48 protein-coding genes, 1 pseudogene and 1 riboswitch (2 of these 50 cut by a window edge) are annotated in these 57,671 nt (G+C 73.2%); of the genes and pseudogenes, 27 read left to right on the top strand and 22 right to left on the bottom strand.

From position 1 onward, the window contains the following. From OG552_RS11420 to OG552_RS11400, 5 genes are all read left to right on the top strand, one after another. Positions 1–235 carry the 3' portion of a hypothetical protein gene (locus OG552_RS11420; protein WP_329131867.1) on the top strand. The gene continues 320 nt to the left of window position 1, outside the view, so the window shows 235 of its 555 coding nt (coding positions 321–555); its start codon lies off the left edge, out of view; it ends in the stop codon at positions 233–235. A gap of 870 nt (positions 236–1,105) precedes the next feature. Beyond that, a complete protein-coding gene (locus OG552_RS11415) occupies positions 1,106–4,327 on the top strand; it encodes a S41 family peptidase (RefSeq protein WP_329140734.1) in 3,222 nt (1,073 codons plus the stop codon). 223 nt (positions 4,328–4,550) lie between these two features. Beyond that, on the top strand, positions 4,551–4,910 hold the full coding sequence (locus tag OG552_RS11410; protein ID WP_329140732.1) for a histidine triad nucleotide-binding protein: 360 nt from the start codon (positions 4,551–4,553) through the stop codon (positions 4,908–4,910). Next, positions 4,907–5,812 carry a ribonuclease Z gene (locus OG552_RS11405; RefSeq protein WP_329140729.1) on the top strand — a complete coding sequence of 302 codons (906 nt, stop codon included), beginning with the start codon at positions 4,907–4,909 and terminating at the stop codon, positions 5,810–5,812. Before OG552_RS11410 ends, OG552_RS11405 begins: the two co-directional genes overlap by 4 nt. 73 nt (positions 5,813–5,885) lie before the next feature. Continuing rightward, the gene (locus tag OG552_RS11400; protein WP_329131865.1) at positions 5,886–7,244 is read left to right on the top strand and encodes a hypothetical protein; all 1,359 of its coding nucleotides are present in this window, start codon (positions 5,886–5,888) and stop codon (positions 7,242–7,244) included. 29 nt (positions 7,245–7,273) lie between these two features. Here OG552_RS11400 and OG552_RS11395 read toward each other — a convergent pair whose 3' ends face one another. Next, a complete protein-coding gene (locus tag OG552_RS11395; protein WP_329131863.1) occupies positions 7,274–8,089 on the bottom strand; it encodes an HAD family acid phosphatase in 816 nt (271 codons plus the stop codon). A gap of 140 nt (positions 8,090–8,229) precedes the next feature. Continuing rightward, positions 8,230–9,672: a family 4 glycosyl hydrolase gene (locus OG552_RS11390; protein WP_329131861.1), complete on the bottom strand. Its 1,443-nt coding sequence runs from the start codon at positions 9,670–9,672 to the stop codon at positions 8,230–8,232. A gap of 59 nt (positions 9,673–9,731) precedes the next feature. On the opposite strand from OG552_RS11390, the gene OG552_RS11385 reads away from it, so the two are divergent. The 5 genes from OG552_RS11385 to OG552_RS11365 all read left to right on the top strand — a co-directional run bounded on the left by OG552_RS11385 (position 9,732) and on the right by OG552_RS11365 (position 14,332). Continuing rightward, on the top strand, positions 9,732–10,838 hold the full coding sequence (locus tag OG552_RS11385; RefSeq protein ID WP_329131859.1) for a carbohydrate kinase family protein: 1,107 nt from the start codon (positions 9,732–9,734) through the stop codon (positions 10,836–10,838). A 128-nt stretch (positions 10,839–10,966) separates the two neighbouring features. After that, on the top strand, positions 10,967–12,028 hold the full coding sequence (locus OG552_RS11380; protein WP_329131857.1) for a PhoH family protein: 1,062 nt from the start codon (positions 10,967–10,969) through the stop codon (positions 12,026–12,028). Between the two features lie 14 nt (positions 12,029–12,042). Continuing rightward, positions 12,043–12,537: an rRNA maturation RNase YbeY gene (ybeY, locus tag OG552_RS11375; protein WP_329131855.1), complete on the top strand. Its 495-nt coding sequence runs from the start codon at positions 12,043–12,045 to the stop codon at positions 12,535–12,537. Positions 12,538–12,558: 21 nt separating this feature from the next. Continuing rightward, complete coding sequence (locus OG552_RS11370; protein ID WP_329131853.1) at positions 12,559–13,854, top strand: hemolysin family protein; 1,296 nt, start codon at positions 12,559–12,561, stop codon at positions 13,852–13,854. A gap of 223 nt (positions 13,855–14,077) precedes the next feature. Next, positions 14,078–14,332: a nuclear transport factor 2 family protein gene (locus tag OG552_RS11365; protein WP_443070914.1), complete on the top strand. Its 255-nt coding sequence runs from the start codon at positions 14,078–14,080 to the stop codon at positions 14,330–14,332. Between the two features lie 23 nt (positions 14,333–14,355). Here the strand turns inward: OG552_RS11365 and OG552_RS11360 are convergent, their stop codons facing one another. Beyond that, the gene (locus OG552_RS11360) at positions 14,356–14,538 is read right to left on the bottom strand and encodes a hypothetical protein (RefSeq protein ID WP_329131851.1); all 183 of its coding nucleotides are present in this window, start codon (positions 14,536–14,538) and stop codon (positions 14,356–14,358) included. A 159-nt stretch (positions 14,539–14,697) separates the two neighbouring features. Here OG552_RS11360 and OG552_RS11355 point away from each other — a divergent pair, with 159 nt between their 5' ends. Then, a complete protein-coding gene (locus OG552_RS11355; protein WP_443070913.1) occupies positions 14,698–15,075 on the top strand; it encodes a cytidine deaminase in 378 nt (125 codons plus the stop codon). Between the two features lie 154 nt (positions 15,076–15,229). Further along, positions 15,230–16,192, top strand: coding sequence for a GTPase Era (era, locus tag OG552_RS11350; protein WP_443070912.1), 963 nt, complete (start codon positions 15,230–15,232; stop codon positions 16,190–16,192). 13 nt (positions 16,193–16,205) lie between these two features. Here the strand turns inward: era and OG552_RS11345 are convergent, their stop codons facing one another. Further along, a complete protein-coding gene (locus tag OG552_RS11345) occupies positions 16,206–17,237 on the bottom strand; it encodes an Lrp/AsnC family transcriptional regulator (RefSeq protein WP_329131845.1) in 1,032 nt (343 codons plus the stop codon). A 285-nt stretch (positions 17,238–17,522) separates the two neighbouring features. Here OG552_RS11345 and OG552_RS11340 point away from each other — a divergent pair, with 285 nt between their 5' ends. Next, on the top strand, positions 17,523–18,977 hold the full coding sequence (locus OG552_RS11340) for an MFS transporter (protein WP_329131843.1): 1,455 nt from the start codon (positions 17,523–17,525) through the stop codon (positions 18,975–18,977). A gap of 123 nt (positions 18,978–19,100) precedes the next feature. Further along, on the top strand, positions 19,101–19,463 hold the full coding sequence (locus tag OG552_RS11335) for a YkvA family protein (protein WP_329131841.1): 363 nt from the start codon (positions 19,101–19,103) through the stop codon (positions 19,461–19,463). Positions 19,464–19,472: 9 nt separating this feature from the next. Here the strand turns inward: OG552_RS11335 and OG552_RS11330 are convergent, their stop codons facing one another. Beyond that, a complete protein-coding gene (locus OG552_RS11330) occupies positions 19,473–19,757 on the bottom strand; it encodes a protealysin inhibitor emfourin (protein WP_329131839.1) in 285 nt (94 codons plus the stop codon). A 26-nt stretch (positions 19,758–19,783) separates the two neighbouring features. Continuing rightward, a complete protein-coding gene (locus OG552_RS11325) occupies positions 19,784–20,893 on the bottom strand; it encodes a M4 family metallopeptidase (protein WP_329131838.1) in 1,110 nt (369 codons plus the stop codon). A 306-nt stretch (positions 20,894–21,199) separates the two neighbouring features. Here OG552_RS11325 and leuA point away from each other — a divergent pair, with 306 nt between their 5' ends. The 4 genes and pseudogenes from leuA (at position 21,200) to OG552_RS11305 (ending at position 25,835) form a co-directional block, all read left to right on the top strand. Beyond that, a complete protein-coding gene (leuA, locus tag OG552_RS11320) occupies positions 21,200–22,975 on the top strand; it encodes a 2-isopropylmalate synthase (RefSeq protein ID WP_329131836.1) in 1,776 nt (591 codons plus the stop codon). Positions 22,976–23,301: 326 nt separating this feature from the next. Beyond that, positions 23,302–24,009, top strand: a complete 708-nt coding sequence (locus tag OG552_RS11315) for a TerB family tellurite resistance protein (RefSeq protein ID WP_329131834.1) — start codon at positions 23,302–23,304, stop codon at positions 24,007–24,009. A 127-nt stretch (positions 24,010–24,136) separates the two neighbouring features. After that, positions 24,137–24,880, top strand: a pseudogene (recO, locus tag OG552_RS11310) (DNA repair protein RecO); the annotation flags it as partial. A 133-nt stretch (positions 24,881–25,013) separates the two neighbouring features. Next, positions 25,014–25,835, top strand: coding sequence for an isoprenyl transferase (locus OG552_RS11305; protein WP_329131832.1), 822 nt, complete (start codon positions 25,014–25,016; stop codon positions 25,833–25,835). A gap of 36 nt (positions 25,836–25,871) precedes the next feature. Here the strand turns inward: OG552_RS11305 and OG552_RS11300 are convergent, their stop codons facing one another. The 4 genes from OG552_RS11300 to OG552_RS11285 form a co-directional block, all read right to left on the bottom strand. Further along, on the bottom strand, positions 25,872–26,327 hold the full coding sequence (locus OG552_RS11300) for a Fur family transcriptional regulator (RefSeq protein ID WP_329131830.1): 456 nt from the start codon (positions 26,325–26,327) through the stop codon (positions 25,872–25,874). 87 nt (positions 26,328–26,414) lie between these two features. After that, complete coding sequence (locus OG552_RS11295) at positions 26,415–27,317, bottom strand: metal ABC transporter permease (protein WP_329131828.1); 903 nt, start codon at positions 27,315–27,317, stop codon at positions 26,415–26,417. Further along, positions 27,317–28,090 (bottom strand): metal ABC transporter ATP-binding protein, encoded by a 774-nt coding sequence (locus OG552_RS11290; RefSeq protein ID WP_329131827.1) that lies wholly within the window; start codon positions 28,088–28,090, stop codon positions 27,317–27,319. Before OG552_RS11290 ends, OG552_RS11295 begins: the two co-directional genes overlap by 1 nt. Further along, positions 28,087–29,058 (bottom strand): metal ABC transporter substrate-binding protein, encoded by a 972-nt coding sequence (locus OG552_RS11285; RefSeq protein ID WP_329131826.1) that lies wholly within the window; start codon positions 29,056–29,058, stop codon positions 28,087–28,089. The genes OG552_RS11290 and OG552_RS11285 overlap by 4 nt, the downstream gene beginning before the upstream one ends. Positions 29,059–29,224: 166 nt before the next feature. Between OG552_RS11285 and OG552_RS11280 the strand changes: the two genes are divergently transcribed. Beyond that, a complete protein-coding gene (locus OG552_RS11280) occupies positions 29,225–30,607 on the top strand; it encodes a glycine--tRNA ligase (protein WP_329131824.1) in 1,383 nt (460 codons plus the stop codon). Between the two features lie 76 nt (positions 30,608–30,683). On the opposite strand, the gene OG552_RS11275 is transcribed toward OG552_RS11280, so the two are convergent. Next, a complete protein-coding gene (locus OG552_RS11275; RefSeq protein WP_329131822.1) occupies positions 30,684–31,202 on the bottom strand; it encodes a hypothetical protein in 519 nt (172 codons plus the stop codon). A 180-nt stretch (positions 31,203–31,382) separates the two neighbouring features. Continuing rightward, on the bottom strand, positions 31,383–32,927 hold the full coding sequence (locus OG552_RS11270; RefSeq protein ID WP_329140728.1) for an MFS transporter: 1,545 nt from the start codon (positions 32,925–32,927) through the stop codon (positions 31,383–31,385). A gap of 113 nt (positions 32,928–33,040) precedes the next feature. Here OG552_RS11270 and OG552_RS11265 point away from each other — a divergent pair, with 113 nt between their 5' ends. Together OG552_RS11265 and metE are read left to right on the top strand one after the other, a co-directional pair. After that, positions 33,041–33,982 carry a helix-turn-helix transcriptional regulator gene (locus tag OG552_RS11265; RefSeq protein WP_329131820.1) on the top strand — a complete coding sequence of 314 codons (942 nt, stop codon included), beginning with the start codon at positions 33,041–33,043 and terminating at the stop codon, positions 33,980–33,982. 125 nt (positions 33,983–34,107) lie between these two features. Continuing rightward, positions 34,108–34,339, top strand: a riboswitch (cobalamin riboswitch). Positions 34,340–34,484: 145 nt separating this feature from the next. Further along, positions 34,485–36,803: a 5-methyltetrahydropteroyltriglutamate--homocysteine S-methyltransferase gene (gene metE, locus OG552_RS11260; protein WP_329131818.1), complete on the top strand. Its 2,319-nt coding sequence runs from the start codon at positions 34,485–34,487 to the stop codon at positions 36,801–36,803. 234 nt (positions 36,804–37,037) lie between these two features. Here the strand turns inward: metE and OG552_RS11255 are convergent, their stop codons facing one another. After that, on the bottom strand, positions 37,038–37,406 hold the full coding sequence (locus OG552_RS11255; protein ID WP_329131815.1) for a MarR family winged helix-turn-helix transcriptional regulator: 369 nt from the start codon (positions 37,404–37,406) through the stop codon (positions 37,038–37,040). Positions 37,407–37,873: 467 nt separating this feature from the next. Next, the gene (locus tag OG552_RS11250; protein ID WP_329131813.1) at positions 37,874–39,301 is read right to left on the bottom strand and encodes a DHA2 family efflux MFS transporter permease subunit; all 1,428 of its coding nucleotides are present in this window, start codon (positions 39,299–39,301) and stop codon (positions 37,874–37,876) included. 174 nt (positions 39,302–39,475) lie between these two features. Here OG552_RS11250 and dusB point away from each other — a divergent pair, with 174 nt between their 5' ends. The 3 genes from dusB to OG552_RS11235 all read left to right on the top strand — a co-directional run bounded on the left by dusB (position 39,476) and on the right by OG552_RS11235 (position 44,714). Further along, the gene (gene dusB / locus OG552_RS11245; protein ID WP_329131811.1) at positions 39,476–40,708 is read left to right on the top strand and encodes a tRNA dihydrouridine synthase DusB; all 1,233 of its coding nucleotides are present in this window, start codon (positions 39,476–39,478) and stop codon (positions 40,706–40,708) included. A 569-nt stretch (positions 40,709–41,277) separates the two neighbouring features. Beyond that, positions 41,278–43,989 (top strand): pyruvate, phosphate dikinase, encoded by a 2,712-nt coding sequence (gene ppdK / locus OG552_RS11240; protein ID WP_329131809.1) that lies wholly within the window; start codon positions 41,278–41,280, stop codon positions 43,987–43,989. A gap of 227 nt (positions 43,990–44,216) precedes the next feature. Next, positions 44,217–44,714 (top strand): GNAT family N-acetyltransferase, encoded by a 498-nt coding sequence (locus tag OG552_RS11235; protein ID WP_329131807.1) that lies wholly within the window; start codon positions 44,217–44,219, stop codon positions 44,712–44,714. A gap of 160 nt (positions 44,715–44,874) precedes the next feature. Here the strand turns inward: OG552_RS11235 and OG552_RS11230 are convergent, their stop codons facing one another. Then, on the bottom strand, positions 44,875–45,591 hold the full coding sequence (locus OG552_RS11230; RefSeq protein ID WP_329131805.1) for a DUF4230 domain-containing protein: 717 nt from the start codon (positions 45,589–45,591) through the stop codon (positions 44,875–44,877). 265 nt (positions 45,592–45,856) lie between these two features. On the opposite strand from OG552_RS11230, the gene OG552_RS11225 reads away from it, so the two are divergent. Further along, on the top strand, positions 45,857–46,915 hold the full coding sequence (locus OG552_RS11225) for a LacI family DNA-binding transcriptional regulator (protein WP_329131804.1): 1,059 nt from the start codon (positions 45,857–45,859) through the stop codon (positions 46,913–46,915). Positions 46,916–47,033: 118 nt separating this feature from the next. On the opposite strand, the gene nirD is transcribed toward OG552_RS11225, so the two are convergent. Both nirD and nirB read right to left on the bottom strand, forming a co-directional pair. Continuing rightward, complete coding sequence (nirD, locus tag OG552_RS11220) at positions 47,034–47,381, bottom strand: nitrite reductase small subunit NirD (RefSeq protein ID WP_329131802.1); 348 nt, start codon at positions 47,379–47,381, stop codon at positions 47,034–47,036. Then, positions 47,378–49,948 carry a nitrite reductase large subunit NirB gene (nirB, locus tag OG552_RS11215; RefSeq protein WP_329131800.1) on the bottom strand — a complete coding sequence of 857 codons (2,571 nt, stop codon included), beginning with the start codon at positions 49,946–49,948 and terminating at the stop codon, positions 47,378–47,380. The genes nirD and nirB overlap by 4 nt, the downstream gene beginning before the upstream one ends. A 210-nt stretch (positions 49,949–50,158) precedes the next feature. On the opposite strand from nirB, the gene OG552_RS11210 reads away from it, so the two are divergent. Together OG552_RS11210 and OG552_RS11205 are read left to right on the top strand one after the other, a co-directional pair. Beyond that, complete coding sequence (locus OG552_RS11210) at positions 50,159–50,767, top strand: cysteine hydrolase family protein (RefSeq protein WP_443070911.1); 609 nt, start codon at positions 50,159–50,161, stop codon at positions 50,765–50,767. After that, the gene (locus tag OG552_RS11205) at positions 50,764–51,687 is read left to right on the top strand and encodes a GlxA family transcriptional regulator (protein WP_329131798.1); all 924 of its coding nucleotides are present in this window, start codon (positions 50,764–50,766) and stop codon (positions 51,685–51,687) included. The genes OG552_RS11210 and OG552_RS11205 overlap by 4 nt, the downstream gene beginning before the upstream one ends. An 82-nt stretch (positions 51,688–51,769) precedes the next feature. Here OG552_RS11205 and OG552_RS11200 read toward each other — a convergent pair whose 3' ends face one another. The 5 genes from OG552_RS11200 to OG552_RS11180 all read right to left on the bottom strand — a co-directional run. Next, positions 51,770–52,249, bottom strand: coding sequence for an OsmC family protein (locus tag OG552_RS11200; RefSeq protein ID WP_329131797.1), 480 nt, complete (start codon positions 52,247–52,249; stop codon positions 51,770–51,772). A gap of 4 nt (positions 52,250–52,253) precedes the next feature. Beyond that, complete coding sequence (locus OG552_RS11195; RefSeq protein ID WP_329131795.1) at positions 52,254–52,898, bottom strand: GntR family transcriptional regulator; 645 nt, start codon at positions 52,896–52,898, stop codon at positions 52,254–52,256. Positions 52,899–52,968: 70 nt separating this feature from the next. Further along, entirely contained in the window at positions 52,969–53,655 is a 687-nt protein-coding gene (locus OG552_RS11190) for a SanA/YdcF family protein (protein WP_329131793.1), read from the bottom strand. Between the two features lie 75 nt (positions 53,656–53,730). Beyond that, positions 53,731–55,491, bottom strand: coding sequence for a hypothetical protein (locus OG552_RS11185; protein WP_329131791.1), 1,761 nt, complete (start codon positions 55,489–55,491; stop codon positions 53,731–53,733). A 268-nt stretch (positions 55,492–55,759) separates the two neighbouring features. Next, on the bottom strand, positions 55,760–57,671 hold the 3' portion of the coding sequence (locus tag OG552_RS11180) for a DUF5682 family protein (protein WP_329131789.1). The gene runs 1,649 nt beyond the window's last position; 1,912 of the gene's 3,561 nt are visible here — the last part of the coding sequence; the start codon falls outside the window, past its right edge — the gene reads right to left on this strand; it ends in the stop codon at positions 55,760–55,762.

Here is a 57,671-nt window from a genome sequence, read left to right as displayed (position 1 = left end):
GGCGGAGACCGGGATCCTCCAGAGCGGCTCCGTGGCGCGGCTGCTTCAGCGGGAGCGGATCTCGGCGGGCGCGGAGGACTTGTGGTCCGACTGGCTGCAGCTGCGCCTCGCGGAGTGCTCCGGGGAAGTGGTGGTTCTGCGGAGGCTGGCCATGAAGGGCCGGACGAAGAGGATCAGACGTCTCGCGTCCCGGCGGCTCCGGACAGCCGAAGCGGCTGGGGAGGCGGGGAGTTGAGCGCGGAGGTGGTCCGCGTGGATGTGGGACGGTTGGTCGGTTCGCGGGGGTGGGTTTCACCTGAACGGGGGGTGGGGCGGGGGGAGTCGAACGGTGTTGGGCGGAGGCGTAGTTGTGCACTGGGGGAGTGCGCGAGGGGGTGGGGGCGCGGTGACTGTGACATCCGCTCTCCGATGAGGAGTTGATCCTGGTTAGGGTGGCGGAGTGACGCATCCGACACCCAAGACGCAGCCGACCGACCAGCCCGCGCGACAGGGCCACCACCCGAGCGAGCAGACCGGCCGGCCCGCGCCAACCCGCGCCGCCGCGGACACCCCTCCCGCGGAGAACGGTTCGGCGGACGAAGCCGCCACCCCCAGCGCCGCGGCCAAGAAGTCCGCGGTGAAGAAGTCAGCCGCCAAGAAGTCCGCTGCCAAGAAGACGACGGCGGCGACAGCCAAGAAGGCCGCGACCGCGAAGAAGACGGTGGGCAAGAAGGCGACCAGCGGACCGGCCGCCCGCGCCGAAGCCGCCGCCGGGGGCGCCCCCGTGAAGCGCGCCGCCGCGAAGCAGCCCGCCGCGAAGAAGGCCGCCACCGGGCGGACCACCCAGGCCGCGTCCCCGAAGAGGCCCGCCGCCAGGAAGACCTCCGCTCAGGAGCCGGCCGGCAAGACGGCGGCAGCCCGGAAGTCGCCCGCGCGGAAGACCGCCGCGAAGACCACCGCTCCCCGCAAGACCACCGCTCCCCGTAAGACGGCCGCCAAGACCACGGCGCCCCGGAAGACCACGGCCCCCCGCAAGACCGCCGCCAACCCCGTCGCCCCCCGGCCCCCGCGCGGGAGCGCCCTCCAGGCCGCGTACCTCCGCAACCCGCACCCCTTCGGCGACGTCATCGCCTTCACCGCCGAGGACGACGTCTGGGTCGCGCCGCTCGACGGCGGGCGGGCGTGGCGGGTGAGCGCGGACAACATGCCGGTGGGCCGGCCGCGGATCGCGCCCGGCGGGGAACTCCTCGCCTGGACCTCCACCCGGGACGGCGCCCCCGAGGTGCACGTGGCACCGCTCGACGGAGGACCCTCGACCCGGCTCACGTACTGGGGCAACGCCCGTACCGCCGTACGTGGCTGGACCCCCGGCGGCGAACTCGTCGTGGTCACCGCCGACGGCCAGGCCTCACTGCGGCGCACCTGGGCCCGTACCGTGCCGCTGGACGGCGGCCCCACCCGCACCCTGCCGTACGGCCCGATCGGTGACGTCGCGTACGGCCCCGGCGGCGCCGTCCTGCTGCAGTCGGCGACGATGGGCCGGGAGGCCGCGTACTGGAAGGGCTACCGGGGCGGCACCGCCGGCAAGCTGTGGCTCGACCCGGACGGCAGCGGCGGCTTCCACCGGGTGCACGCCGGCCTCGACGGCAACATCGAGTGCCCGATGTGGGTCGGCGACCGCATCGCCTTCCTCAGCGACCACGAGGGCGAGGGCGCCGTCTACTCCAGCCTCCCCGACGGCTCCGACCTGCGCCGGCACACCCCGCTCGGCGGTTTCTACGCCCGCCAGGCCGCCACCGACGGCACCCGCGTCGCCTATACGTCAGCCGGCCGGCTGCACCTCCTGGACGACCTGGCCTCGCCGCCCCGCCCCCTGGACATCCGCCTCGGCGGCCAGCGCACCGACCTCCAGCCGCACCCGGTCCGCGCCGCCCACCACATCGGCGGCGCCCGCCCCGACCACACCGGCCGCGGCAGCGCCGTCGAGGTCCGCGGCACCACCCACTGGGTCACCCACCGCGGCGGCCCGGCCCGCGCGCTCGCCGCAGAACCGGGCGTACGCACCCGCCACCCGCGGGTGTTCTCGCAGGGCGGCGACGGCGACCAGCAGGTGGTGTGGGTGACCGACGCCGAGGGCGACGACGCCCTCGACATCGCGCCTGCCACCGGCCTCGAAGCCGGCACCGCGCCCCGGCGCCTTGCCGCGGGCCGCCTCGGCCGCGTGCACGAGCTTGAGGTCTCCCCCGACGGCCACCGGATCGCGGTCGCCTCGCACGACGGCCGCGTCCTGCTGGTCGAGACGCAGACAGGCGAGGTGCGCGAAGTGGTCGACGCGGAGGCCGGGGACGCCTCCGACCTGGCCTTCTCGCCCGACTCCGGCTGGCTGGCCTGGTCCCACCCCGGCCCCGGCTCGCTCCGCCAGATCAAGCTCGCGTCGACCTCCGACCTGACCGTGGTGGACGCGACCCCGCTGCGCTTCAACGACTTCGCGCCGGCCTTCACCGCCGACGGCCGGCACCTGGCCTTCCTCTCCGAGCGTGCCTTCGACCCGGTGTACGACGCGCACGTCTTCGACCTGTCCTTCCCCAACGCCTGCCGCCCGTACCTGATGACGCTGGCGGCCACCACACCCTCGCCGTTCGGACCGCAGCGGCACGGCAGGCCGTACGACGACGAGGGCGAGGAGGACGGGCCCAAGGACGGCACCGCCGCGGAGGACAACGACGCCGAGGACGGCGACGGCAAGGGCGCGGACCGGCCGCGTACCCCCGCCACCAAGGTGGACGCCGAGGGGCTGGCCGACCGGATCGTCGCCTTCCCGGTCGAGGCCGGCCGTTATTCGAGCCTGAAGGCGGCCAAGGGCGGGGTGCTGTGGCTGCGCCACCCGCTGGTCGGCATGCTCGGCTCCTCGCTGGCCGGCCCCGACGCGCACCCGCCCACCACGGTGCTGGAGCGGTACGACCTGGTGCAGCTGCGGACCGAGCTGATCGCCGACGACGCCGACGACTACGCGGTGACCGGCGACAGCACCAAGGTGCTGCTCGCCCACGGCGGCCGGCTGCGGGTCGCGCCCGCCGACAGCAAGGCGGACGACGACTCCGACAGCTCGGTGACCGTCGACCTGTCCAGGATCCGCGTCACCGTCCGCCCCACCGACGAGTGGCGCCAGATGTACGGCGAGACGCACCGCCTGATGCGGGACAACTTCTGGCGCGCGGACATGAACGGCGTGGACTGGGAGGCGGCCGGCGAACGCTACCGGCCGCTGCTGGACGCGATCGCCACCCACGACGACCTGGTGGACCTGCTCTGGGAGCTGCACGGCGACCTGCGGACGTCGCACGCGTACGTCTCCCCGCCCGGCGGCTACCGCGACCCGCTGCACCGGCAGGGCCTGCTCGGCGCGGACATCTCCCGTACGCGGGAGGGGGGTTGGCGGATCGACCGGGTGCTGCCCGGCGAGTCCTCCGACCCGCACGCCCGCTCCCCGCTGGCCGCGCCGGGCGTGGCGGTCAAGGCCGGGGACCTGCTGGTCGCGGTGGACGGGCACCCGGTGGACCCGCTGGCCGGGCCGGGGCCGCTGCTGGTCGGCACCGCGGGCAAGCCGGTCGAGCTCACCGTCGCCCCGGCGGCGGGCGGTCCGCTGCGCCACGTGGTCGCGGTACCGCTCGCCGACGAGGAGCCGCTGCGCTACCACGACTGGGTGGCCGGCCGGCGGGCGTACGTGCACGAGGTGTCCGGCGGCCGGCTCGGCTATCTGCACGTGCCGGACATGGTGAGCAGCGGGTGGGCCGAACTCCACCGGGACCTGCGGGTCGAGGTGGCGCGGGAGGGACTGGTGGTGGACGTCCGGGAGAACCGCGGCGGCCACACCTCGCAGCTGGTGATCGAGAAGCTGGCCCGCCGGATCGTCGGCTGGGACCTGCCGCGCGGCGGGCACCCGTTCAGCTACCCGCAGGACGCGCCGCGCGGGCCGGTGGTCGCGGTCGCCAACGAGTTCTCCGGCTCGGACGGCGACATCGTCAACGCGGCGGTACGGGCGCTGGGCATCGGCCCGGTCGTCGGCACCCGTACGTGGGGCGGTGTCATCGGCATCGACAGCCGTTACCACCTGGTGGACGGCACGGGGGTCACCCAGCCGAAGTACGCGTTCTGGCTGGAGGGTTACGGCTGGGGCGTGGAGAACCACGGCGTCGACCCGGACGTCGAGGTCGTCCACACCCCGCAGGACTGGGCGGCTGGCCGTGACCCGCAACTCGACACGGCGGTCACCCTGGCGCTGACGGCACTGGAGGAACACCCGGCCAAAACCCCACCGCCCCTTCCCCCACTGCCACGGCGCCCCTGACCACGCCCTGGGCTGGGCCTGATGCCGGGCACCGGTCCGCGCGTCAGGCCTCCCGGGCGGCGGTGAGGCCGGTGCCGCGGCGCGAGGCCACCGCGCAAGCCGCCGCGGCTCCCCCGTGCGTACGCGCGGGGCGCGTCCCCGTGCCCCCGGAGGGATCTTGCGGCCGGTAGCATGCGAGCGATCGGGACGTATGCCGCGTGGGCGAAGGAAGGGAGCCGTCGAGATGGCGGGAGAACCGCAGGCCGACTGCCTGTTCTGCAAGATCGTCACAGGGGAGATCCCGGCGACGATCGTCCGGGAGACCGACACCACGCTCGCCTTCCGCGACATCAACCCGCAGGCGCCGACCCACGTGCTGGTGATCCCGCGGGTGCACTACGCCGACGGCCCCGCGCTTGCCGCGGGCGACCCCGCCGCCGCCGCGGACGTACTGCGCGAGGCCGGCGAGGTGGCGGTGCAGGAGAAGGTCGCGGAGACCGGCTACCGGATCATCTTCAACACCGGCCCGGGCGCCGGCCAGACCGTCTTCCACGCGCACGCCCACGTCCTGGGCGGCCGGGATCTCCAGCGCCTGGTCGTCTGAGCATGCGCGAACTCGTCGTCCTGGGCACCGCGAGCCAGGTCGCGACCCGGCAGCGCAACCAGAACGGTTACGTGCTGCGCTGGGACGGCGAGGGCATCCTCTTCGACCCCGGCGAGGGCAGCCAGCGCCAGATGCTGTACGCCGGGGTCGCCGCGCACGACCTCACCCGGATCTGCGTCACCCACTTCCACGGCGACCACTCGCTCGGCCTCGCCGGGGTCATCCAGCGGATCAGCCTCGACCGGGTCCCGCACCCCGTCACCGCGCACTACCCGGCAAGCGGCCAGGCGTACTTCGACCGGCTCCGGCACGCCACCGCCTACCACGAGACCGCCGACCTGCGGGAGGAGCCGGTCGCCGCGGACGGCCCGATCGCCACCACCCCCTCCTTCACGCTGACCGCGGCCCGTCTCTCGCACCCGGTCGAGTCGTACGGCTACCGTCTCACCGAACCTGCCGGCCGCCGCCTGCTGCCCGAGCGGCTGGCAGAACACGGCATCAGCGGCCCGGACATCAGCCTTCTCCAGCGCGAAGGCACCCTGAACGGCGTGGAGTTGGCCGATGTCAGCGAGCCCCGCCCGGGCCAGGTCTTCGCCTTCGTCATGGACACCCGCCTCTGCCCCGCCGTCCCCGCCCTCGCGGCCGGCTGCGACCTCCTCGTGATCGAGTCCACCTTCCTCGACGAGGACGCCCGTCTCGCCGACTCCTACGGCCACCTGACGGCCGGCCAGGCCGCCACCGTGGCCCGCGACGCCGGCGTCCGCCACCTCGTCCTCACCCACTTCTCCCAGCGCTACACCGCCCCGGAACCCTTCGAACTCCAAGCCCGCGCGGCCGGCTTCACCGGCGACCTCACCATCGCCCACGACCTGATGCGCATCCCCGTCCCCAAACGCCGCTGACCCCCGGTCCAGGCGGGCGCGGACGCCTTCAGCACGCGGACACGGCGGGACCGCGGGAGAATTCAGGACCCACGTGACAGCGCACACCAGATACCGCGAACGGACCATCGGCGCAGCGGCGGTGCCCGAACCCGCACTGCGCCCGGCCGCCCGCCCCGCCCCCGGCCTCAACGTGCTGCGGAACTCCCGGGTCTACGCGGACGCCCGGGGGCTGGTGGTGCGTGACCGGTCCGGTGCCGAACGCACCTACCCGATCGGTGAGACCGGCATCCGTCGAGCCGTGTTCACCGACGCACCGGAGCCGCCCGTCGGCGGCGCGATGACGACCGCCTCAGCGCCCGGGAGTTGGGGCCGGCTGGAGTTCCGTACGGAGCAAGGACATTGCCTGCTGCGGCTCGAACTCGCCGACTGCCTGCCGGAGTCGGCGGCGTACGCCGGCAGTCCGCCGAGCGGCGAACGCCTGCTCGCCCTGACCGGCGCGGCCGGCCTGCTCGCCGCGTCGCGGCTGCCGCTGACAACCGTGCGGCAGCCCGACCCGGCGCCGTCGGCCCCGGGCGCGGACCGTGCTCCCGGCCGGATGCTCCCGCGCTGGAACACCCTGGGCCGCGGAGTCGCCGTCGCCGTCTGGTTCGTCGCCTTCGCGGTGGCGATCCTCCCGGTCGACCACCCGCCGGTCGCCGCACGGGTGGTGGCCGCGGGCGCCGCGCTGCTGCTCCCGCTGCTGACCCTCGCGGCCCGTGCCCTGGCCGCCGACCGCGAACGGGCGGCGACCGGGCAGGCGGCGACCGGGCCCGGGGCGGTACGGATCGCGCCGGTTCCGGCAGCCGGCGCCGGGATGACCGTGCGGTGGGTGCGGGCCGCAGCGGTCCGGGTCCAGGAGCGGGACCTGGTGCTGGTCGATCAGCGCGGTCAGGAGCGGTGGCTGCCGCGCCGCGGCCCGCACCGGGTGGCCACGCTGGTCCGGGTCGCTCCGCCCGGCAGCCGCGAACCCTCCGGGGTGGAAATCCTTGACGCCCAGGGCGAATTGCGTGGTGCGCTGCCGTGGGCGAGCTGGTTCGGGGGGCCCGGGGGTGCGGCCCGGTTCGGGGAGTTGGCCGATGCAGCGGGACTGCCGGTCGGGGAACGTAGCGAAGAGGGGTGGCCGCAGCACCCGGTGGCGCTGCACGACACCCTGGTGCCGGTGCTCTCCGGTCGCACCGTCCGCCGGGCCACCCGCTTCCCGGACAGCCGGTCGGGCGGCGCCGGCACCTGGACCGCGGCCGGCGCCGCGGCGGCGGCCCTCGTCCTCAACGCACTGACCGACGCCCACCCCACCGCCCGCGCCCTCGGCGCCGCCCTCGCCGCGGGCGCCCTGGCCGGCACCCTCGTACCGCTCGCCGCCCACCACCTGCACGGGCTACTGCGCCTGGACCGTCGGGAGACCCCGGCATGACGCCCGCCGGACAGCCCGTCCCGCCGGGGTCAGGGGAGGTAGTACATCGGGTTGGGGAGCTTGAAGGACTTGTCCGCGTAGCCGCCGGAGAGGTCGCTGTACTGGTCGCCGAAGTTGCCGACGATGTCGTAGCCGAGGGACTCGATGTGCTTGCGGGTGCCGGACTTGTACTCGATGGTCGTACAGGTGGCGCCGCAGGGGAGGTAGGCGGGCGGGGTGGTGCTGTTCTTCAGGTAGAGGTGGGCGGTGTCGGGGACGGACTTGTAGCCGACGGCGGAGAGGTTGCGTACGGTGTCGGCGCGCTGGGCCTCGGGGCGGCCGGTGATCCAGAAGACCGTGATGCCGTGCGCGGCCGACCAGTTGGCCACGGCGTCCATGCCGAAGACGGTCGGCATGGTCTTGTTCGCGATGTACGCCGAGTTGGTGGCCGGGGTGTAGTTGAACCCCACCTCCAGCTCGTAGTTGTAGGTCAGCAGGCTGGTGTCGTCCACGTCCAGGACGATCGCCGGCTTCTTCGCCGGCTTGCCGTGCTGGCCGTGGCCGCCGTGCTCGTCCTTCGTGACCTTCGCGAGGTAGGACGTGGCCTGTGCCTCGATGCCGGCCACCTGCTTGGCGTAGTTGCTGGTGGGCGAGGCCTGGTGCTCGCCCGAAGCGTCCACCGTGTCGCCGTAGTACGCCTTGATCTCGTTGACGACGTCCGTCAGGTTGGGGATCGTCTTGTCGCTGCGGGGTACCGAGTTGTCCGCGGTCGCGGCGCCGACACCGTAGAACGTCGCGCCCAGCGTGACCGCGGCGGCGGTCACGGCGAGCGTGCGGGTGCGGGCTGACAGGCGGGCACGGGGCATGGCGGTGCTCCTTCACTTCGTTGGTGCGGCGGAATCTAGACCCCGGCATCAGAGCAGGTCAAGGGTTGTCTACGCGCGTGGTGACACAACAGTCGCAGATCGGTCGTTTCCCTTGTGTTACGCCCCAGTTCAGAGGTGGTTCACCAGCCGGCGGCGGTCAGAATCCGGTCCGCGACCGCCGCGGAATCCACCAGCGGGTGCAGCGCGAGCGCCCGCAGCGCGGCCCGGCGCGAACCCGTCGTCGCCGCCTCGACCGCGGCCCGCTCAACGGACTTGACGGCGAGCATCAGCCCCGCCTGATGCTCGTCCGGCGGCGCCACCGGCAGCGGCCGCGCCCCGAACGCACCCACCTCGCACGGCACTTCCACCACAGCCGCCGCGTCGAGGAAGGAAACCGCCCCGTTCCCGGGCACGTTGAGGATCAGTACGGTCCGCTCGTCCCGGGCGATGGCCCGCATCAGCGCCAGCGCCACCCGGTCGTACCCGCCGCCGTCCAGGTCGTGCGGGTCCCGCTCCCAGCCGCCGGTGGCCGCGCGGTTCTCGGCCATGTAGGTCTCCTCGCGCTCGCGCCGGGTGCCCTCCCACAGGCGGTACGCGTCGGCCGGCGCCCGGTGCGCCGCGGCGAAGAAGGCGGACTGCTGGCGGTCGAGGAACTCGCCCCGGGTCGCCGGGGCGGCCCGTACGGCGGCGAGCGCCTCCCGCTGGAAGTAGTAGTAATGCAGGTACTCGTTGGGCAGCGACCCCAGCGCCGCGAGCCACGCGGGCCCGAAGAGCCGGCCCTCCTCGAAGCCGGCCAGCGCCGCCGGGTCGGCGAGCAGCGCGGGCAGCAGGTCCCGGCCGCCGACGGTGAGCCGGCGCAGCCAGCCGAGGTGGTTGAGGCCCACGTAGTCGTACCCGAAGTCCGGCGCGTCCGGATCGGCGCCGGCCGCCCGCGCCGCCCGCCGGACCAGGCCCACCGGCGAGTCGCAGATCCCGATCACCCGCGGGCCCAGCACCCGCGCCATCGCCTCGGTCACCATGCCCGCCGGGTTGGTGAAGTTGATCACCCACGCCTCCGGCGCCAGTGCCTTCACCCGCTCGGCCACCGCCATCGCGACCGGCACCGTCCGCAGGCCGTAGAGGACCCCGCCGGCCCCCACCGTCTCCTGCCCCAGCACGCCCTCGGCGAGCGGCACCCGCTCGTCCGTCACCCGCCCGGCCGTCCCGCCGACCCGCATCGCCGAGAAGACGACATCGGCCCCGCGCAGCGCCTCGTCCAGGTCGGAGGTGAGGGAGACCACCGGAGCCCGCACCGCCCCCGCCGAAGCAGCGGAAGGAGCCCGCACCGCCCGCGCCCCCCGCACCGCCCCAGCCGCCCCCGCCGCCGCCCCCGTCCCCGCCGAAGCCGGGGAGACCCGCGGAGCACCCCCCGCCCCGCCCTCCTCCCACGCCGCCCGCTGCGCCGCCAGCACCGCCCCCACCACCCGCAGCCGCAGCTCATCCGTGTCGTGCAGGACCAGCTCCGTCACCAGCGGATCGCCGAGCAGCGCCCGGTGGACCAGCGGGACGCGGAAGCCGCCGCCGCCCAGAATGGTGAGCTTCACGCCGACTCCGTCCCCGAGCTTCCTGGGCACTGTCAGTGCCGTCGTGCACAGTGTGATGCATGGACGACCAGCCCGTTCTCGACCCGCTCGGCGCCCTGCGCGCCCCGGGGGATCCGGCGACCGACGTCTATCTGACCGGCACCGTGTTCCTCGACATCATCTTCACCGGCCTGGACAGCGCACCCGTCCGCGGCACCGAGTCGTGGGCCCGCGGCATGGGCTCCAGCCCCGGCGGCATCGCCAACATGGCCACCGCGCTGGCCCGGCTCGGCCTGCGCACCACCCTCGCGGCGGCCTTCGGCGACGACATGTACGGCGACTACTGCTGGGACAGCCTGCAGGACGGCGAGGGCATCGACCTCACCCCCTCCCGGCGTATCCCCGGCTGGCACTCACCGGTCACCGTCTCCATGGCGTACGAGGGCGAGCGCACCATGGTCAGCCACGGCCACCAGGCGCCGCCGCCCGAGGACGCGGTGCCGGCCTGCCCGCCGCCCGCCCGGGCCGCCGTCGCCTCACTCGGCCGGCGCAGCGAGGAGCCGGCCGGGCGGGACTGGATCGCCGAGGCCGCCGCCTCCGGCACCGCCGTCTTCGCCGACGTCGGCTGGGACGACTCCGGCCGCTGGGACCCCGCCGACCTCGACGGCCTGCGGCACTGCGCCGCCTTCCTGCCGAACGCCGAGGAGGCCATGCGCTACACCCGGGCCGCCACCCCGCGCGAAGCCTGCCGCAAGCTCGCCGAGCACGTACCGCTCGCCGTCGTCACGCTCGGTGCGCAGGGCGCCTGCGCGGTGGACTCGGCCCACGGCGAGATCGCCGAGGTCCCCGCGCTGCTGGTCGAGGCGATGGACCCGACCGGCGCCGGGGACGTCTTCGTGGCCGGATTCGTCACCGGCTCGCTGGCCGGCTGGCCGCTCGCCGACCGGCTCGCCTTCGCATCGCTGTGCGCGGCCCTGTCGGTCCAGGAGTTCGGCGGCTCGCTCTCGGCCCCCGGCTGGATCGAGATCGCGAGCTGGTGGCAGCAGGTCAAGGCGTACGCGGGCGAGGAACTCGCCGACCGGGAGGCCCTGCGCCGGTACGCCTTCCTCGAAGACCTGCTGCCCACCGCCACCCGCCCCTGGCCGCTGCGCCGCGCGGTGCCCACCATCGGCTTCCGACCGGCGTGACACCGCGGCCCGGTCCGCGGGTAATTTCCCGTGGCAGGCCCGGCGCCAAGCCGTACCCTTGGAACCCCGGAGCCTTCCGGGCCCATCGATCAGCAGAAAGCGGGATGAGCAGGCCCTAGCGCCGGCCCATGACTCAGACACCGACAAAGCAGCAGCCGCAGCCGCCCCAGCAGGCGCGCGCCCACTTCGTCGTACCGGCCAAGCACCCCATGGTGACCGTCCTGGGCTCTGGAGACGCTCTCCTGCGCGTCATCGAGCACGCCTTCCCGGCGGTCGACATCCACGTCCGGGGCAACGAGATCAGCGCGACCGGCGCGGCCGACGACGTCGCCCTGATCCAGCGGCTCTTCGACGAGATGATGCTGGTGCTGCGCACCGGCCAGCCCATGACGGAGGACGCGGTCGAGCGGTCCATCGCCATGCTGCGGGCGGACGCCGACGGGGCCGAGACCCCCGCCCAGGTGCTCACCCAGAACATCGTCTCCAGCCGCGGGCGCACCATCCGGCCCAAGACGCTCAACCAGAAGCGGTACGTCGACGCCATCGACAAGCACACCATCGTCTTCGGCATCGGCCCGGCCGGCACCGGCAAGACCTACCTGGCGATGGCCAAGGCGGTCCAGGCCCTGCAGGCCAAGCAGGTCAACCGGATCATCCTCACCCGCCCCGCGGTCGAGGCCGGCGAACGTCTCGGCTTCCTGCCCGGCACCCTGTACGAGAAGATCGACCCGTATCTGCGCCCGCTCTACGACGCCCTGCACGACATGCTGGACCCGGACTCGATCCCCCGGCTGATGGCGGCCGGCACCATCGAGGTCGCCCCGCTGGCGTACATGCGCGGCCGTACCCTCAATGACGCGTTCATCATCCTGGACGAGGCGCAGAACACCAGCGCCGAGCAGATGAAGATGTTCCTGACCCGGCTCGGCTTCGACTCCAAGATCGTCATCACCGGTGACGTCACCCAGGTCGACCTGCCGGGCGGCACCAAGAGCGGGCTGCGGCAGGTCCAGGAGATCCTCTCCGACGTGGAGGACGTGCACTTCTCCCGGCTCACCAGCACCGACGTGGTCCGCCATAAGCTGGTCGGACGCATCGTGGACGCTTACGAGGCGTACGACAACGCGCAGGCCGACGAGGAGAACGCGGCCGGCGGCGGCCGCAACGGCTCCAGGCCCAAGAGAAAGTAACCGGCTTCAGCATCATGGCGATCGACGTCAACAACGAGTCCGGCTGGGAGATCAACGAGCAGGCGGTCCTCGACATCGCCCGCTACGCCCTCCAGCGCATGCGCATCCATCCGCTCTCCGAACTGTCGGTGATCGTCGTGGACGCCGCCGCGATGGAGCAGCTGCACCTGCAGTGGATGGACCTCCCGGGGCCCACCGACGTGATGTCCTTCCCGATGGACGAGCTGCGTCCCGGCAAGGAGGACGAGGAGCCCGCGCAGGGCCTGCTCGGCGACATCGTGCTCTGCCCGGAGGTCGCCAAGAAGCAGGGGGAGGAGGCGCCGACCAAGCACTCCATGGACGAGGAACTGCAGTTGCTCACCGTCCACGGCGTCCTCCACCTGCTCGGTTACGACCACGGGGAGGCGGACGAGAAGGCCGAGATGTTCGGCCTGCAGAAGGCGATCCTGGACGACTGGCGGGCCGAGCACGGTATCGAGGGCGAGTCACCCGCCCCCACCACCCACTGACGGCGACGGTCTGCCGACGCCATGATCGTCTCCGCCGTACTGCTCGTCATCGTCGCCTGGCTCGCCGCGTGCGCCGAGACCGGCCTGGCCCGCGTCTCCCGGTTCCGCGCCGAGGACGCGCTGCGCTCCGGGCGCCGCGGCGCCGCCAATCTGCTCGCCGTCGCCTCCGACCCGACCCGCTACCTCAATGTGGCGCTGCTGGTCCGGGTCGCCTGCGAGACGGCCGCCGCCGTACTGATCACGGTCGTCTGCGACCGGCACTTCGACGCCACCTGGGAAGTCCTCAGCGTGGCGATCGGCGTGATGGTGCTGGTGTCGTACGTGGCGGTCGGCGTCTCGCCGCGCACCATCGGCCGCCAGCACCCGCTGAACACCGCGACCGCGGCCTCGTACGTCCTGCTGCCGCTGGCCCGGGTGATGGGCCCGGTCCCCGGACTGCTGATCCTCCTCGGCAACGCACTGACCCCCGGAAAGGGCTTCAAACGCGGGCCGTTCGCCAGTGAGGCCGAACTGCGGGCGATGGTGGACCTGGCCGAGTCGGAGTCGCTGATCGAGGACGACGAACGCCGGATGGTGCACTCGGTCTTCGAACTCGGCGACACCATCGTGCGCGAGGTGATGGTGCCGCGGCCCGAACTGGTCATGATCGAGCGGTTCAAGACGGTCCGTCAGGCGATGACGCTGGCGCTGCGCAGCGGGTTCTCCCGGATTCCGGTCACCGGGGAGAGCGAGGACGACGTGGTCGGCTTCGTCTACCTCAAGGACCTGGCCCGCCGGGTGCACATCAACCGCGAGGCGGAGAACGATCCGATCACCTCGCTGATCAGGCCCGCGGCGTTCGTGCCCGACACCAAGAACGCGGGGGATCTGCTGCGGGAGATGCAGCAGCAGCGGAACCATGTGGCGGTGGTGGTGGACGAGTACGGGGGCACCGCGGGGATCGTCACCATCGAGGACATCCTGGAGGAGATCGTCGGCGAGATCACCGACGAGTACGACCGGGAGACCCCGCCGGTGGAGGAGTTGGGCGACCACCGCTACCGGGTGACGGCCCGCCTCGACATCGGGGACCTCGGGGAGCTGTACGGGGTGCTGCTCGACGACGACGACGTCGAGACGGTCGGCGGTCTGCTGGCCAAGTCGCTCGGGCGCGTGCCGATTCCCGGGGCGACGGCGGTGGTGCCGCTGCCGGAGGACGGCACCGGGGTGGCGATGGCGCTGCGGCTCACCGCGGAGACGCAGGCGGGGCGGCGGAACCGGATCGGAACGGTCCTGGTCGAACCGGTCACCCCGGCCCCCCCGCCGGCCCCGTCCTGACCCCCCGGGCGGGTGCCCTTGCGGGCGGCGGTTGCTTTTAGGGGCGCTGGGGGTACCCCCGGACGAAGTCTGGGGGAGGAACTGCGCGGCCGGCCGTCGACGGGCTGGGCGTCGTCACCGGCCCGAAGGGGCAGTCGCTGTCGTTTCCGGATCACCGGCCGGTGGTGGGTTGCTCGCGCAGTTCCTCGCGCCCCTTCGGGGCACGGGCATTCCGCGGAGGGGTATGCGGTGCCCACCAGGGGCGCTGGGGGAGGAACTCCGCCCTTCGCGGGGCACCGCCGCCCTGCGCGAGCTGTACGCCGGGCTGCTCGCCGCCCAGCCCGTCTTCCAGGTCGAGGACCCGCTGCCCACCCTGATCAGCGGCGACCTCGCGCTGACCTCGACCAGGCCGAAGGACGGCACCGCGGGCCGCGTCCAGGTGGCCCGCCGCCAGCCGGAAGGCCACTGGCTGCGGGTGATCGACCGCCCGGAGTCGTGACCTGAGCGCAATGTGACGACCCGTCAGAAACTCAACTGGCCGAGCATGCCGAGCAGATTGGCACTCGCCGAGTCGATGGAGCCGGCCAGCCCGGTGTCGGCCAGATAGAAGCCGAAGGCGCCGCAGGCCAGCGCGTGGGTCGGTTTGAGTGAGCCCTTGCGGTGGAGGAAGAAACCGATCGCGGCCAGCGCGATGACGAGGGGCATATGCACAAGCACGATGAATCACCTCTTACGCGGACACTGCTCACCTCAGGCTAGGCGAGGGTCGCGCTGTGCGCATGCGCAGTCACGCCGAGTGCGTCCTGGCGGTCGGCGGGGCCGGGCGCCGGGCCCCTTGCCGAAGCCGGCCGGGGCCCCGCGCCTATGATCACCGCCATGAGCGCATCAGAGCCGCAGGCCACCCTCGACCCCGAAGACCGCAAGCTCATCACGCTGGCCAGGTCGGCCCGCGCCCGGAACGCCGTACCCGAGGGCGCGGCCGTACGCGACGAGACCGGCCGTACGTACGTGGCCGGCACGGTGGCCCTGGACTCCCTCGCCCTCACCGCGCTGCAGACCGCCGTCGCCATGGCGGTGGCCAGCGGGGCGAGGTCCCTGGAGGCGGCGGCGCTGGTCAGCGCGGCCGACCGCCCGGCGGCCTCCGACCTGGCCGTGGTGGGGGACCTCGGCGGTCCCGGCACCCCGGTGATCCTCGCGGGCCCGGACGGCGAGCACCGCGCCACCTTTCCCACGGGTTCCTGACCTCCGTGAGCAGCCGCGTGCCACGGGTCCCGTGGGGGCGGGGAAAAGCGCTCCGCTCCCGGTAGGCCGGCGGTACGGCCCGGCGGTACGGCCTGCCGGTGCGCCCCGGCGCCCGCGTCCCCGCGGGACTCCCCGATCGGGGAGAATGGGCCGCATGAGCGCTCGTACCCCCTCTTCCGGCATCCCGGCTGCAGCCGCCGGCACCCCGCACCGGTCCGGTTTCGCCTGTTTCGTCGGCCGCCCCAACGCCGGCAAGTCCACCCTCACGAACGCTCTCGTCGGCCAGAAGGTGGCGATCACCTCCAACCGGCCGCAGACCACCCGGCACAGCGTGCGCGGCATCGTCCACCGCCCCGACGCGCAGCTGATCCTCGTCGACACCCCTGGCCTGCACAAACCCCGCACCCTGCTCGGCGAGCGGCTCAACGACGTGGTCCGCACCACCTGGGCCGAGGTCGATGTGATCGGCTTCTGCATCCCCGCCGACCAGAAGCTCGGCCCCGGCGACACGTACATCGCCCGTGAACTGGCCGGCATCAAGAAGACCCCGAAGGTGGCGATCGTCACCAAGACCGACCTCGTCGACTCCAAGCAGCTCGCCGGACAGCTGATCGCGATCGACCGGCTCGGCCAGGACCTGGGCCTGGAGTGGGCCGAGATCGTGCCGGTCTCGGCGGTCGGCGACCAGCAGGTGGGCCTGCTCGCCGACCTGCTCATCCCGCTGCTCCCCGAAGGCCCCCAGCTCTACGCCGAGGGCGACCTCACCGACGAGCCCGAGCAGGTCATGGTCGCCGAGCTCATCCGCGAGGCCGCGCTGGAAGGGGTCCGTGACGAACTCCCGCACTCCATCGCGGTCGTCGTCGAGGAGATGATCCCGCGCGAGGGGCGTCCCGCCGGCAAGCCGCTGCTCGACATCCACGCCAACCTCTACATCGAGCGCCCGAGCCAGAAGGGGATCATCATCGGGCCGAAGGGCGCGCGCCTGAAGGAGGTCGGGACGAAGTCCCGGCACCAGATCGAGGCGCTGCTGGGGACGCCGGTCTTTCTCGACCTGCATGTGAAGGTGGCGAAGGACTGGCAGCGCGACCCGAAGCAGCTGCGGAAGCTCGGCTTCTGAGAGCCCGCGCTCCTCAGCCTCGGGCGGTCTTCCGCGGCGGCGGCAGATAGGGGCCGGGGCCTTTGAGGATGCGGTGCACGGGAGCCGTCTCGGTGCGGCGGATGCCGGGGAGGGCGGCCACCGGGCCGGTGAGGTAGCGGTAGAGGGCGCCGGGGTTGTCACAGGTGATGGCGGCGTAGACGTTGGCCGCGCCGGTGGTGGCGCAGGCGAAGGCGACCTCGCGGTGCCCGGCGAGCGCCGCGCCCACCTCGGCGAGGCGGGCCGGTTCGACCTCCAGCCAGAGCCCGGCCCGCAAATCCCCGCCCAGCGCGTCGAAGTCGAAGTCGAGGTCGTAGTAGAGAGCCCCGCTGGAGCGCAGTTCCGCGAGCCTGCGCCGTACGGTCGTCTGCGACCACCCGGTGGCGGCGGCCAGTTCGGCCGCTGAGGCCCGGCCGTCGGTGGCCAGCAGCTCCAGCAGCCGGTGGTCCCCGGGGCCGAACGGCAACGGTTCGGTGGCCTCCGCCACCCGGCGCGCGGGTGCGTCCTGCGGGGTGAGCGCCTCGACCTCGGCCGGTGTGAGCGGCCCGGCCCGGCTCACCGGGCTCAGATCCTGCCCGAAGAAGACGTGCAGCATCGCGTTCGCGGTCACCTGGACCACCCGCGGGGTACGCGGCAGCTTCTGCAGCAGCAGCGCGTCGTCGTGGCCGGGCCCGGCGGCCTGCACCAGGCAGGAGATCTCGGTTCCGCCGGAGATCAGACTCACCCAGCGGGTGTCGGTACGCCGGGCCAGCGCCTCGGCCACCGAGGCAGCCGCGTCCGGCGCGCACCGCACCCGGACCAGCCAGGGCGTCAGCCCGGTCCGCAAGGGGTCGAGCAGGCCGAGCACCCGCAGGAAGCCCGCCGAACGCATCCGGCCGAAGCGGCGGGCCACCGTCTGGTCGGAGACGCCCAGCACCTCGCCGATCCGGCTGAAGGCCGCCCGCCCGTCGACCTGGAGCGCCTGCACGATGCGCCGGTCCAGCGTGTCGAGTGCGGACAGCGCGGCCCATCCCATGTCGGATTCCATCAGCCCAGGATAGAAGATGTCGGATTCCGCTGCGAGGGGGCCGCTGGCTGTGGTGGGGGCGGGGCGTTACCGGAGGGTGGGGACGTGGGCGCGGGCGGGCCCGACGCGGACCTGGCCCCGGGCTCTTCCGGGGGCCACGGTCTGGAGTCCGGGCTCTGCGGTCCGGGGGCCACGGGCCGGTCCTCGATCCGGGCGGCCTCCGGAACCTGCCCCGCCTCCGGAACCCGCCCGCTCCCTCAACCCCGGAATCGCCGCACCTCATGAAACGGAACGGAGTCCCACGCCATGCGTAAATGGCTGCCCCTCGTGGCGATCTGCCTGGGCGCCTTCATCCTGCTGGTCGACGTCACGATCGTGAACGTCGCGCTGCCCCGGATGGCGGACGACCTCGACGCGTCCTTCGCCTCCCTCCAGTGGGTCATCGACATCTACGCCCTCGCGCTCGCCGCGCTGCTGATGGTGACCGGCTCGCTGGCCGACCTCTTCGGCCACCGCCGGCTGTACGTCCTCGGGCTCGGCGTCTTCGCGCTGGCCTCGCTGGCGTGCGCGCTGGCGCCGAACGCGGCGGCGCTGATCACCGCCCGGGCGGTGCAGGGCGTGGGCGGCGCGGCGATGTTCGCCACCTCGGCCGCGCTGGTCTCGGCCACCTACCACGGCCGGGACCGGGGGACCGCCTTCGGCGTCTGGGGCGCGGTCAACGGCGCCGCCGCCGCGGCCGGACCGATCGTCGGCGGCCTGCTCACCCAGGGGTTCGGCTGGCAGGCCATCTTCCTGGTGAACCTGCCGATCGCGCTGGCCGCGATCCTGCTCTCGCTGCGGGCGCTGCCCGTCGGTTCCGCCGCCAGGACGGCGGCCGGGACGGGCGCCCGGCTGGACCTCCCCGGCGCGGTGACCTTCACCCTCGCCGCGGCGGCCGTCACGTACGCGCTGATCCGCGGCGGTGAACACGGCTGGAGCGACGGGCTGGCGGTCGGCGCCTTCGTCGTCGCCGCGCTGGCCGCGGTCGGCTTCGTGGCGGTCGAGGCCCGCAGCGCGCACCCGATGCTCGACCTGGCACTGCTGCGGCGCCCCTCCTTCGCGGGCCTGCTCACCGGTGCGCTGCTCTACCAGCTCGCCGCGTTCAGCGGCCTGGTCTTCGTCTCCCTCTGGCTGCAGAACATCCTCCACCTCAGCCCGGTCCGCGGCGGCCTCGCCCTCATGCCGCTGGCCGGCACCGCGTTCGTGGCCGCGGCGGTCGCGGGACGGCACATGCACCGCTTCCCGCCGCGGGTGCCGATCGGCGGCGGGCTGCTGCTCATCGCGGCGGGCTCCCTGCTGCTGTGGGCGACGGTCCACCCCGGCTCCGGCCAGACGTCCCTCTTCGCGGGCCTCGCCGTGACCGGCGTGGGCGTCGGCCTGGCCACGCCCGTCATGGTCTCCGCGGCGGTCGAGGCGGTGCCGCCACGCCAGGCGGGTATGGCGGGCGCGGCGATCAACACCTTCCGCCAGCTCGGCATGACCCTGGGCATCGCCCTGTTCGGCGCGGTCTTCACCGCCCGCCTCCGCGACGTCACCTCCGCCGGCGGCACCATCCACGCGGCGTACGCGGCCGGCATCGACCGCATCTCCCTCTTCGCCGCCCTCGCCGCGGCCCTGGGCGGCACCCTCGTCCTCACCACCCTCCACCGCACCCCCCGGAACTCCCCCGACCCCCACCCGCCGTCCCCCACCCCGACCCCGGAACAATCAGCCACCCACTGACGGCCTTTCGGGGGTGGGGGAGAGCGGCAGATCCCTCATTCCCGGGCGTGTTCACCGCACAACGGCCAGGGGAAAGGGGGCGGAGGAGGAGACTGACCGGGACTCTTCCGAAGGGTGGCGGGCGTGGACAGGACATGGGTGGTGGGGCTGTCGGTCGCCGGGATGGTGGTGGTTGTCACCTTCGTCGTGGCGATCCGACTGGCCGTCAGGCTCTTCCGCGCGCGGCGCCTGCTGGCCGCGTCACAGATCCCCTTCTCCAACAAGCTGATGTTCTGGGCGTCCCTGGCCTATCTGGTGTCGCCGGTCGACCTGCTGCCCGACCCGATACTGCTGGACGACATCGGTGTCCTGATGCTGGCCCTGCGCTCCCTCCACAAGGCGGCCCTCAAAGCGGGTGTCCTCGGCCCGGGCGGGCCGGCCCTCAGGGACACGGACCTCGGCGCCCCCGGGCCCGACCGCCCCAAGCTCGGCCCACGGCGCCGGTAGCCGTGCGGGCTACGCGCCCTCGTGGAGGACCGCGGTGATCAGCTCGCGCTGGGCCGGGGTCAGGTGGGGGTCGGCGCAGTGGGCCGTGCGGGTGTGGTCGACGGTGATGGTGTAGGTGAAGCCGTCCGGGACGGAGGGGGCGGGCGGAGACGGGGGAGAGGAAGAGGCGGGGGCGGCGAGGATGGAGGCGGCGAGGTCGGCGAGGTGGGGGCCGTCGGGGTGGGTGGAGGTGTCGAGCGTGGCGTGGCGGGCGATTCCGGCCAGGCCCCCGGTACGGGTGACCTCGATCCGCATGGTGGCTCCTCGTCCCCGTACGTGTGTCACGCCCCCGTGACATCCCCGGAGGGCTGCGTCCGCTGCCGTTCGCCGGTCGTCTGGCGCGGGAGGGCCGCGGGGGCCACGCCCACCTCGGTCCAGGCCGCGGTGACCGCCTGGGACTCGGTGCCCTCACCGTAACGGGCCCGGGCCGCGGACGCCGTGGCCGCGGCGAAAGTGGCGAAGTCGGCGTCGGCCGGGAGCGCGCCGCCGGTGAGGGTGTCGTACCAGATCTGGCCGGCCCGCTCCCAGGCATTGCCGCCCAGCGACTGCGCCACCAGGCAGAACGCGCGGTTGGGGATACCGGAGTTGATGTGGACACCGCCCTCGTCGTCGGCGGTCGTGACGTAACCGGACATGGAGGCGGGCTGCGGGTCCTTGCCGAGCCGCGGGTCGTCGTAGGCGGTGCCCGGGGCCTTCATGGAGCGCAGCGCCTGCCCGCTCACCCCCGGCGCGAGCAGCCCCGCGCCGATCAGCCAGTCCGCCTGCTCGGCGCTCTGCCCCAGTGAGTACTGCTTGATGAGGCTGCCGAAGACGTCGGAGACCGACTCGTTGAGCGCGCCGGACTGGCCGGAGTAGTCGAGGTTGGCGCTGTACTGGGTGACCCCGTGGGTGAGTTCGTGGCCGATGACGTCGAGCGGGAGGGTGAAGTCGAGGAAGACCTTCCCGTCGCCGTCGCCGAAGACCATCTGCTCGCCGTTCCAGAAGGCGTTGTTGTAGCCGCGCAGGTAGTGGACGCTGGCCTTCAGCGGCAGCCCGCGGCCGTCGATGGAGTGCCGGCCGTACGCCGCCAGGTAGGTGTCGAAGGTGGCGCCGAGGGCGTTGTACGCCCGGGTGACGCTCGCGTCCGGGGTGGCCGGCCCCTCCTCCGCGCGGACCTCGCGGCCGGGCAGCCTGTCCTCGTGCCCCGCGTCGTAGACCGTACGGTCCGGGTGGCCCGAGGCGGTCCCGCTGAAGGACGACGTATGGCCCGGCAGCGCCGTCAGCCGCCGCCGGGCGCGCTGCTGCGCGTCGTGCTCCAGCGTCCGCCGGGCCAGATCGGTCAGCTCGGCGTCGTCGCTGTGGGCGAGACGGTCCAGGACGTGTGGAGGCACGATCGTGCAGAAGACTCCCATACCGGCAAATGTGGCACAGCTCACATACCGCTGTCCCCGATTCCGGACCGAACCACGTAAAAGGGGTAACCGCCGCGCCGCGCGGTGACGCCTGCCCGCGTCTTGCATAGTGAGAGCGCCCACACCCCGGCTACGCGATCGAGCCGCCCTCGGCTATGGTCGACCCATCATGCGTTTCGGGCTGCTTCTCCTTAGCTGCCGCGGCGAGGGCCTGTAGTCGTAGGCCGACCCCCTCCCCGCGGAGTTCGGCGTTGTCCAAGCCGCCGTCGGCCGCCTCCGAGCGGACCCCGAGGAGCCAGAGCCCCCATGAGCACCCAGCGCGAGAACCAGAACCGTATCGGCCGTGCCACGCCCATCACCGCGGCGACCGTCACCCAGCGCCCGACCGCGATGCCGGTCCACAAGTACGGCCGCTACGAGCAGGTGGACCTGCCCGGCCGCACCTGGCCGGACGCCCGCGTCACCAAGGCCCCCCGCTGGCTCTCCACCGACCTGCGCGACGGCAACCAGGCGCTGATCGACCCGATGTCCCCGGCCCGCAAGCGCGAGATGTTCGACCTGCTGGTACGCATGGGCTACAAGGAGATCGAGGTCGGCTTCCCCTCCTCGGGCCAGACCGACTTCGACTTCGTGCGCTCCATCATCGAGCAGGACGCGATCCCCGAGGACGTGACGATCTCCGTCCTGACCCAGTCCCGCGAGGAACTGATCGAGCGGACCATCGAGTCGCTGGTCGGCGCCCGCCGGGCCACCGTGCACCTGTACAACGCGACCGCGCCGGTCTTCCGCCGGGTGGTCTTCCGCGGCACCCGTGAGCAGGTCAGGCAGATCGCGGTGGACGGCACCCGGCTGGTGATGGAGTACGCCGACAAGATCCTGACCGACGACACGGTCTTCGGCTACCAGTACAGCCCGGAGATCTTCACCGACACCGAGCTGGACTTCGCACTGGAGGTCTGCGAGGGCGTGATGGACGTCTGGCAGCCCGAGGAGGGCCGCGAGATCATCCTCAACCTGCCCGCCACCGTGGAGCGTTCGACCCCCTCCACGCACGCCGACCGGTTCGAGTGGATGTCCCGCAACCTGTCCCGGCGCGAGTACGTCTGCCTGTCCGTGCACCCGCACAACGACCGCGGTACGGCGGTGGCCGCCGCCGAACTGGCGCTGATGGCCGGCGCCGACCGGATCGAGGGCTGCCTGTTCGGGCAGGGCGAGCGCACCGGCAACGTCGACCTGGTCACGCTGGGCATGAACCTGTTCAGCCAGGGCATCGACCCGCAGATCGACTTCTCGCAGATCGACGAGGTACGGCGGACCGCCGAGTACTGCAACCAGATGGAGGTCCACCCGCGCCACCCGTACGCGGGCGACCTGGTCTACACGTCCTTCTCCGGCTCCCACCAGGACGCCATCAAGAAGGGCTTCGAGGCGATGGAGGCCGACGCCGCCGCCCAGGGCAGGACGGTGGACGAGCTCGAGTGGGCGGTGCCGTACCTGCCCATCGACCCCAAGGACGTCGGCCGCTCCTACGAGGCCGTGATCCGGGTCAACTCGCAGTCCGGCAAGGGCGGGGTGGCCTACGTGCTGAAGAACGAGCACAAGCTGGACCTGCCGCGCCGGATGCAGATCGAGTTCTCCCGGATCATCCAGGCCAAGACCGACACCGAAGGCGGCGAGGTCACCCCGGCGCAGATCTGGTCGGTCTTCCAGGACGAGTACCTGCCCACCCCGGAGAACGCCTGGGGCCGGATCGCGCTGCGCTCCGCCCAGACGCTCAGCTCCAGCGACGGCACCGACGAACTGACCGTCGAGGCCGAGGTGGACGGCGTCGTGACCACGCTGACCGGCACCGGCAACGGCCCGATCTCCGCCTTCTTCGACGCGCTGGGCTCGGTCGGGGTGGACGCCCGGCTGCTGGACTACACCGAGCACACCCTCAGCGAGGGCGCCAGCGCGCGGGCCGCGTCATACATCGAGTGCGCGATCGACGGCAAGGTGCTGTGGGGGATCGGTATCGACCCCAACACCACCCGGGCCTCGCTGCAGGCCGTGGTCTCCGCGGTCAACCGCGCGGGTCGCTGATCACCCTCCGGTGAGCGGGATCTGCGGCCGGCCTCCCGGTCGCCCCCGGCCGGTTTCCCGGCCGGGGGCGACCGGAACGGCCGCATTCCGTCCGTTCTGCCGCACGGTTGAGGGCACTTCGCGGTGAAGCCGGGACGGCCGGATCACGGCGTCAGGTGGCGGCAGGTGGCGGCACGGTGAATTTGCCCCCGTACGCGGTACTGACTGGGCCTCCCCGGTGTGGCTAACATCACGGCAGTACGGCACCGTTGCCGGAGCGTCTTCGCGCGCGTTCGGTCCGGCTTTGGTCGCGTACCGGAACGAAACGGGCCGGAGGGTGCAGCGTGATGAAGCTGGGGCTGTATTTCTGGGGTGTGCGTACCGCGTGGCACACCGAGGACGACGGTGAGTTCTTCTGCCCCGACTGCGGCGGCGACCGCGCCTACCACCGCAGAACCGGCACCCGCAGGCTGACCGTGCTCAAGGTGCCGCTGCTCGCCCGCGGTCCGGCCGGCACTGTCATCGAATGCACCGCCTGCCACCGGCAGTTCGGCCCCGAGGTGCTGCTGACCCCGACCACCACCCGGTTCGCGGCGATGCTGCGGGACGCCGTGCACACCATCGCGCTCGCGGTGCTCACCGCCGGCGGCGCGTCCGGGCGGCCCGCCCGGGAGGCGGCGGTCGGCGCGGTCCGCGCGGCCGGCTTCACCGACTGCACCGAGGAGCAACTGCTCGGTCTGCTGGCCGCGATCGTCGCCGACGAGGGCCGCTTCCGCCGGTCGGAGGAGCTCGGCCCCGACTCCTTCGCCGAGGCGGTGGACGGCTGCGGCAGCTGGCTGTCGATCGAACTCCACGAGGCGCTGGAACCCCTCACCGACCACCTGCTCACCCAGGGCCGCGAGCGGGTACTGCTCCAGGGCGCCCACATCGCCCTGGCCGACGGGCCCTACCTGCCCGCCGAGCGGGAGGTGCTGGAGGCGATCGGGCGGTGCCTGTCGCTGCACACCGACGACATCGAGCGGCTGCTGACCGCTGCTGCGGCGACCCCGTCCTGAGCCCGCGGCGGCGACCCCGTCCTGACCGCCGCGACGGCGACCCCGTCCTGAGCCCGCGGGGGCGGCCGGCGCCGGGCGCGCCTGCCGGGGGTGCGCGCCGGACCGGCCGTACGGGAGAATGGACCGCATGAGTCTGTTCCGCGACGACGGCATCGTGCTGCGCACCCAGAAACTGGGCGAGGCGGACCGGATCATCACGCTGCTGACCCGCCGGCACGGCCGGGTCCGGGCGGTGGCCAGAGGAGTGCGCCGCACCAAGTCGAAGTTCGGCGCGCGGCTGGAGCCGTTCAGCCATGTCGATGTGCAGTTCTTCGCCCGCGGCGGGGAACTCGTCGGCCGCGGCCTGCCGCTGTGCACGCAGGGCGAGACCATCGCCCCCTACGGCGGCGCCATCGTCGCCGACTACGACCGCTACACCTCGGGCACCGCGATGCTGGAGACGGCCGAGCGCTTCACCGACCACGAGGGCGAGCCGGCGGTCCAGCAGTATCTGCTGCTGGTCGGCGCGCTGCGTACGCTCGCCGCCGGGGAACACGAGCCGCGGCTGGTGCTCGACGCCTTCCTGCTGCGCTCGCTGGCCGTCAACGGCTACGCGCCCAGCTTCGACGACTGCGCCCGCTGCGGCATGACCGGGCCGAACCGTTTCTTTTCGGTCGGCGCGGGAGGAGTCGTCTGCGGCGACTGCCGGGTGCCCGGAAGCGTCGTACCCTCTCGGGAGTCACTGGAACTGCTCGGCGCGCTGCTGGGCGGGGACTGGGAGACCGCGGACGCCTGTGAACCCCGTCACTGCCGTGAGGGCAGCGGACTGGTCGCCGCGTACCTCCAGTGGCACCTGGAACGCGGACTGCGGTCGCTGCGGTTCGTCGAGCGGCAGCCGGACGTGGTCCTGGGCGCCCCCGCCGAGCCGGAGCGGTCTCCCCGGGCGGTGGCCGTGACACCCGAGCAGTAGCGTGGACAGGCGGCTGGACCCGGCCGTCAGGACAGCCGTCAGGAGAAGTACGACCATGGCACGCCGCGGGATTCTGACCCGTAACCGAACCTCGTACAAGACCCCGGAACCGCACCCGTCGGGTGCGCGGGCACCGAAGCTTCCCGGTGAGCTGGTCCCCAAGCACGTCGCCGTCGTGATGGACGGCAACGGCCGCTGGGCCAAGGAGCGCGGCCTGCCCCGCACCGAGGGCCACCGGGTCGGTGAGGGCGTGGTGATGGACGTGCTCAAGGGCTGCCTGGAGATCGGCGTCAAGAACCTGTCGCTGTACGCCTTCTCCACCGAGAACTGGAAGCGCTCGCCGGAGGAGGTGCGCTTCCTGATGAACTTCAACCGCGATGTCATCCGGCGCCGCCGCGACGAGATGGACGAGCTGGGCATCCGGATCCGCTGGGTGGGCCGGATGCCGAAGATGTGGAAGTCGGTCGTCCAGGAGCTCCAGGTCGCCCAGGAGCAGACGGTCGGCAACGACGCCATGACGCTCTACTTCTGCGTGAACTACGGCGGCCGCGCCGAGATCGCCGACGCCGCCCAGGCGCTGGCCCGGGACGTCGCCTCCGGCAAGCTGGACCCGGGCAAGGTCAACGAGAAGACCTTCGCCAAGTACCTGTACTACCCCGACATGCCGGACGTCGATCTCTTCCTGCGCCCCAGCGGCGAGCAGCGCACCTCCAACTACCTGCTCTGGCAGAGCAGTTACGCCGAGATGGTGTTCCAGGACGTGCTCTGGCCGGACTTCGACCGGCGTGACCTGTGGCGGGCCTGCATGGAGTACGCCTCCCGCGACCGGCGGTTCGGCGGCGCCATCCCCAACGAGGAGCAGATCCTCAACAGCTGACACGGCTGACGAACGCCCCGGGGGCGCCGGCGCCGGTCAGGACCGGCCCGGCGTCTCCGCCGCGGTCCGGGCGCCGGCGGCCTCCTCGGCCGCGCAGTCCGCGCAGGTGCCGAAGATCTCCATGGTGTGCGCCACGTTCACAAAACCGTGCTCGGCGGCGATGGTGTCCGCCCACTTCTCCACCGCGGGGCCCTCGACCTCGACCGCCTTGCCGCAGATCCGGCAGACCAGGTGGTGGTGGTGCCCGCCGCCGGAGCAGCGCCGGTAGACCGACTCGCCCTCGCCGGTGCGCAGCACGTCGATCTCGCCGGCGTCGGCGAGGGACTGCAGGGTGCGGTAGACCGTGGTGAGCCCCACCGAATCGCCCCGGTGCCTGAGCAGGTCGTGCAGATCCTGCGCGCTGCGGAACTCGTCGACCTCTTCCAGGGCAGCCGAAACGGCCGCCCGCTGCCGGGTCGAACGGCCAGCCACAGGATGCTTGGCGGTGCTCACCGGTGTCTCCTTCTCGGTCGTCGATCGTTCCCGGGCGGTGCTTCGCGCATCTGTCCGGGAAGCCCATTGTGCCAGGCTCAGCGGCGCTCAGGCGCGTACCGGAGCCTCCTCGGTGGTCTGCTGTGCGGGGAGCGCCACGTCCAGGCCGCAGTGCTCCCGCGCGGCCGCCGCCCGCCGGGTCCTGCGCGCCGCCAGCGGCGCCGCCGCCCCCGTCATCAGCAGGAAGACCGCCATCGAGGCCAGCACGATGCTCGCCCCCGGCGGCACATCCACGTAGTACGAGAAGACCGTCCCGGAGAGCGAGACGGTCACCCCGATCCCCATCGCCAGCGCCATCGTCCAGGCGAAACCCCGGGTGACCTGCTGGGCGGCGGCCACCGGGATCACCAGCAGCGCGCTGACCAGCAGCAGCCCCACGATCCGCATCGCCACCGTCACGGTCACCGCGGCGGTCACCGCGAGCAGCAGGTTCAGCGCCCGCACCGGCAGCCCGCCGACGCGGGCGAACTCCTCGTCCTGGCAGACCGCGAAGAGCTGCCGCCGCAGCCCCAGGGTGACCAGCAGGACGAAGACCGCCAGCGCCGCCATCGGCCACAGGTCCTGCGGCGAGACGCTGAGGATCGAGCCGAACAAGTACGCGGTGAGGTTGGCGTTGGAGCCGTTCGGCGCCAGGTAGATGATCATCACGCCGCCGGACATGCCGCCGTAGAAGAGCATCGCCAGCGCGATGTCGCCGCGGGTCCTGGCGTAGGAGCGGATCAGCTCCATCGCCACCGAGCCGAGCACCGCGACCAGCACCGCCGTCCACACCGGGCTGACCTGGAGCAGGAAGCCCAGGGCCACGCCGGTCAGCGCCACATGGCCGATGCCGTCGCCCATGATCGCCTGGCGGCGCTGCACCAGGAAGATGCCGACCGCGGGCGCGGTCAGGCCGATCAGCAGGGCGGCGAGCAGCGCCCGGTCCATGAAGGGGTAGCTCAGGATCTCCATCAGCGCAGCCCCGTCGTGTGTGTCTCGCCGGCGTGCGGGTGCACGTGGTCGTGGCCCGGCAGCGCGTGCTGCCCGACCCCCTGCGGCGGTGGTCCGTCGTGCACGACGCAGCCGTCCCGCAGCACCACCGCCCGGTCGATCAGCGGCTCCAGCGGGCCGAGTTCGTGCAGCACCAGCAGGACGGTGCTGCCAGCCGCGACCTGGGCGCGCAGGGTGCCCGCCAGGACGTCCTGGCCGGCCAGGTCGACGCCGGCCATCGGTTCGTCCATGATCAGCAGTTCGGGTTCGCCGGCCAGCGCGCGGGCGATCAGTACCCGCTGGTGCTGGCCGCCGGAGAGCGCGTCCACCGAGTCCTTCGCCCGGCCCGCCATCCCGACCAGGTCAAGCGCCCGGTCCACCGCGGCCCGGTCGGCCCGGCCCGGCCGGCGCAGCCGGGTGCGTGCCAGCCGCCCGGCCGAGACCACCTCGCGTACGGTGGCCGGCACCCCGCCGGCCGCGGTGGTGCGCTGCGGTACGTAGCCGATCCGCGCCCACTGCCGGAAGCGGGTGCCTGGCGTGCCGAACAGTTCCCACGACCCGCCGGAGAGCGGCACCTGGCCGACCACCGCGCGGACGGCCGTCGACTTGCCGGAGCCGTTCGCGCCGAGCAGGGCCACCACCTGGCCGCGGTCCACGGTGAGGTCGATGCCGCGCAGCACCGGGCGGCCGGCGAGCACGACGTGGGCGTCCCGCAACCGCACCACCGCCTCCGGCGCCGCGGATATCGGTGTCATCGCCCGGCCCCCAGTGCGCTCTGCAGGGCCCGCAGGTTGGCCTGCTGGACCTGGAAGTAGTCGCTGCCCCGGGACTGCCCGGTGATCCCCTCGATGGGGTCGAGCACGTCGGTGCGCAGTTTCAGGTCGCCGGCCACCGCGCGGGCGGCGCGATCACTGACCAGGGGTTCGAAGAAGACCGTGCTGACGTGCGTGCTCCTGGCCAGGTCCTGCAGGGCCTTCATCCGGGCGGCGCTCGGCTCGCTCTCCGGGTCGATGCCGTTGATCGACTCCTCGATCAGGCCGTAGCGCTCGGCGAGGTAGCCGAAGGCCGCGTGAGTGGTGACGAAGGTGTCCGAGGTACGGCCGCCAAGCCCGGCCCGGAAGCGCGCGTCGAGGGCGTCGAGCCTGGCCACCAGAGCGTCGGTGTTCTTGGCGTACGCGGGCGCGTGCGCCGGGTCCGCCTGCCGCAGCGCCGCGCCGACACCGCGGGCGACCTGGGCGTAGCGGACCGGGTCCAGCCAGATGTGCGGGTCGGCGCCCGGGTCGCTCCCGCCGCCGCTGCCGTTGTCGCCGGTGGTGTGGTCGCGGCCGTCCACCTCGGTGCCGTGGTCCTCCATCGAGGTCAGCTTCGCGGCGTCCACGCTGTGCTTCACCCCGGACTGCTCGATCGCCGCGTCCACCGCGGGCTGCAGGCCGTGCAGATACACCGCGAGTCCTGAGCCGCCGAGCCGGGCGACCTGGCGGGGGGAGAGCTCCAGGTCGTGCGGTTCGACGCCGGGCCTGGTGAGGTCGGTGACGGCCACGTGGGGCCCGCCGATCTGCCGGACCAGGAACTCCAGCGGGTAGAAGGAGGCGGTGACCTTGAGCCTTCCGTCGCTGGTGGTGGTCGCGGCGGCCGGGACCGAGCAGGCGGTGAGCGCCGTCAGGGCGAGGGCGGCTGCCGCGGCGAAGGCGGTGGCCGGAGGCACCCGGCGGCGGACGTTCATGACACTCATGTTCAGCCAAACTGGAAACGATTGTCAATTGCCGCCTGCTCCGGCCTGCCGGGCGGGGCGGGTCGTCCTTGCAGCCCGCGGAACGGATTTGATATGCGCCCGGGCCCCGCCGGTAATCTGGGACAACTGACCGCTTCGTCGTACTGAAGAGAGCACCGTGGCCGCCGACAAGATCGACACCATCGTCAGCCTGAGCAAGCGCCGTGGCTTCGTTTTCCCGAGCAGTGAGATTTACGGCGGCTCCAAGGCCGCCTGGGACTACGGACCGCTGGGCGTGGAGCTCAAGGAGAACATCAAGCGCCAGTGGTGGCGCTCGATGGTGATTTCGCGTGACGATGTGGTGGGTATCGACTCGTCGGTGATCCTCGCCCCCGAGGTGTGGGTCGCCTCCGGTCACGTGGCGACCTTCTCCGACCCGCTCACCGAGTGCACCTCCTGCCACAAGCGCTACCGCGCCGACCACCTGGAGGAGGCGTACGAGGCGAAGCACGGCAAGCTGCCGGCGAACGGGCTGGCCGACATCAACTGCCCGCACTGCGGCACCAAGGGCGCCTTCACCGAGCCCAAGCAGTTCTCCGGCATGCTGCAGACCCACCTCGGCCCGACCCAGGACGCCGGCTCGCTGGCGTACCTGCGGCCGGAGACCGCCCAGGGCATCTTTGTGAACTTCGCCCAGGTGCAGACCACTTCGCGGAAGAAGCCGCCGTTCGGCATCGCCCAGATGGGCAAGTCGTTCCGCAACGAGATCACCCCCGGCAACTTCATTTTCCGCACCCGCGAGTTCGAGCAGATGGAGATGGAGTTCTTCGTCAAGCCGGGCGAGGACGAGAAGTGGCACGAGTACTGGATGCAGGAGCGGTGGAACTGGTACACCGGCCTCGGCCTGCGCGAGGAGAACATCCGCTGGTACGACCACCCGAAGGAGAAGCTCTCCCACTACTCGAAGCGCACCGCTGACATCGAGTACCGCTTCAACTTCGGCGGCCAGGAGTTCAGCGAGCTCGAAGGCGTCGCCAACCGCACCGACTACGACCTGTCCTCGCACGCCAAGGCGTCCGGCCAGGACCTCTCGTACTTCGACCAGGAGGCAGGCGAGCGCTGGTTCCCCTACGTCATCGAGCCCGCGGCGGGGGTGAACCGGGCGATGCTCGCGTTCATGCTGGACGCGTACAACGAGGACGAGGCGCCCAACGCCAAGGGCGTCATGGAGAAGCGGACCGTCATGCGGCTCGACCCGCGGCTGGCGCCGGTCAAGGTCGCGGTCCTGCCGCTCTCCCGCAACCCCGAGCTCTCGCCGAAGGCGAAGGGCCTGGCCACCGCGCTGCGCAAGAACTGGAACATCGAGTTCGACGACGCGGGCGCGATCGGCCGCCGCTACCGCCGCCAGGACGAGATCGGCACGCCGTTCTGCGTCACGGTGGACTTCGACACCCTTGAGGACAACGCGGTGACGGTCCGCGAGCGCGACACGATGAAGCAGGAGCGGGTCTCCCTGGACCAGGTCGAGGCGTACCTCGGCTCCCGGCTGCTGGGCTGCTGACCGCGGCTTCGCAAGCGCCGGGCGGGCCCAGCCGTACCGGGCCCGCCCGGCGTCGGTGTTTCCGGCCCGCCCGGCGTCAGCCCGCCCGCCGCCGGGGCAGGTCCTGGGGGATCTCGCCCCGCCCGCTGTTCGAGGGCAGGCGGGTGGGCCGCCGCACCGCGGGCTCGGCCCGGGCGGCGGCCGAGGAGACCCGGATCGCCACGGTCACGCAGACCGCGGCCAGTGGAAGCTCCGCCGTGCAGGCCATCACCAGCGCCGTGGTGAACGCGGACCCCGTGGACGTCATCACGTCGAACCACGCGTCCACGACCAGCAGCGTCCCCGTGGCCCCGGCGGCAGCCGCCCGCAGCGGGTGGCGCCGCACCATGAGGAGCCCGGTGGCGATCAGCCCGGCCGCCTCCATGGCGTCGAGCCCGACCCACGCGGTGGCCCAGTGCGGGGCGGAGGCGGTCGGCGGCAGGTTGGTGGCGAGCACGTACAGCCAGGGCAGCAGGGCCACACCGCAGGCGGCCAGCGCGTAACCGGGCCACCGGCGCCGGGTCCGGGCCGGGGTGGCCACGGTGGCGCCGAGCGGCGCCACGTCACGTACGGACATCGCAGTACCCCTCCCTCCGGTCCTTCGCACTACCCGGAGAACGCCCGCAGGGCGGAAATCCCTTCCGTCAGCCTGCCCACTGATACCGGACCGCAATGACCGGCCGGCGAAAGAACCGGTACGGACCCCGGGGCGCGGCTGCCGCACCCCGGGGTCCGTGACGACCGCCGTACGCCGGTCTCAGACCACCGCACGGGGCAGCCGGGTGCTCAGGGCCGTCGTCGCCACCACCGTCAGCAACTGGGCCAGCAGCGTCCAGACCAGGGCGTCCCGGATACCCACCGACGTGGAGAGGGTCAAGAAGAGCGTGCCGAGGGTCGCCACGCCCAGCGCCAGGCTGGACTGCTGGGTGGTGGCCAGTGAACCGCCGCCCACTCCGGCCTGGGCCGGCGGCACCTCGCTGAGCACGATCCGGAAGACCACCGGCAGCACGAAGCCCTGCCCGAAGCCGACCAGCACCATGCCCGGTGCCAGCGCCCAGATCCCCAGGTGCGGCCAGCCCGACAGGAAGGTGCCGGCCAGGACCAGCAGGCCGACGCCCTGGAGCAGCGACCCGCCGGTCACCGTGCGGCGGCCGAACCTGGCCACCGCCCGCGGACCCAGCAGCGAGGCGGCGAAGAACGCGGCGCACAGCGGGGCCAGCGCACCGCCCGCGGCCAGCGCCCCGAAGTGCAGGCCGTCCTGCATGGCCACCGCCAGCACGAACATGAAGCCGCCGAAGCCGATGCAGAACGGCAGGATCAGCAGCAGCCCGCTGCGGACGCTGTGGATACGGACCAGGCTCGGCGGCAGCAGCGGGCTGCCGCCGGTGCGTTCACCGTGCCGCTCCACCGCCACGAAGGCCGCGGCGGCGAACGGTGAGATGCCGAGCAGCACCCACGACCAGAGCGGCCAGCCGGCCGCGCGGCCCTCGGTGAGCGGCAGCAGCAGGGTGATCAGGGTCACCGCGAGCAGCACCGTGCCGGACCGGTCGATCCGTGCCGGGTGCGCCGAGCGGGTCTCCGGCACCGAGCGCAGCGCCAGCACCAGGGCCACCGCGGCGATCGGTACGTTCACCAGGAAGATCGAGCGCCAGCCGCTGCCGGCGATGTCCGCGGAGACCAGCACGCCGCCGAGCACCTGCCCGACGACGCTGGCGATACCGGCGGTGGCGCCGTAGTAGCTGAGCGCCTTGCCGCGGCTGCTGCCGGAGGTGGCGGACTGGATGGTGGCCAGCGCCTGCGGGAGGAGCAGCGCGGAGGCGGCGCCCTGGGCGACGCGGGCGGCCACCAGCGTCCAGGCGCTGGGGGCCAGTCCGCAGGCCAGCGAGGTCAGGGCGAAGGTTGCCAGACCCCACAGGAAGAGATTGCGGCGGCCGAACATGTCGCCGAGCCGGCCGCCGAGCACCAGCAGCACCGCGTAGGCGACGCCGTAGCCGGCGACCACCATCTCCAGGACCGCGGGGCCCGCGTCCAGGTCGCGGTCGATGGTGGGCAGGGCGACGTTGACGATGAAGAAGTCGACCATCGGCAGGGCCGCGCCGAGCAGCACGGTGAGCAGGCCGAGCGCGCTGAGCGTCGGGGCGGGGACCTTGGACGCCTTGGTGGGTGTCTCGGTGGACGCCTTGGCGGGCGCCTTGGTGGGCGCTGAACGTGACGAGGGTGACGGGGACGGAGCGGGGGTGGGTGCGCCGATGCGGGTCACGCGCGGCAGCACCTCGGCCCGGGAGGTCAAAGTGGGGTCCATTCGGTCGGTCACATGGTTCAGACTGGACCTCTTCCCAAGGGGGTACCAGAGAGCGTTTATCCAGGTATACGGACCACCTGGCAACCGGCTGCCCGATGGGGCACCCTGGGAGCATGACCTCAGCCATCGACGCCGCGGCGCCATCGGCGGCCCTGACCCCGGCCGCCGTGGCCTCCGCGACGACGTCCGGCGCAGTGGCCGACGGCGGTGAGAGCCGCCGCCGCGAGCTGGCGTCCTTCCTGCGCAGCCGCCGGGAGCGGATCTCACCCGAGCAGGTCGGGCTGCCGCCGGGCCGCAGGCGCCGCACCCCCGGACTGCGCCGCGAGGAGGTCGCGCAGCTCGCCGCGGTCGGGGTGACCTGGTACACGTGGCTGGAGCAGGCCCGGGAGATCCAGGTCTCCGGGCAGGTCGCCGACGCCATCGCCCGCGCGCTGATGCTGGACCGCAACGAGCGCGGCCACCTCTTCACGCTGGCCGGCACCACCGACCCGCACCCGCTGCTCGACTGCCCCGGTATGTCACCCGCGGTGCGGGCCATGATCGACCAGCTGGAGCCGCTGCCCGCCGCGGTCATCAACAGCCGGTACGACATCATCGCGTACAACCGCACCTACGGCCGGCTGGTCACCGACCTGGACGCGCTGCCGGTCGAGGACCACAACATCATGTGGCTCTGCTTCACCGACCCGCGGTGGAAGGAGCGGATGCTGGACCGCGAGCTGAACGTCCGGCTGATGGCCGCGAAGTTCCGTGTCTCGCTGGGCCAGCACCTCGGCGAACCCGCCTGGAAGACGCTGCTCAAGCGGCTGCAGCAGGCGTCGCCGGAGTTCTGCGAGGTCTGGGAGCGGCACGAGGTCCTCCAGCCCGAGGCGCACGTCAAGCGCTACCTCAACCCCGAAGTCGGCCCGCTCGCCTTCGACTTCACCCACCTGTGGCTCGGCCCGCAGGCAGGGCCCCGGCTCACCACGTACACCCCGGCCGACGCCACCACCCGCGAGCGGCTGGAGCGGCTGCACGCCCGCATCCTGGCGGAGCAGGCGCCGGTCGCGGTCTGAGCCCGCGGCCGGGCGGGGGGCCGGGCCCCCGCCGGGGTGCCGGCCGGGCCCGCTCGGGCCCTGTCGAGCAAGGTCGGGCCCGGTCGCCGGTGAGCCGCGGTTCCGGTCGCGGCCCGGGGCGCTCTAGGCTGGCGGGTGCAGCTGGTTCGCGTCCGCCCGCCAGGCGGAAGCGTCGTAAGAGGGAACCCGGTGGGAATCCGGGACTGCCCCGCAGCGGTGAGCGGGAACGACCGCCGTCATACGCACTGGGTCCCTGCGGACCTGGGAAGCGACGGCCAGTAGGTGTGGCGCCCTGAGCCTCGGCACAGGGTCCATGTGCCCGCGAGTCCGAAGACCTGCCCGCTGCCCGCGCACGCCCGGTGCGTACGCGGAACTCCGGTGACCCCGAGGGCGGGTCGGTACGGGACGAGGCGGCACCCGAGGGTGACCCGCCGGTTCCCCCTTCGCGTCGTCGCCCGGTCCCCGGAACCGTCGGGACACCCGCTCGCGAAGGAGAGCCCCCATGACAGACCAGACCGTCACGACGCCCCGAGCCACCGTGTACGGCTATCCCCGGCAAGGCGGCGACCGGGAGCTGAAGAAGGCGATCGAGGGCTACTGGAAGGGCCGGGTCACCGCCGGCGCCCTCCGGCAGACCGCGGCCGGCCTGCGCCGCGCCAACTGGCTGCAGCTCGCAGACGCCGGCCTCGGCGAGGTGCCGACCGGCGACTTCTCGGCCTATGACCACATGCTCGACACCACCGTGATGGTCGGCGCGATCCCGGACCGGCACCGCGCCGAGGTCCGCAACGACGCGCTGGACGGCTACTTCGCGATGGCCCGCGGCACCCAGGACGCGGCGCCGCTGGAGATGACCAAGTGGTTCGACACCAACTACCACTACCTCGTACCGGAGTTGGGCCCCGATACGGAGTTCGCCGCCGATTCCACCCAGCAGGTCGCCCAGTTGCGGGAGGCGCTGGCCCTCGGGCTGTACGGCCGCCCGGTGCTGGTGGGACCGGTGACGTACCTGCTGCTGGCCAAGCCCGCCCCGGGCGTGCCCGCCGGTTTCGAACCGCTGACCCTGCTGGACCGGCTGCTCCCGGTCTACGCCCAGGTCCTCGCCGACCTGCGGGCCGCGGGCGCCGGATGGGTGCAACTCGACGAGCCGGCACTGGTGCAGGACCGCACCCCGGCAGAGCTTTCCGCCGTCGCCCGTGCCTACGCGGAACTCGGCGCGCTCACCGACCGGCCCAGGCTCCTGGTCGCCTCCTACTTCGGACGGCTCGGCGACGCCCTGCCGGTGCTGGCCAAGGCGCCGGTCGACGGTCTGGCGCTGGACTTCACCGGTCCCGGCGCCGCCAACCTCGACGGTCTGGCGGCGGCCGGCGGACTGCCGGGCAAGCGGCTGGTCGCCGGCGTGGTGGACGGCCGCAACGTATGGATCAACGACCTGAGCGCGTCGCTGAAGACGCTGGGCACCCTGCTCGGCCTCGCCGGCCGGGTCGACGTCGCCGCCTCCTGCTCGCTGCTGCATGTGCCGCTCGACGTCACCGCCGAGAAGGACATCGACCCACGGATCGCCCGCTGGCTGGCCTTCGCCCGGCAGAAGACCGCCGAGATCGTCACCCTGGCCACCGGACTCGCACGCGGCACCGGCTCCATCGAGGCCGAACTGACCGCCAACAAGAGCGACTTGGCGGACCGGGCGCGCTCTTCGCTGATCCACGACCCGGCGGTACGGGCCCGCGCCGCGGCCGTCGGCGACGACGACCACCACCGCGCCGAGCCGTACGCGAAGCGCACCGTCGGCCAGCGGCTGCGGCTCAACCTGCCGCCCCTGCCGACCACCACCATCGGTTCCTTCCCGCAGACCGACGATCTGCGGGCGGCCCGCGCCGACCTGCGGGCCGGCCGGATCGACGCGGAAGGGTACGAGGAGCGGATGGCGGCCGCCGTCCGCGAGGTCATCGCCTTCCAGGAAGCGGCCGGCCTCGATGTCCTGGTGCACGGCGAACCCGAACGCAACGACATGGTCCAGTACTTCGCCGAGCAGCTCAGCGGCTACCTCGCCACCCGGCACGGCTGGGTCCAGTCCTACGGCACCCGCTACGTGCGCCCGCCGATCCTGGCCGGTGACATCTCCCGGCCCGGGCCGATGAGCGTGCGCTGGACGACGTACGCGCAGTCGCTCACCGCGCGCCCGGTCAAGGGCATGCTCACCGGGCCCGTCACGATGCTCGCCTGGTCCTTCGTCCGTGACGACCAGCCGCTCGCCGACACCGCCCGCCAGGTCGCGCTCGCGCTGCGCGACGAGGTCGCCGATCTGGAGGCGGCCGGCACGGCGGTGATCCAGGTGGACGAGCCCGCGCTGCGTGAGACCCTGCCGCTGCGAGCCGCCGACCGGCCGGCGTATCTGGCGTGGGCCACCGAGGCGTTCCGTCTCACCACCAGCGGGGTGCGGGCCGACACCCAGATCCACACCCACATGTGCTACGCCGAGTTCGGCGACATCGTGCAGGCCATCGACGATCTTGACGCGGATGTGATCAGCCTGGAGGCCGCCCGCTCCCACATGCAGGTCGCGGGCGAACTGGCGGCGCAGGGCTACCCCCGTGAGGCCGGGCCCGGTGTCTACGACATCCACTCGCCCCGCGTTCCGGACACCGCCGAGGTGACCGCCTTGCTGCGCAAGGGACTTGAGGCCATCCCGGCGGACCGTCTGTGGGTCAACCCCGACTGCGGCCTGAAAACCCGCGGCTGGCCGGAAACGCGGCGCTCCCTCGAACATCTGGTAGCCGCGGCCCGCGAGCTGCGTACCACCCTGACCGCGGACGCCTGACCGCGGGCCGGGGAGCCCCCCGGGCCTCGGTTCGGGACGGTGGGGTTCGGGGCCCGCAGCCCCGGGCGGCGAGTTGGGGGCCGTGGGTTCCGGACCGTCGGTCTCGCGTCTCGGTCCCGGACCCCGGTTTCCGGGCGGTGGGTTCGGGGCCACGGGGTCACTGTGCTCAGCGCCGGGCGGCGGAATGGGGGCCGTCCGTCCCGGGTCCCCGGTCGCGGGCCCTGGTTCCGGCGTTCAGTCCTGAGGGGTCAGCGTTGCCATGATGCGGTCGAGGGCGGCGAGGTCGGCGGGCGGGAGGGCGAGCAGCGCCGGGGGAGGGGTGCCGAGGATGGTGTCCGCCCGGGCGGCGGCCCGCCTGCCCTCCTCCGTGGCGGAGACGATCTTGCCGCGGCGGTCGGTGGGGTGCTGGCGGCGCTCCACCAAGCCGCGCTTCTCCAGGTCGTCCACCACCAGGGTGAGGTAGGGGCGGTCCGAGGCCAGCTCGGCGGCGAGTTCGCTCAGCCGGGCCGGCGCGGTGGCCACCCGGCGCAGCGCCTTGACCCGGAAGAAGCTCATCCCGAGGGCGTCGGCGGTCTCCTTGCGGCGCTCGTTCCGCTCCAGCACGAGGGCCCGCAGCCCCCGCCAGACCCGCCCGGCGGCCTCGGCGTCTCCGGCTCCCGCCGGGGTACCAGCGCCCCTGGGTGCCTCGGCTTCCGACGTCCCGTCAGTGGCCTCCGCGCCCCGGGCCCCCGACGCAGCGCCGGCGACCGGGCCCCCAGGGGCGACCGGTTCCGGGTCGCCGACCGGGTCGGTGTCGGCAACCGGTTCCGCAACGCCGAGTGGTCCCGTGCCGCGGGCCGATCCCGTGGCCGCGGTCGGGTCGGCACCCGCGGCCGCTTCCGTAGCGCCCACCGGTTCCGCAGCCGCGGCCGGGTCGGTGCCCGCGGCCGGCTCCGTAGCGCCAACTGGTCCCGTGCCCGCGGCCAATCCCGTGTCGCCGGCACGGTCCGTACCCGCGGCCGGTTCCGGGCCGGCGGTCCGGCCCGGGGCGGCGACGGCGACGTAATCCGTGCTCATGACCTGCCCTGTTCTCATGACGTGCTCACCGCGATCCGTGCGTCGTCTGTGCCGCCCGCTTCGGCTGCCAGCAGCCCCGCCGTGCGGTCCGCGGTGGCGCGGGCCCAGCGGCCAGTGGTGAGCGTACCGAGGACGAGGACCGATACGCCGCAGCCCGTGATGATCCACCACGCGCCCGCGTGCAGCCCCGCGGCCAGCGCCGCGCCGAGGACCGCCACGCCCAGCGACTGGCCGACCTGGCGGCTCGTGGAGGCGACCGCCGCCGCCACCCCCGCCTGGGACCGCGGCATGCCGGAGACCGCCGTGTTGGTGATGGGCGCGTTGACCAGGCCGATGCCGATGCCGAAGAGCACGTAGGTGATGTAGAGCCGGGTGTCGGAGGCCTGCGCGTCGAAGGCCGCGAAGAGGACGCCGCTCGCCGTCAGCGCGGTGCCGGCGAGCACCAGGGGGAGCCGCGGCCCGCGCGAGGCCACCAGCCGCCCGGACAGCGGCGCGAAGACCAGTGTCATCACCGCCATCGGCACCATGTGCACCCCCGCGTCCAGCGCCGACATGCCCCGCTGGTCCTGCAGGTAGAGCGTGTTGAGGAAGAGGAAGCCGCCGAGCGACGCGAACGCGCTGACCGCGATCACCGTCGCCCCGCTGAAGGGCGCGCTGCGGAAGAACCGGGTGTCGATCAGCGGGTCGACCCGCCGCTTCTCGTACGACGCCAGTCCCACCGCCGCCAGCACGGCCACCACGAAGCAGCCGACGATCAGCGGGGACGCCCAGCCCGCGTCCGAGCCCTCGATGATCCCGTAGGTGACCGTACCCAGCAGCACGATCACCAGCAGCTGCCCCACCGGGTCCACCCGGCGGGCCCGCAGCGCCCGTGACTCAGGGACGAAGCGGGCGGTCAGGATCAGCGCGGCGACCCCGACCGGCAGATTGATCCAGAAGATCGACCGCCAGCCGACCGACTGCACCAGCGCCCCGCCGACGATCGGCCCGGCCGCCATACTGACGCCGACGACACCTCCCCAGACCCCGATCGCCCGGGCGCGTTCGCGTGCGTCGGAGAAGGTGTTGGTGATGATCGACATCGCCACCGGGTTGAGCATCGAACCGCCGACCGCCTGCACCATCCGGAAGACGATCAGCCAGCCGAGGCTCGGGGCCAGGCTGCACAGCAGTGACCCGATGGAGAAGAGCACCAGGCCGGTCTGGAAGACCCGCTTGCGCCCGATCCGGTCGGCGGTCGAGCCGGAGAGCAGCAGCAGCGAGGCCAGGACCAGCAGATACGCGTCGATCGTCCACTGGAGCCCGGAGACACTCGCGCCGAAGTCCTTCCGCATGGAGGGGAGGGCGACGTTGAGGATGGTGTTGTCCAGGCTGACGATCAGCAGGCTCATGCAGCAGATGGCAAGGATGAGCATGCGACGCCGATACGTCAGCTCCGGCATAGGTGGTGGCTCCAATGGTTGTACAAGTCAAATCATTTGAATCGTACAACCAGGTGTGGTCGGGCCTGTGACATCCCCATGAAGGGTGAGGTTGTCCACAGGTGAACCGGTGGTTGTCCACAGGCCGCGCTCTGCCGGCCGCGGGCTCCCCGCGCGGTACGTGACAATGGACGCATGACCGCTGAAGCCACCCTCGCCCCGCCCGCGACCGGCGCCCTCCGGATCGGCCCGCACACCGTGTGGCCGCCGGTCGTGCTCGCCCCCATGGCGGGCATCACCAACGCGCCCTTCCGCACGCTGTGCCGGGAGTTCGCCGAAGGTGTGCGCGGTTTCGGCGGGCGTGCCGCGGCCGGCTCCGCCCCCGCCCCCGTCGCCGGGCCGGGCCGCAAGGGGCTTTTCGTCAGCGAGATGATCACCACCCGGGCGCTGGTCGAGCGCAATGAGAAGACCATGCAGCTCATCCACTTCGACGCCGCCGAGACCCCGCGCTCGATCCAGCTCTACGGCGTGGACCCGGTGACCGTCGGCAAGGCGGTCCGGATGATCGTGGCGGAGGACCGGGCCGACCACATCGACCTCAACTTCGGCTGCCCCGTGCCGAAGGTCACCCGCAAAGGCGGCGGCTCCGCCCTTCCGTTCAAGCGGAATCTGCTCCGTTCGATCCTGCGCGAGGCGGTCGGCAACGCCGGGGACCTCCCGGTCACCATCAAGATGCGCAAGGGCATCGACGACGACCATCTGACGTATCTCGACGCGGGCCGGATCGCGGTGGAGGAGGGCGTCACGGCGGTCGCCCTGCACGGCCGCACCGCCGCGCAGCACTACGGCGGCACCGCGGACTGGGACGCCATCGCCCGCCTCAAGGAGCACGTTCCGGAGATCCCGGTGCTGGGCAACGGCGACATCTGGTGCGCCGAGGACGCGGTACGGATGATGCGTGAGACCGGCTGCGACGGCGTGGTGGTCGGGCGCGGCTGCCTGGGCCGCCCGTGGCTCTTCGGCGACCTGGTGGCGGCCTTCGAGCCGGGCGGCGTCCAGGCCCCGGCCACCCCGGACTTCGGCCAGGTGGCGGCGGTGATGCGGCGGCACGCCGAGCTGCTGGGCCGCTGGATCGGCGACGAGGCCCGCGGGGTGATCGACTTCCGCAAGCACGTCCCCTGGTACACCAAGGGCTTCGCGGTCGGCTCCGAGCTGCGCCGCGCGCTCGCCACCGCGTCCTCGCTCGCCGAGCTGGACGACCATCTCGGCAGGCTCGACCACGACCAGCCCTGGCCGGCGCACGCGGACGGCCCGCGGGGCCGGACCGCCCCCGGCAAGCGGGTGATCCTCCCGGACGGCTGGCTCGACGACCCGTACGCGTGCGCGGCGCTGAGCGAGGACGCGGAGTCGGACACCTCGGGCGGCTGAGGCCGCCGGGGCCCCGGACGGGGCGCTTGCCGGGTGGGCGCGTCCCCGGCGGACGCGCCCCGGGGCGCCCCCGGCGGACGCGCGTCGGCGCGTCCCCCGGCGGATGCGCGTCAGGCGGTGCGGAACGGGCGAACGCGTGTCCGATACGTAGGCGGGCTACGTCCGAAGGATGAGACGCGGTGCCCCCGAACCACGTGATTCGCGCCACGCCTGATGCCCACTTTGCTCAAATGAGCGCACATGCGAGCGCGGCACCTCTCGAATGCACGGCACTGCGTGCCACCCTCCTTGTCTCCACCCCGTCGGCCCCGTCGTCACCGAGCGTGCGGAAAAGCACCGCCGGACCTCGCTGCCCGAAGTCGTCCCTTCGACTCGTGAACGAAACGGCCCGCCCCGACCCGTCCCCCGACTGCTTTCGATCTGACGGCAGACGGGCGGTTACACCCGTGTGTCGAGGTGATGGACGTACTTCAGCGCCTTGGAGATGGGTACGCTCCCCGCCGTCAGGGCATCCAGCCGGACCCCCAGCCGCAACCCGGCCGCGAGGATCGCGAGGAGTCGAGGACCACGTGTCGGCATCAGAGAAGCAACCGAAGTTCGTCTACGACTTCACTGAGGGCAACAAGGACCTCAAGGACCTGCTCGGCGGGAAGGGTGCGAACCTCGCCGAGATGACCAACCTCGGACTGCCCGTCCCTCCGGGCTTCACCATCACCACCGAGGCGTGCAGGGTCTACCTGGAATCCGGTGCGGAGCCCGCGGCCCTGCGCGACGAGGTGAGTGCGCACCTCGACGCGCTGGAGCAGCGGATGGGCCGCACGCTCGGCCAGCCGGACAACCCCCTGCTGGTGTCGGTCCGTTCGGGCGCCAAGTTCTCCATGCCCGGCATGATGGACACCGTCCTCAACATCGGACTCTCCGACGCCTCGGTGGCCGGCCTCGCCGCCCAGCTGGGCGAGGAGCGGTTCGCCTGGGACTCCTACCGCCGGCTGCTGCAGATGTTCGGCAAGACCGTGCTCTCCGTCGACGGCGACCTCTTCGAGGAGGCGCTGGAGCAGGCCAAGCGGGCCAAGGGCGCCGACAGCGACCTCGGTCTGGACGCCGCCGACCTGCGGCAGCTGGTCGAGGACTTCAAGGAGATCATCGCCAAGGAGGCCGGCCGGGAGTTCCCGCAGGAGCCGCGCGAGCAGATGGACCTCGCGGTGCGGGCCGTCTTCGACTCCTGGAACACCGAACGCGCCAAGCTCTACCGCCGCCAGGAACGTATCCCCGGCGACCTCGGTACCGCCGTCACCATCTGCTCGATGGTCTTCGGCAACCTCGGCCCCGACTCCGGCACCGGGGTCGCCTTCACCCGCGACCCGGCCAGCGGCCACCAGGGCGTCTACGGCGACTACCTGCAGAACGCGCAGGGCGAGGACGTGGTGGCCGGCATCCGCAACACCGTTCCGCTCGCCGACCTGGAGAAGATCGACAAGCCGTCGTACGACCGGCTGATGGCGATCATGGAGACGCTGGAGACGCACTACAAGGACCTCTGCGACATCGAGTTCACCATCGAGCGCGGCCACCTGTGGATGCTCCAGACCCGGGTCGGCAAGCGCACCGCGGCCGCCGCCTTCCGGATCGCCACCCAGCTCGTCGACCAGGGGCTGATCGATGAGGCCGAGGCGCTGCAGCGGGTCAACGGCGCGCAGCTCGCCCAGCTGATGTTCCCCCGGTTCGAGGATTCGGTGGCCGACAGCAGCTCGGTCCAGCGGATCGGCTGGGGCATCGCGGCCTCACCGGGCGCGGCGGTCGGCAAGGCGGTCTTCGACTCGTACACCGCGGTGAAGTGGTCGCGCTCGGGCGAGCGGGTCATCCTGATCCGCCGCGAGACCAACCCCGATGACCTCAACGGCATGATCGCCGCCGAGGGCATCCTCACCTCACGCGGCGGCAAGACCTCGCACGCGGCCGTCGTCGCCCGCGGCATGGGGAAGACCTGCGTGTGCGGCGCCGAGGAGCTGGAGGTCGACACCAAGCGGCGCCGGCTCACCGCCCCCGGTGGCGTGGTGATAGAGGAGGGCGACGTGATCTCGATCGACGGCTCCACCGGCAAGGTGTACGTCGGCGAGGTCCCGGTCGTACCGTCCCCGGTGGTCGAGTACTTCGAGGGCCGGATGCACGCCGGCGCCGAGGAGGCCGACGAACTCGTCCAGGCGGTGCACCGGATCATGGCGTACGCCGACCGGGTCCGCCGGCTGCGGGTACGGGCCAACGCCGACAACGCCGAGGACGCCTCCCGGGCCCGGCGGTTCGGCGCGCAGGGCATCGGACTGTGCCGCACCGAGCACATGTTCCTCGGCGAGCGGCGGGAGATGGTCGAGCGGCTCATCCTCGCCGACACCGACACCGAGCGGAACGACGCGCTCGGCGCGCTGCTGCCGCTGCAGAAGGCCGACTTCATCGAGCTCTTCGAGGCGATGGACGGACTGCCGGTCACCGTACGGCTGCTGGACCCGCCGCTGCACGAATTCCTGCCGGACATCACCGAGTTGTCGGTACGGGTGGCGCTGGCGGAGGCGCGGAAGGACGAGAACGAGAACGATCTGCGGCTGCTCCAGGCGGTCCACAAACTGCACGAGTCCAACCCCATGCTGGGCCTGCGCGGGGTGCGCCTGGGGCTGGTCATCCCGGGCCTGTTCGCCATGCAGGTACGGGCGATCGCCGAGGCCGCGGCGCACCGGCATGCGGCCAACGGCGACCCGCGCCCGGAGATCATGATCCCGCTGGTCGGCACGGTGCAGGAGCTGGAGATCGTCCGCGAGGAGGCCGACCGGGTGATCGCCGAGGTCGAGGCGGCGACCGGCACCTCGCTGAAACTGGCGATCGGCACCATGATCGAGCTGCCCCGGGCCGCGCTGACCGCCGGCCAGATCGCGGAGTGCGCGGAGTTCTTCTCCTTCGGCACGAACGACCTCACCCAGACGGTGTGGGGCTTCTCCCGGGACGACGTCGAGGCGTCCTTCTTCACCGCCTACCTGGAGAAGGGCATCTTCGGGGTGTCCCCGTTCGAGACGATCGACCGCGACGGGGTCGGGGCACTGGTCCGCTCCGCCTGCGAGGCGGGCCGCGCCACCCGCCCCGGCCTCAAGCTCGGCATCTGCGGGGAGCACGGGGGCGACCCCGAGTCGGTGCACTTCTTCCACGACGCCGGGCTCGACTACGTCTCCTGCTCACCGTTCCGCATCCCGGTCGCCCGCCTCGAAGCGGGGCGCGCGGCGGCGAAACCCCGATGACCCCCTGACCGGGTCGGTCCCGGCAGCCGGCGGCGCCCCTTGCCCTGGGGGCCCAACCCTCACCGCCCGGCCCCGCTACCGACCCACCCCGGCCGGGGACGGCGCTTCGTGCGGAGGCGCCGCCCCCGGCTTTTCCCTGCTCCAGACAGGCCCGCGCAGTCCCCGGGGCGGGCGGTGGGAGATCGTGTTGCCGGAGAGGCGATCTCACGCGCTGGACGGAGGAGAGCATGGTGGTTGGGGAGACGGTGGTGCGGCGGGCGACCGCGGCGGACCGGGGGGCGTGCGAGCGCCTGTGGCTGATGTTCCGGCACGACATGTCGGCGTTCACCGGTGAACTGCCCGCGCCGGACGGGACGTTCCGCAGCGAGCGGCTGGCCGCGGCGTTCGGGGAGGAGGGCTGGGCGCCGTATCTGTTCACCAGCGAGGAGCAGCCGGTCGGCTTCGCCTTCGTGCGGGGACTGGACGGGCCGAAGCGCGTGCTGAACAGCTTCTTCGTGGTGCACGGCGTGCGGCGCGGCGGGGTCGGACTGCGCGCCGTACGAGCGGTCTTCGCGGCGCACCCGGGACCGTGGGAAGTGGCCTTTCAGGACGTCAACGTGGGCGCGGTCGCCTTCTGGCGGCGAGTCGCCACGGAGGTGGCCGGACAGGCGTGGACGGAGGAGCGCAGGGCGGTGCCGGGGCGGCCCGACGTGGCGCCGGACCGGTGGATCTCCTTCGAGGTGTGACCCGCCGGGGCCGGTCGGGCCCCCGGGCGTGCGACCGGCGGCGAACGGCGGCGGCCGTGCTGCCCTGGAGCAGCAGGTCGCCGCGTTCGCCGCCGGAATGGCGGTTCATCTCGCCCATGAGGAGGCCGCGTTGCCGCCCGCCCTCACCGGCGCCGGTCCGCTATGAGGCCGAAGGCGAAGCGGATGCCGACGCCGAGCCGGTCGGGGCGGCCGTGGGAGGCGGCCCGAAGGTGACGGTGACGGTCGTGAAGCCCAGCGACGTCAGCATCTGGGAGAGCATCGACCGCGTGTTGGTCTCCGCCCGCGTCCCCAGCTCCGTCTGCTTGGCCGCGTCCTGGATCTTCTGCGCGGCCAGTTCGTTCATCTGCTGCATGTTGCCGGTGTCGCTGCCGAAGAAGTCACCTATCCGGTCGAAGAGGCCCCGCTGCTGCGAGACGACGTACGAGTGCTTGGTGTCGAGCGACGTCCGCTCCAGTGCCGCGTGCGGCAGCCGGATCGACGCGCTCTTGCGGTCGTCGGAGACGGTGACCGCGTTGTCACCGATCGAACCGAGGTCCACATAGGCGTCCACGCTGCCGGCCCCCACATACAGGGTCCGCTTGCCGCGGACGACGTCCGGCAGGAACTTGGCGTCCTTGTCCAGGTCCACCACCACCTCGAAGTTGCCGCTGGCGCCCTCGAAACGGTTCATGTCCTGGATGGACTTCAGCAGCACCGGGCCGCTGCGGTCTGTCGTCTTCTCCTCGAACGGGTTGGGGATGCCGGGCAGCAGGTCCGCCCGTCCGAGCAGAAAGAAGAGCAGTCCCAGACCCACCACCCCGATAATGATCTTGGCCCACAACGGGGTCCGGGTCACCGTGATCTGCTGCGTCTCCATGACACACCTCCTCATCCGCTCAATTACCCTTCGGCGACCGGGTCATGACGTCAACTGACCTCGTAGAGCCTGTTGTTGCCCACCTGTTGCCCGCCGGTCGGTTGCCGGTGACCCCTGCGTGACAGATGTGACCCGAGGCCCCTTGCGGGCCGTACGGGATCGTACGGGACAGCTGATTTCGGGCCGGACGCCGAAGGTTGCGGAGGGGGCAGCCGGGCCGTCTCGCTCCCGGTTCCGTCACCCCTGCCCGGCTACGATCGCTCCCATGAGTGCCACCAGTCCTGCCCGTTCCCGTGGCGACCGGCCGGAATCCGCCGCGGGCGGCACCGCCACCCTCGCCGAGATCGCGCGGGCCGCCGGGGTGTCGGCCCCGACTGTTTCGAAAGTGCTCAACGGCCGCGGCGACGTCGCCCCCGCCACCCGCAGCCGGGTCGAGGAACTGCTGCACCGGCACGGTTACCAGCGGCGGCGCGGGAGCCTGCAGGCGGCGCCGCTGCTCGACCTGGTCTTCCACGAACTGGAGAGCTCCTGGGCGATGGAGGTGATCCGCGGCGTGGAGAACGTCGCCCGGCAGGAGGGGATGAGCGTGGTCCTCTCCGAGTCGGCCGGGCGGCTCACCCCTGGCCAGACCTGGGTGGACGGGGTGCTCGCCCGCCGGCCCACCGGCGTGATCCTGGTGCTCTCCGGCCTCGACCCGGCCCAGCGGGCCCAGCTCACCAGCCGCGACATCCCGTTCGTGGTCCTCGACCCGGCCGGCGACCCCGGCGACGACGTCCCGGCGATCGGCGCCACCAACTGGCAGGGCGGCCTGGCCGCCACCCGCCACCTGCTGGAACTCGGACACCGCAGGATCGGCGTGATCGGCGGTCCTGACGGCATCATGTGCAGCCGGGCCCGGATCGACGGCTACCGTGCGGCGCTGGAGACCGCGGGCATCGCCTTCGACCCGGCGCTGGTCGCGTCCGGCGACTTCCACCACGAGGCCGGATACACCAAAGGGCTGGCGCTGCTGCGGATGCCGGACCGTCCGACCGCCGTCTTCGCCGGCAACGACCTTCAGGCGCTGGGACTTTACGAGGCCGCGCGCGAGCTGGGCCTGCGGGTGCCGCAGGACGTGAGCGTGGTCGGCTTCGACGATCTGCCGCTGGCCCGCTGGATCAGCCCGCCGCTGACGACGGTACGACAGCCGCTCACCGAGATGGCCGAGGCGGCCGCCCGGCTGGTGCTGGACCTGGGCCGGGGGAAGCAGCCGGGCACGCTGCGGATGGACCTGGCGACCCGGCTGGTGGAGCGCGCCAGCAGCGCGCCGCCGCACGCGGTCTGAGCCCGGCGGACCCCGCGCGAAATGGCCCGGCGGGCTTCCAACTGCCCGCGCCCCGCGTGGGTCTCCCGCCGCCCGCACCCAGCGCGGGGCCTCGAACCACCCGCGCCCCGCGCGGCCCTCACACCGCCCGCACCCGGTACACCGCCACCGCGACCGCGTCGTCGTCAAGGCAGCGCCCGTCCGCCAGGTCGAACCGCTGCTTGAGCAACGGCGAAGCCACGTAAGGACGGCCGCCCGCCGAGCCCAGCAGGCCGTGGCAGAGCACCCCCGCGCCGGTGAACGGATCGACATTGCCGATCGCGTGGAGCCGGTCCGCCCGGTCCCTGAAGAGCGCGGCCTGGACGCCGCCGGGCAGCAACGCGGCCACCCCGCGGCCCGGTTCGAGCAGATCCACCGGGCAGACCGGCAACCAGCCATCAGGGGTGAGCACTTCCACGGTGCGGGCGGCGGGCAGGGTGGTGGTCATACGGTCACCGTCTCCTGAAGGGTGAGCAGCGGGGGCTCGGGCCTGATCTGGTCGCGTTCGGCGACGAACCGGACCGTCGGGTCGGGGGTGCCGGGCGCGTTGACGAAGGAGACGAACCTCCGCAGCCGCTCCGGGGCGCCGAGGGTGTCCGCCCACTCGTCGCGGTAGCCGGCCACGTGCGAGGCCATCAGCGCCTCCAGTTCCCCGCAGATGCCCAGCGCGTCGTGCACCACCACGTCACGGACGTGACCGAGGCCGCCGGGGAGGCGTTCGAGCCAGGTGCTGGTGCGCTCCAGGCGGTCGGCGGTGCGGATGTAGAACATCAGGAACCGGTCGATGAGCCGGACCAGTCCGGTGTCCGAGAGGTCCTGCGCCAGCAGGTCCGCGTGGCGCGGGGTGGCGCCGCCGTTGCCGCCGACATAGAGGTTCCAGCCGGTCGCGGTGGCGATCACCCCGAAGTCCTTGCTCCGTGCCTCGGCGCACTCCCGGGCGCACCCGGACACCCCGGACTTCAGCTTGTGCGGTGAGCGCAGACCCCGGTAGCGCAGCTCCAGATCGATCGCCATCCGTACGCTGTCCTGCACGCCGTAACGGCACCAGGACTGCCCCACGCAGGACTTCACGGTCCGCAGCGCCTTGCCGTAGGCGTGCCCGGACTCGAAGCCGGCGTCCACCAGCCGGCGCCAGATGAGCGGCAGCTGCTCCACCCGGGCACCGAACAGGTCGATCCGCTGACCGCCGGTGATCTTCGTGTAGAGGCCGAAGTCCCGGGCCACCTCGCCGATCACGATCAGCTTCTCCGGCGTGATCTCACCGCCCGGGACGCGCGGCACGACCGAGTACGAGCCGTTCTTCTGCATGTTGGCCAGGAAGTGGTCGTTGGTGTCCTGCAACGCGGCCTGCTCGCCGTCGAGTACGTGCACGGGCGCGCCGATCGCCGGGGCCAGGGACGCCAGCAGCGAGGCGACCGCGGGCTTGCAGACCTCGCAGCCCTCACCGCCGCGCGCCTCCTCGCGGCCGTGGCGGTCGAGGAGTTCACGGTAGGAGGTGATCCGCAGCGCGAGCACGATCTCGTACAGCTCGGCGCGAGTACGGGCGAAGCACCGGCACAGGCCCTTGTCGACCGTGACGCCGTGGGCAGCGAGTTCCGCGTCCACCAGGTGGCCCACGACCCGCACGCAACTGCCGCAGCCCGTACCGGCCTTGGTGCGCCCCTTGACGTCCGCGAGGGTGGTCGGGCCGTCGACCGCGCCGCGGATCGCCCCCTTGGTGACGTGGTGGCAGCCGCAGACCACCGCCTCGTCCGGCAGGGCGGCCGGCCCCAGGGACACCGCGCCGCCGGCACCGGCCGGCAGCACCAACTGCCCAGGGGCGACCGGCGGTACGGTCCCGGTCAGCGGGCGCAGCACACCGTACGACTCGACGTCCCCGACCAGGACCCCGCCGAGCAGGGTGCCGTCCGCGCCGACCACCAGCTTGCGGTAGATCCCGGCGCCGGCGTCCGCGTACCGCACATCCAGACAGCCCTCGGTGCCGCCGTGCGCGTCACCGAAGCTCGCCACCCCCACCCCCAGCAGCTTCAAGCTGGTGGACAGGTCGGCGCCGGTGAAGGCGGCCTGGCCGCCTGCGATGGTGCGCGCCGCGGTCTCCGCCATCGCGTTTCCCGGCGCCACCAGGCCGTACACCCGGCCGTCCGCGGCCTGGGCGCACTCGCCGATCGCGAAGACCGCGGGGTCGGCGGTACGGCAGGAGGCGTCCACCACGACGCCGCCGCGGTCGCCGACCGGCAGCCCGCAGGCGCGCGCCAGGTCGTCGCGCGGCCGTACCCCCGCGCTGAAGACCACCATGTCGGTGGCGAGCCGAGTGCCGTCGGACAGGTCCATGCCTGCCACCCGGCCCCCCGGGCCGAGGACGATCTCCCGCGTCCCGACACCCGTGTGCACGCGCACGCCCAGCCGCTCGACCGCCCTGCGCAGCGCTTCGCCGCCGCCCTCGTCCACCTGCACCGGCATCAGCCGCGGTGCGAACTCCACCACGTGGGTGTCCAGTCCGAGCCCCCGCAGCGCCCCGGCGGCCTCAAGTCCCAGCAGCCCGCCGCCGACCACCGTCCCGGTCCGCGCGCCCTTCGCGTACGCCTCGATCGCCAGGACGTCCTCGATCGTCCGGTACACGAAGCAGCCGGTCGCGTCCCGGCCGGGAACGGGCGGGACGAAGGGGGAGGAGCCGGTGGCCAGGACGAGGGTGTCGTAGCGGACGGTCAGCCCCGAACGGGCCGTCACCGTACGGGAGACGCGGTCGACCGAGAGCGCGGGGTCGCCGAGGTGCAGTTCGATGCCGTGCCCGGCCAGGAAACCGGCCTCGACCAGGGAGAGTTCCGCCGGGCGCACGCCTTCGGAGAAGTACGAGGTCAGGTGCACCCGGTCGTACGCGGGCCGGGGCTCCTCGCAGAGCACCACCACCCGGGCCCGCCGGGTGACCCCGTTCCCGGCCAGCGCCTCCAGGAAGTGCTGGCCGACCATCCCGTGACCGACCAGCACGATCGTCGTCCGCGGCGCGCTCGTAGCCATCGTCACAAACCTCCGTCGTGGTGAGTCTGGCACCGAGCGTGCCCGCGGGCTGTTTCCCGCCCGCATCCCGCTGGTTGCGCGAGGGGAACGGTGCGCTCATCCGCGGCGGACGGCGGGTGTGAGGCCGCCGGAGCCGGCTGACCGGATCGTTCCGCAGCGGGGCACGATCATGTCTACCCTGGGACGCACCACCGCCGTCAGGATCGGACCATGACCACGACTGAGAACGCCCTGGTGCCCACCGCGCTGCTCGTCATCGACGTCCAGGAGTCCTTCCGGCAGCGGGAGAGCTGGCAGGCCGCGTCCGACCCCGAGGTGGCCCGGCAGGTCGGCCGGCTGGTGGACTTCGCCCGCGCCCGCGGGGACCTGGTGATCTGGGTGCTGCACGCCGAGCCCGGCACCGGCACCGTCTTCGACCCCGCGCTCGGCCATGTCCGGCCGATCGAGGGTCTGGCGGCGGCGGACGGCGAGCCGGTGCTCACCAAGACCTCGCACAACGCCTTCACCACCACCAACCTCCAGCAGCTGCTCACCGGACGCGGCATCCGGGCGCTGATCACCTGCGGTATCCGCACCGAGCAGTGCGTGGAGACCACCACCCGGCTGGCGTCCGACCTCGGGTACGACGTCACCTTCGTCGCCGACGCCACCGCGACCGAGCCGATCCCGGACCCCGCCGCGCCCGCCGGGCGCACCCTCGCCGAGGTGCTGGCGGACCCGCTGACGCTGCGGCCGGCCGAGATCATCGAGCGCACCCGCTATGCGCTGGCCGGCCGGTTCGCCACCGTCACCACCCTGAAGGAGCTGACCGGATCGTGACCGAGGTGGTCTTCCTGCTGGTCCCGCAGCTGCATCTGCTGGACCTGGCCGGGCCCGCGCAGGTCTTCTCGACGGCGGCGGACCAGGGGCTCGGGTACCGGCTGCGCTACGTGGCCGAGCAGGAGGACGTACCGACCGCGCAGGGGCTGCCGCTGCGGGCCGCCACGTCCTGGCCGGAGCTCGGCGCGGCGGATCTGATCATCGTGCCCGGCTGGCGGTCGCCCACCCTGCGGGACACCGGTGTGCTGGGCGCCGGCACGCTGGAGCGGCTGCGCGCCCACCACGCGGCCGGCGGCACGGTCGCCAGCGTCTGCGCGGGCGCGGACGCGCTGGGGCGGGCCGGACTGCTCGACGGACGGCGCTGCACCACCCACCACGACGTCCAGGACGAACTGGCCCACCGCTATCCGCGGGCCACCGTCGTACGGGACGTGCTGTACGTCGTCGACGGGCGGGTGGTGACCTCGGCGGGGATCGCCAGCGGCATCGATCTGGCGCTGCACCTGCTCGCGGTACGGCACGGGCCGGGCGCCGCGGCCCGCGTCGCCCGGCAGATGGTGGTCTACGCCCGCCGCAACGGCGACGCCCAGCAGACCGGGGTGATGCTCCGGCACCGCGCGCACCTCAGCGACGCCGTCCACCGGGCCCAGGACCTCATCGACGCGCGCTTCGACGACGCGCTGCCGCTGGCCGCCCTTGCCGCCGCGACCGGGCTCAGCGAGCGCACCCTCACCCGGCGCTTCACCGCCGCCACCGGGCTCACCCCGCTGCGCTACCAGCAGGAACTGCGCCTGGAGCGGGCCCAGCACCTCATCGCCCAGGGCACCCCGGCCGAATCCGCGGCTCGCGCGGTGGGTTTCCAGGACGCGAGGATGCTCCGCAGGCTGCGCGCACGTGCGGTGCCTGCGCAGCGGACGTAGCCGGGTGCCCACCAAGGGTGCCCGCCCCGGCGCCATCGGCGGCGTGGTCGCGGGCTCCGCCGAGGGGCCGGTCGCGGCGGTCCTACGGTGCCACGCGGATCGACGGCTCGTGGTGGACGGGGAAGTTGACGGAGTTGGCAATGAAGCAGAGCCGGTTCGCCTCGGCGTGCAGGGCGCGGGCCTTGCCGGTCATCGTGGCGGAGGCCACCTCGACCGCAGGCCGCAGCAGGACCCGCGTGAAGTGGCCGCCGCCGTCGCCGGTCTCCTCCATCGTGCCGACCGCCTGGTCGCTGTAGCCGGTCACCACCACGCCGTTGGCCGCGCAGACGTACAGGTAGGAAAGCAGATGGCACTGCGAGAGCGCCGCCAGCAGCATCAGCTCGGGGTTCCAGCGCCCGGCGTCACCGCGGAACGCGGCGTCGGCGGAGCCGAGGAAGGCCGGCACCCCGGCCGCGGAGACCCGGTGGTCGCGGCTGTAGGAGCGGTAGGTGTCGGTGCCCGTACCGAGGTTGCCGGTCCAGACCACCTCGGTCGCGTATGTGTGCTGTCTGGCCGACGCCATGGGTTCAGTTCCTCTCCGGTGCCGGAAGGTCCTTACAGGTGTCCGCGACGTGCTGCCGGGCGAGCAACCCGGCGTCCGCCGCCCGCCCTTCGGTGACCGCCCGCAGCAACGCCCGGTGCTGTGCGTTGACCTGGGCCGGCCGGTGCGGTGGGTCGAGCGATGCCCGGGTGGAGACGACGATCTGGTCCCACAGCCGGTCCAGCGTCACCAACGCCACCGGGTTCGCGGCGAGTTCGGCGATCCGCCGGTGGAACCGCCGGTTGTGGCCGACCGCCTCGGCGAACCTGCCCTCGACCGTGGCCTGTTCGGTCCGGTCGGCGTCATCGGCCAGCGCGGCCAGGGAAGCGGGCGCTATCCGCCCCTGCGCCTGCTGCCCGGCGGCGAGTTCGGCGGTCAGGGCCTCCAGCGCGCCCCGCACCTCGTAGGCGTGCCGCAGCGCCGTACCGTCCAGCGCGACCACCTCCACCCCGCGCCCGGCGGACCGCACCAGACCGTCGGAGACCAGCGCCCGGAACGCCTCGCGCACCGGGGTGCGGCTCATCGCCAGCGAGGCGGCCACCTCGGTCTCGGTGAGCCGCTGACCAGGTGCGTAGGCGCCGTCGAGGATCAGGTCGCGGAGCCTGCCACGGGCGGATTCGGTCTGCTGCACCCCGGCACCCTAACACCCCTGCATACGTTGTATCCCTTGCATGCAAGGGATACAACGGTGCTCGCCGGCCTCAGCGCGCGGCCAGCGCCCGCGCCACCCCGTCCTCCCGCGGCCCCAGAAACCGCGGCGCCGGCCGTACCAGCACATCGAGCGCCGCCTTGTCCGCCGCCACCAACTCCCGTGCCCCGCCCGCGTACCACGTCGCGTCATGCGGCTCGTCCACGCCGACCCCGTACGCGTCGATCCCCGCCGCCGCACACAGCGCGAGCGCCCGCCGGATGTGGAACCCCTGGCTGACCAGCACCGCCCGGTCGACTCCGAACACCCGCTTGGCCCGGTCGCAGGAGTCCCAGGTGTCGAACCCGGCGTAGTCCAGCACCACCTTGTCCCGGGGCACCCCGTGCGCGGTCAGATAGGTCCGCATCGCACCCGGTTCGTCGTACGAGGTCCGGCTGTTGTCACCGGTGACCAGCACCACCCGGACCTTGCCCGCGTGGTAGAGCCGGGCCGCCGCGTCCAGCCGGTGCGCCAGATACGGCGACGGCTGCCCGCCCCACAACCCGGCGCCGAACACCACCGCCACCGGTTCGGCCGGCACATCCGCCTCGGAGCGGACCCGGTCGCCGGCGGTCAGCCGGAGCCAGGTCGCGGGCAGCAGCGCCAGGACACAGACGGCGGCGGCCACCTGGACCAGGCGGCGCCACCCCTGCCTGGTCCTCGGCAGACGCGGGCGCAGCCGAGCGGGCCAGCGACGCATGACGTTCCCCTCCCCGAGTGCGGTCCCCTTGACCGACGCGCCGGGGCGACGGCTGGTTCCGGCCCCGCACCGCCGTCAGCCGCCGGCCCAGGCAGCCGTCGTGAAGTCCCGGGCCGCGGCCGAGAGGTAGACGGCCGCGGCCAGCCACGCGGTGGCGAAGGCGTCCGGGTCGGCCGGGAGCATCGCGCCCAGCGCGTCGGGGCGGCGGGCCCGGGCCGCGGCGCTCAGTGCGGCGGCGCAGGCGGCGGCGGTGGGCAGCCCGGCGGCACGCAGCCGGCCCGGCAGCGCCGGATCGGCGGCCACCGCCGCCACCGCCCGGCCGCCCGCGACGGTACGCGCCACCGTACGGCTCAGCAGGTCCCACTCCACGGGAGGCAGCGGCAGCGGCAGCGGCAGCGGGGAGCCGGACGGCGGGGCGGCAGGACCGGCCGCTGCCGTCGCGAGGGCCGCGGGGAGCTGGTCGAGCCCGAGGTCCACCGTCCGGTCCGGTGTGCCGAGCGCCAGGGCCACCACGCCCCGCGGCCGGTCCGGCGCGAGCCGGCCGATCAGCCGTACCGCCGCCCCCGAGAGCCCCGCCAGCCGCCGCAGATTCGCGGTGTACGCCAACTCCGGGCGCGCGTCTGGCGCGTGGAGTACGACCACGGGTCCGCCGCCGGCGAGCGCGAGGGCGGGCAGGCCGTCCAGCCGTGTGACCGTACCCGACAGGAACAGCAGACCGTCCCCCTCCGGCCGTGCCACCGCGGCGGCCACCTGGGCGGCGGCGGGGCGCCGCCACAGCGCGTCCAGCGGCGGCTCGAACCAGCCCGCCCCGCCCGCGCCCACCGTCCGCAGGCCCGCCCCGCCGCCGATCCGCCCGTCCTCCGTCACGGTCGCCCCGGTGGCGATCAGCCCCCCGCCGCGCCCCAACTGCCGCAGGGTCAGCGCCGCGCCACCGGGCACCCCGGCCCCCGCCGAGGCGTCCACCCGCTCCACCCCGCCGGGCGCGACCACCCCGACGGTCCGCACCTCGCCCTCGGCGGTCGCCAGATGCGTGACCGCCCCGCCGTACCCGGACGCGGTGACCACCGGCTCGGTGAACAGGCCGTAGAGCCGCAGCGGCCCCGCCGGCTGATACGTCCGCCGGGCCGCACCGGCCAGGGCCGCGTCCCCGGCGGCCACCGCCCGTGCCTCCGCCAGCAGGGCGGCCAGGTCCGCGACGAGTTCGCCGAGCCGGAAGGCGCTGTCGGCGGCCCGCGCCTCACCGAGGCGCCGCGCCACCCGTGTGGCACTCGCGGCGGGCCGGTGCAGACGCGCCAGCCGGGCGCTGTGGGCGGCGTGCAGCAACGCCGTCCGGGGGAGAGCGGAGGCGTTCGCCCCGGCGCACAGCGCGGTGACCCCCGCGGTCCACAGGGCTGCCGCGGCCTCCCGCATCGCGTCGGAGGCCGGGCCGCCGGCGGGGGAGTCCGGGTCCGGGTCCGCCGGCCGTTCGCCGGTCTCGCCCGCGGCCTTGCTCCTGGCATCCGAGCCCTCTTCCCCGGGACCGTCCCCTTCTTCCTCTTCCTCTTCGTCGGCGAGCGGCGCCGCGGCCAGCACGGCGGCGCGGTGCAGGCACGCGGGCGCGAGCAGGCAGTCGCAGCGCACCGCGCCGGCGGTGGCCACCGTCCCGGCGGGCGACAAGGTGAGCGTCACGGTGGTCTCGGCGTCCACCGCGACCACGACCTCGCCGTCCCCCGCCCGCACCACCCACCCGCCGGCCTTCCCCACGGCCCCGTCCAACCGCTTCCGCAACCGTCCCGGCAGCAACTCGGCCGCCTCCCCGGCGGCTCCGGCCGTCACCGGCGGCAACCCGTTCACCACGTCATGTCCCCTCTCCGGCACCGCCGTTGCCCTTCACCAGGCCGCACCCGCACCAACAGGAGTGGCTGCCCGGACGGCGGCCCCCACGGCCGTCCGTGGCTCCCACGACCGCCGGCATCCCCCCACGGCCGGTGGCGGCTCCGCACGACCGCCACGGGGACGGGCCGCCGGCGAACCCGCACGTACGGGCCGGAACACCCCGGGAAGCCGCACCCACCCGGGAGCGACGGGCACTTCCCGACGGGCGCTTCCCGGCGGGCGGCAGAGTTCACCGGGACCCGCCACCGGAGACCCGTTCGCCCACCCACCGCGCCAGCTCCAGCGGGCTCAGCGCCGCCACCGGCATCCCCGCGGCCACCAACTGGCCCGCGACGCCCACCGAGTACCGCCCCCGGCCGGCGTCGTCGAGCGACGCGCACCCCAGGACATGGCACCCGGACTCCACCAGCGCCCGTACCTCCCCGAGCAGCGCCCCGACCGGCCCGCCCTCCTCGAAGTCGCTGACCAGCACCACCAGCGTCCGCGACGGCACCGTCACCAGCCCCCGTGCGTGGCGCAGCCCGCGGGCGATGTTCGTACCGCCGCCCACCCGCACCTCCAGCAGCAGGCTCAGCGGGTCGTCCACCTGCCCGGTCAGGTCCACCACCTCGGTGGAGAAGGCCACGAAGTGGGTGCTCAGCGCCGGCACCCCGGAGAGCACCGCCGCGGTGACCGCCGACCAGATCGTGGACGCCTCCATGGACCCCGAGACGTCCACCACCAGGACGATCCGCCAGTCCGCCGCCTTGCGCGCCCGCGTCCGGAAGACAGGCCGCTCCGGCAGCACGGTGACGGTCCCGTCCACCGGGTCGCGGCGGGCCGTCGCGAGGTTCGCCCGCAGGGTGCGGGGCAGATCCAGCGGGCCGCCCGGCCGCCGCGTCGGGCGCGGATGGGTCAGCCCCACCAGCGCCGGCCGCATCCGGTTGGCCAGCGCCTGCGTCAGCTCCCGCACCAGCCTCGCCACCAGCGGCCGGAGCCTGGCCAGTTGGCCCTCGGGCAGCCCGCCGGCGAACGACAGCACGGTCCGCAGGAGTTCCACCGAGGGCCGGGCCGCCGCCGGGTCCATCTCCAGGGCCGCGTCGAGCCGCCCGGCCGCGGCAGCCGCCGCCAGCACCTCCTCCCGGACACCGGCCCCGAAGAGCGCCTGAAGCTCCTCGGCCCAGCTGCGGACATCGGGGTACGGCGCCTCGCTGCCCGCCCCTGACCTCCCCATCTCCTCCGCACCCTCCCCGCGTCCTGCCCCGTACAACTCGTCCAGCGCGGCCGCCATCCGCGCCGCCGACCGCTGTTTCACCCGGCCCAGCAGCAGTTGCCACCGCACATCCGCGGTGATCACGTCGTCCATGGACCCTTCCTGGCGGCCCTGCGGCGTATCCACCGCGGCGGCCGGAAGGTCACCGTCCAGCACGCCCAGCAACCCCAGTGCCGCCAGCGCCTCGCGCCCCGCCAGGTCCGCCCCGGTGTGCCGGGCAGCCGCCGCCGGGTCCAGCCCAGCGGGCGCGGCCGGCCCGAAGGCCGCACCGTCCCTTACCGTCGCCAGCAGCCGCTCCCGCGCCGCCGGCGTCAAGGCGTCGAACCCCCGCCGCAGGGCGGGCAACCGGGTCAGGAACCCCCGGTCCCGCAGCGCCTCCACCGTCTCCACCAGCGGCGCCAGCAGGGCCTCCGCCTCCACCAGCGGCCCCGCCGCGGTCAGCGCCCCGGTGAGGAAACCGGCCAGCCCCTCCCGCAGTTCCGCGGTGGTGGCGTCCTCGGTCCTGGCGGCCAGCACCGTGCCGAAGGCGCCCGGCGCGGTCTCGCCCAGCAGCACCAGGGCCGCACCGGCCGCGCCCCGGATCAGTGGTGTGCCTTCGGCCGCCAGCCGGGTCAGCGCGTCCGCCATCCGCAGCCCGGGCAGCCCCCGGGCGGCCAGCTCCGCCAGCGCCAGCGCGTCCGCCGGGTCGTCCGACCCCGCCAGACCGTCCAGTGCCCGCACCCCGGCAGCGGTCACCTCGGCCCGGGCCGCCGTCACCGCTGCGGCCTCCCACCCGGCGTCAAGACCGGGAAAGTGCCCCGAGGCCAGCCGGTCCAGCAGGCCAAGCCCGGCCAGCAGCTCCGGGAGCGTCCCGGTGACCGGCAGCAGCCGGGCCGTCTCCGCGAGCCGG

Source organism: Streptomyces sp. NBC_01476 (assembly GCF_036227265.1).
Classification (GTDB): Bacteria; Actinomycetota; Actinomycetes; order Streptomycetales; family Streptomycetaceae; genus Actinacidiphila.
This window is presented reverse-complemented; position numbering and strand designations above follow the sequence as displayed.

Bases quoted from the DNA above. Each gene is read 5' to 3' on its own strand.
- OG552_RS11200 (WP_329131797.1), bottom strand. From the start codon at position 52,249: ATGGCGTCGGCCAGACAGCACACATACGCGACCGAGGTGGTCTGGACC.
- OG552_RS11275 (WP_329131822.1), bottom strand. From the start codon at position 31,202: ATGTCCGTACGTGACGTGGCGCCGCTCGGCGCCACCGTGGCCACCCCG.
- OG552_RS11230 (WP_329131805.1), bottom strand. From the start codon at position 45,591: ATGGAGACGCAGCAGATCACGGTGACCCGGACCCCGTTGTGGGCCAAG.
- OG552_RS11325 (WP_329131838.1), bottom strand. From the start codon at position 20,893: ATGGGAGTCTTCTGCACGATCGTGCCTCCACACGTCCTGGACCGTCTC.
- OG552_RS11355 (WP_443070913.1), top strand. From the start codon at position 14,698: ATGATCACCGCCATGAGCGCATCAGAGCCGCAGGCCACCCTCGACCCC.
- ybeY (WP_329131855.1), top strand. From the start codon at position 12,043: ATGGCGATCGACGTCAACAACGAGTCCGGCTGGGAGATCAACGAGCAG.
- dusB (WP_329131811.1), top strand. From the start codon at position 39,476: ATGACCGCTGAAGCCACCCTCGCCCCGCCCGCGACCGGCGCCCTCCGG.
- OG552_RS11235 (WP_329131807.1), top strand. From the start codon at position 44,217: ATGGTGGTTGGGGAGACGGTGGTGCGGCGGGCGACCGCGGCGGACCGG.
- OG552_RS11345 (WP_329131845.1), bottom strand. From the start codon at position 17,237: ATGGAATCCGACATGGGATGGGCCGCGCTGTCCGCACTCGACACGCTG.
- OG552_RS11290 (WP_329131827.1), bottom strand. From the start codon at position 28,090: ATGACACCGATATCCGCGGCGCCGGAGGCGGTGGTGCGGTTGCGGGAC.
- OG552_RS11295 (WP_329131828.1), bottom strand. From the start codon at position 27,317: ATGGAGATCCTGAGCTACCCCTTCATGGACCGGGCGCTGCTCGCCGCC.
- leuA (WP_329131836.1), top strand. From the start codon at position 21,200: ATGAGCACCCAGCGCGAGAACCAGAACCGTATCGGCCGTGCCACGCCC.
- OG552_RS11330 (WP_329131839.1), bottom strand. From the start codon at position 19,757: ATGCGGATCGAGGTCACCCGTACCGGGGGCCTGGCCGGAATCGCCCGC.
- nirD (WP_329131802.1), bottom strand. From the start codon at position 47,381: ATGACCACCACCCTGCCCGCCGCCCGCACCGTGGAAGTGCTCACCCCT.
- OG552_RS11365 (WP_443070914.1), top strand. From the start codon at position 14,078: ATGCGGTGCCCACCAGGGGCGCTGGGGGAGGAACTCCGCCCTTCGCGG.
- OG552_RS11285 (WP_329131826.1), bottom strand. From the start codon at position 29,058: ATGAACGTCCGCCGCCGGGTGCCTCCGGCCACCGCCTTCGCCGCGGCA.
- OG552_RS11410 (WP_329140732.1), top strand. From the start codon at position 4,551: ATGGCGGGAGAACCGCAGGCCGACTGCCTGTTCTGCAAGATCGTCACA.
- OG552_RS11370 (WP_329131853.1), top strand. From the start codon at position 12,559: ATGATCGTCTCCGCCGTACTGCTCGTCATCGTCGCCTGGCTCGCCGCG.
- metE (WP_329131818.1), top strand. From the start codon at position 34,485: ATGACAGACCAGACCGTCACGACGCCCCGAGCCACCGTGTACGGCTAT.
- OG552_RS11315 (WP_329131834.1), top strand. From the start codon at position 23,302: ATGAAGCTGGGGCTGTATTTCTGGGGTGTGCGTACCGCGTGGCACACC.
- OG552_RS11385 (WP_329131859.1), top strand. From the start codon at position 9,732: ATGGACGACCAGCCCGTTCTCGACCCGCTCGGCGCCCTGCGCGCCCCG.
- era (WP_443070912.1), top strand. From the start codon at position 15,230: ATGAGCGCTCGTACCCCCTCTTCCGGCATCCCGGCTGCAGCCGCCGGC.
- OG552_RS11225 (WP_329131804.1), top strand. From the start codon at position 45,857: ATGAGTGCCACCAGTCCTGCCCGTTCCCGTGGCGACCGGCCGGAATCC.
- OG552_RS11395 (WP_329131863.1), bottom strand. From the start codon at position 8,089: ATGCCCCGTGCCCGCCTGTCAGCCCGCACCCGCACGCTCGCCGTGACC.
- OG552_RS11210 (WP_443070911.1), top strand. From the start codon at position 50,159: ATGACCACGACTGAGAACGCCCTGGTGCCCACCGCGCTGCTCGTCATC.
- OG552_RS11190 (WP_329131793.1), bottom strand. From the start codon at position 53,655: ATGCGTCGCTGGCCCGCTCGGCTGCGCCCGCGTCTGCCGAGGACCAGG.
- OG552_RS11380 (WP_329131857.1), top strand. From the start codon at position 10,967: ATGACTCAGACACCGACAAAGCAGCAGCCGCAGCCGCCCCAGCAGGCG.
- OG552_RS11305 (WP_329131832.1), top strand. From the start codon at position 25,014: ATGGCACGCCGCGGGATTCTGACCCGTAACCGAACCTCGTACAAGACC.
- OG552_RS11360 (WP_329131851.1), bottom strand. From the start codon at position 14,538: ATGCCCCTCGTCATCGCGCTGGCCGCGATCGGTTTCTTCCTCCACCGC.
- nirB (WP_329131800.1), bottom strand. From the start codon at position 49,948: ATGGCTACGAGCGCGCCGCGGACGACGATCGTGCTGGTCGGTCACGGG.
- OG552_RS11340 (WP_329131843.1), top strand. From the start codon at position 17,523: ATGCGTAAATGGCTGCCCCTCGTGGCGATCTGCCTGGGCGCCTTCATC.
- OG552_RS11270 (WP_329140728.1), bottom strand. From the start codon at position 32,927: ATGGACCCCACTTTGACCTCCCGGGCCGAGGTGCTGCCGCGCGTGACC.
- OG552_RS11265 (WP_329131820.1), top strand. From the start codon at position 33,041: ATGACCTCAGCCATCGACGCCGCGGCGCCATCGGCGGCCCTGACCCCG.
- OG552_RS11250 (WP_329131813.1), bottom strand. From the start codon at position 39,301: ATGCCGGAGCTGACGTATCGGCGTCGCATGCTCATCCTTGCCATCTGC.